Consider the following 56321-nt stretch of genomic DNA (forward strand, 5'->3'; position numbering starts at 1 on the left):
CCCACCTGAACGTCACGGTGTCCTGGAACGAGCTGGTCGCCCAGGTCACGAAGACCCGTGACGGGCTGTGCCTGTCGTGCGGACAGGCCACACCCACCCGCGGCAACCGGCCGGGCGCTGGTGCGAAGGTCCCCGGCACCGGCACCGGCACCGGTGCAGGTGCGGGCGCAGGCATCGGCACCAGCCCTGGCGCTGGTGCTGGCACCAGCTCGGCTGCGGATGCCGATGCAGGCGCGCTGGACACACGCCCTGCGGCCGGTAGCCCGACCGGCAGCCCGACCGGCAGTTCGACCGGTAGTTCGACCGGTAGTTCGACCGGTAGTCCGAGTCCGGGTGGAGGTCCGGGTGGAGGTCCGGGTCGCTGGAATACAACTGATCCGACACTATCCACGCTGTTGTCGCCTGGTGGTCCGGTGTTCACCGAGACCGGCGGCCGCGCCCCACGCACCCTGGTGCGCCGGTTGGCGTGTCACAGTGCGATCACCCGGATCGTGTTCGGACCCGACGGAGCAGTCCTCGACGTCGGACGCGCCCAACGCACGGTGTCGGGGCAGATGCGCCGCGCCGTCATCGCCCGAGACCAGCACTGCGTCTACCCCGGATGTGATCAACCGCCGTCACGGTGCGAGGTCCACCACGCCATCACCCACTGGGCCCACGGCGGGGACACCTCAGTGACCAACAGTGCGTTGCTGTGCTGGTACCACCACCAGCTCGTCGACACCAAAGGCATCACCATGCACTGGACCGGCAAGGCCACCACCGACACCACGGCTGACACCCTGCTGGAGACCGGGTGGGCCTTCACCGACGCCTACGGGCACCGCATCCAACTACCCGAACCCATCAATGCCCAACCACCAGCCGGAGCGGCCTGACCCGGCCGACCGGACCCTGCACTACATCGGCAACCCGCCCGATCCGGCTGCGGGGCCCGCCGAAGCCGCCTGACCGGTCAGGCCCATGTGGCCAGCAGGTCTGGCGCCCCCGGTAAGTCCACCAAGAGCCCTTCCCTGAGAGGAGACATCCGCTCAGCGGACCAGGACCTGCCGCGGTCTGCGCCCGCTGAGGCGGCCCGGCGCGGGATCGCTCAGACCGCCTCGCTCCGCTCATTGCCTGACGAGCCGTGTCCGCCCCGCCAGGAGCACGGTCATCATCGCCAGCAAGCCCGTGAGTCCGAGCACCGCCGCGTAGGCGGGCAGCCCCACGATGTCGTGCAGGGCCCACAGGAGCGCCCCGGTCGCGGTGGACGCGACGGCGGCAGCGACGGCGTCGGCCACCTGGAGCGCCGACGAGGCAGAGCCTTGCTCGTGCGGCGCAGCCAGCTCGAGCGTCAGGACCGACAGCGTGGGGTAGACCAGGCCCATCCCGCTGCCGGACAGCACCCAGAACGCCATCCCGACCCCGGCCGGCACGGCGGGGAGCACGAGGACCGCCGCGCCGATCATCCCGAGAGCGAGCAGGCCTCCGCCCAGCCGCACGTAGCCGGCGTGGCTGAGATGCAGCAGGTTGCGGCCGCGCACCCAGGATGCCCCGGACCACCCGAGCGCTCCCACCGTCAGGATGAGGCCGGCGCCGCCAGGGCTCAGGTGCCGCTCGTGCACGAGGAGCAGGGGCAGCAGCACCTCCGCGCCCACGAACGCCGCCGACACCAGAGCCCGCACCGACACGACGGCCGGCAACCCGCGCCCGGCCCGCAGCACGGCCAGGATGAGGCGCAGCGCGTGCAGCGGGGGAGCGCCCGATGGACCGGCGGCGGCCGCATCGCGCCGATCGCCGTTCGTGCTCGTCTCCTCCCGGGTCGTGCCGACCGAAGCCGAATCCTCCGAGGCTGCGCCGTCCGAGACCCCGCCATCCGTGGGATCCGGCAGGTCGCCGCGGGCGGCCGTGAGGCCGGGTCGCATCAGGATCGCCGCCGGCACCGTGAGCGCGGCGGCGCCCAGGAACACCCAGCGCCAGCCCACATGATCCACGAGGAGCCCGGCGAGTCCCGGCCCGACGATCGCGGGCACGACCCATGCCGCGGCGAACGCCGAGAACACGGCGGGGTGCCGTTCTGCGGCGAACACGCGAGCGACCAGGACGTACAGCGCGACGCCGAACAACCCGTTGCCTACGCCCTGCACCGCGCGCCCCGCGACGAGGGCGCCGATGTCGGTCGCCGTCCCCGCGATGACGAGTCCGACCACGAAGAGCGCCACACCGGTCCACATCGCGGGCGACGGGCCGCTGCGGTCGCACCAGCGCCCGGCCGCGAGCATCCCGACCACGCTGGTCGCGAAGGTCACCGCGAACGCGAGCGTGTAGTACCGCAGCCCGTCCAGCTCGACGGCGACCGTCGGCATCGCCGTGGACACGGCGAGGGCCTCGAACGCCCCGAGCGAGCAGAGCGCGACCATCCCCGCGAGGACGAGCCGCTGGGCCGCCCGGCTCAGCGCGCCCGATGGTGCAGGTGGTGCCGGATTCGGCCTGCCTGACGGCGTGGCTGAGGGAGCGCCCGGCGGAGGCGCCGAGGAAGAGCCCGACGGCGACGGAGGAACGGTCGCGGTCACACGAGCACCACCTTGCCGGTGGTGCGACGCTCTTCGAGCTCGCGGTGGGCCCGCGCGGCCTCGGCGAACGGCACGCGGTGCGTCGCGATCCGCCACTGCCCGGACGCCGCCCGGGCCAGCGCGCGCTCCTGGTAAGGACGCTGGTCGGGCATCGGGGGAGCGTCGGGCCCGACGGCGTAGCGCACCTCGATCTGGGAGTCGATCTGGTCGGCCTCCGCCCAGGACGTGTACCGGTTGGGTTCGCCGGACGCCCAGCCGTAGGCCACGAGCCGCGCTGGAGCGGAGGCGGTGGCCACTGTGCCGTCCTCGAGCAGTGCCGTGGCGGCGGTGCCGAGGTCGCCGCCGACGCCGTCGAGCACGAGCGTCGCGGGGGAGCCGCCGAGGGCGGCCCGTGCGGCGTCCGTCCAGCCCGGGACGGAGTAGTCGACGAGGGTGAGCCGGGAACCGAAGTCAGCTCCCGCCAGCAGGTCTTCCAGGACCTTCAGCCGGGGCCCGCTGCTCGCCAGGGCGACGACGCGGGCCCCGGCACCGAGCGCCTCCTGCACGAATAGTGTGCCAAGCCCGCCTGCGGCACCGGTGACGACAACGACGTCGGCTGCGGTCACAGCAGCGATGTCGAGGGTGTAGACGGCCATCCGGCCCGTGCCGATCATGGCTATCGCGTCGGCGGGGTCCAGGGGAGTGCCGTCCGGACCGTCGGGGATCACGTGCAGCTTGTCGGTTCCGACGACGACGCGCCGGGCGTACCCGCCGCCGTCGGGCACACGGCCGAGGTGTGCCGCGACGCGCCGCCCGGTCCACGAGGGGTCGACCCCCGGGCCGACGCCGGAGACGGTGCCCGCGATCTCCCGGCCAGGGACCGTCGGGAGGCTCGGCAGGGGGAGCGGAGGGCCCTCCTCGCCGCGGCGGATGCTCGCGTCGACGAGGTGTACCCCGTGCGCTACCGCGTCGACGAGCACCTCGCCAGGGCCGGGTACGGGGTCGGGGATCTGCTCGAGCGTGAGGACCTCGGGCGGCCCGAAGGAGTGGTGTCTGATGGCGTCCATGCGGTCATCCTCTAACCTGAACCAAAGTTGAGGTCAAACATCGGCGGTGCGAGCGGCCCTGCGGCGTCTGCCGTCCTCGCCGGAGTCTTGGAAGCCTGAGGAGGCCATCTGTGGAAGCGCCCAATCCCGCCGTCCCGTGGGACCGTGACGAGCTCACGGTCGGTGATCTCGCCGCACGGAGCGGTGTGTCGGTGTCAGCATTGCACTTCTATGAGCGTAAAGGGCTGATCGCGAGCCGGCGCACGTCCGGAAACCAGCGCCGATACCGCCGCGAGACGCTGCGGCGCGTGGCGTTCATCAGGGTGTCGCAGCGCGTGGGGATACCGCTTGCGGACATCGGCGCCGCGCTCGGCACGCTCCCCGGCGACCGCACGCCGACCGCGAAGGACTGGCGGCGCATCTCGCAGGCCTGGCACGACGATCTCGACGCGCGGATCGAGCAGCTCTCCCGGCTCCGCGACCATCTCACGGACTGCATAGGCTGCGGTTGCCTCTCGCTGCGTCGCTGCGCGCTGACCAACCCGCACGACGAGCTCGCCGAGGCCGGCCCGGGGCCACGGACGCTCCTGGTGGAAGGGCTGGAGCCGGATGGGGCGTGACGGCGGGGTTGGAGCGCGACTTTGCGGGCGGTCCCGGCGGCGGCTCTGGTAGAAAGCGGCACCGATGCCGTGCCGACCGAGGGGGAGTCGTGGGTACGTATTACGAGTGGGTCGCCGACCTGGACGTGACCGAGCAGGATGCGCCCGAGGTCGGCCGGCGGGTGGTGGAGGCGCTGGTCGCACGCGGGGTGATCCTTCCGGAGCTGTCCCCGGACGCGGCGCTCGGGGGCGACGGCCATCCGGCAGGGCCCGCATGGGCCGACACCGTGGAGGCGTCGGCGTCGGGTGAGTCGCCGTGGGGTGTCCAGGTCCGGGTCGGCCGTGAGGTGCAGGACGGCGGGCAGTTCGACGTCGGCTCGGTCACGTGCCCGCGCTGCTCGGCCACGAGAGAGTTCTTCGGGCCGCCGGAGGAGTTCGGTCCGACCTGCTCGGACGAGGAGGGCCTGAGGCGGTTCTACGATGCGGCTGCGGCCTGGAGCGAGGGGGACGCAGGGAGCGAGGCGGACCTGGAGTGCCGGGCGTGCGGCGTCGCTACGCCGGTCGTCGAGTGGCGGGCCGGTGGCGCGGCGCTCACGTGCCTGGCCTTCATCTTCTGGGGCTGGGACGAGCTTCGTCCCGAGGCGCTGCGCTGGGTCGCCGAGGCGACGGGCGGGCACCGGATCGCGAGCGGGAGCGGCAAGATCTGACGACGCTGTGCCGCTGCGCCCGTTAGGCTCGCGGCCATGGCTTCTGCACTGCCCCGTGTCCTGGTGCTCAACGGTCCCAACCTCGGCCGGCTCGGCGTCCGCGAGCCCGAGATCTACGGGCATGCCTCCATGGCAGACCTCGAGATCGCCGCCGCGAAGTGGGGCGAGGAGCTGGGGTTGGAGGTCGAGGTGCGGCAGACCGACGGCGAGTCGGAGATCGTCGGCTGGCTCCACGAGGCGGTCGACGCCGGCGCCCACGTGGTGCTCAACCCCGCTGCGTTCACGCACTACTCGTACGCGCTGCGCGACGCCGCTGCCCAGGTCACCACCGCGAACCTGCTGCTCGTCGAGGTGCACCTCTCCAACCCGGCGACGCGGGAGTCGTTCCGGCACTACTCGGTGGTGGCCGGGATCGCGACGGGCACCGTCGCGGGGTTCGGTTTCGACTCCTACCGGCTGGCGCTGTCGGCTATCGCGGGGCGGTTGGCGAAGTCAAGTCTCAAAGGTTGAGGGACTCTCCTTAAGTCTCTATCCTTGATGGCTGCTCTGGAAGGGTCTAGGCTTGAGCCGTGATAGTCCTCACCGTCGACCAACGAGGCTCGACCTTCGCCGATGACCGGGTTCCTGAGGTGCTCGCGGAACTCGAGGAACTGACGCGCGGCCGCGACGGGCTCGTGGTCCCGTTCGAGCGCACGGTGGGCGATGAGGTTCAGGGCGTCCTGGCTGTCGGGCGCGCTGGGGCCCAGCTCGCGATCGACCTCGCCCTGCACCTGTTGCGCGACCAGGGGTGGAGCATCGGCATCGGCGTCGGCTCGGTCGAGGGTCCGTTGCCCACGGTCTCCCGTGAGGCGCGCGGCTTCGCGTTCTACCGCGCCCGCGCCGCCGTCGAACGAGCCAAGACCCGGGGCAGGGGCACCTCGATCGCTGTCGAAGGGCCGACGCCCCCCGCGAACGAGCCGGACCTGGCCGCCGAGGTCGAGGCACTGCTCCGGCTTCTTGCCGCGATTCGGGCGCGGAGGACTCCCCAAGGGTGGGAGGTCGCCGATACGCTCACCACGCTCGACGACAAACCGGGGCGGCAGCGGATAGTCGCTCAGTCCTTGCAGGTCAGCGAGCAGGCGGTGAGCCAGCGCGTCCGTGCGGCGCTCTGGCAGGAAGAAGAGGCGGTGCGTCCGGTAGCGGTGCGGCTGCTCGCCGAGCTGAGCAGCTCGGCAAGCGACGCGCCCGACGCCGCAGGCAGACCTGTCAGGACCGATCGTGTGAAGGCCGAGCACGTGAGACCGAGCGAACGAAGAGCTGAGGGGGACGTGGCGCCGTGACCTGGGACATGCTGGAGGCCATCGACGGATGGCAGTGGTTGACGGCAGTGGCGATCTGGGTCGTCACGCTGTTGCTGAGCGTCGTGGTCGGTTCGTGGGTGGTGCCCTGGGTGCTGCGTAAGGCCAGCGGGGGAGACCTGCCCTGGGCGCGCTACGAACCCTATGAGCCGCCCGCCCGGCCGCGTTCCCTCGAGCCGGGTGAGGATGAGTCGCGCGGCACCCTGAAGACGCCGATGGGCGAGCCGGCCGGTGGAGGTGGCGATCCTGGCGACCCGCCGACCGGCACGATGAACCCTGAGGCCGTGGACATCCTGCGCGGCGGAGCGTGGCTCGGCGTGTTGGAGCGCCTCGCGATCACGGGCGCGCTCCTGGCCGGCTACCCCTATGGCATCGCGATAGTGGTCGCGATCAAGGGGCTCGGCCGTTACGCGGAGCTTCGGGACCAGCCGATCGCGTCGGAGCGGTTCGTCGTGGGTACGCTCGCCTCGCTGATCTGGTCGGTGGCGACGGGTCTCCTGGGGCTCGCCGCGATGAGCACGTTCGTGCTCTGAAGACATGCTCCTGTCTCGCTCCTGACGTGCTCCGCCGACTCAAGACTGGCGACTGATGGCTCGTGAGATCTGACGGTCCGTTAGACTTGATCGCTGCTGCTTGACACCTGCTTGATCACCCAGCTCGATCACCCCAGCCGCCGGCCTCCTGTCGGCGCGCCCTGGGTGCAAACCTTCACCGACACAGGAAGACGAACGTGGCTACCTCCAACGACATCAAGAACGGCACCGTGCTCCGGATCGACGGCAACCTCTGGACGGTCATCGAGTTCCAGCATGTCAAGCCGGGCAAGGGTGGAGCGTTCGTCCGAACGAAGATGAAGAACGTGCTGTCCGGCAAGGTCGTCGACAAGACGTTCAACGCGGGCATCAAGGTCGAGACGGCCAACGTCGACCGTCGCGACTTCCAGTACCTGTACATGGACGGCGACGACTTCGTCTTCATGGACAACGACACGTACGACCAGGTGAACGTGCCCGCGGCGACGGTCGGCGACGCCAAGGACTACATGCTCGAGGGCATGAGCGTCATGCTCGCCTCGAACGACGGCACGCCGCTGTACATCGAGCTGCCGACGTCGGTGGTCCTCGAGATCACCTACACCGAGCCGGGCCTGCAGGGCGACCGGTCCACCGGTGGCACCAAGCCGGCGACGCTCGAGACGGGCGCCGAGATCCAGGTCCCGCTGTTCCTCGAGCAGGGCGTCAAGGTGAAGGTCGACACGCGCACCGGTGACTACCTCGGTCGCGTCACGGAGTGACGTGCGGCTGACGGGCAACCGGCGCACGGCAGCCCACCAGCAGGTTTCGTAGCAGAGCTCCAGTAGCGAACTTCAGTAGCAGAAAGAGACCATGGGCGCACGCACCAAGGCGCGCAAGCGCGCCGCCGACATCCTCTTCGAGGCGGAGCAGCGGGGCATCGACCCGCTGAAGCTCCTCGCCGACCGCGTGGCGGTGCCGCACACCGAGGCGGCCGTGCCGCAGTACACGGTCGACATCGTCGAGGGTGTGGTCGCGCACCGCGACCGCATCGACGAGGTGCTCGAGACGTACTCGCAGGGCTGGACGCTCCAGCGCATGCCGGCAGTCGACCGCGCACTGCTGCGGATCGGCTCCTGGGAGGTCCTGTTCAACGACGAGGTGCCCGACGCCGTAGCGGTCGACGAGGCGGTCGACCTCGCCGGCGACCTGTCGACGGACGACTCGCCCGCCTTCGTCAACGGCCTCCTCGGCCGGGTCAAGGACCTGAAGCCGACTCTGCTGGCGTGAGAGCCCGCGCGAGCCGGCAGCACGCGTGAGCACCGGTCCCGGCGCTGAACGGTTCGACGAGCGACGTCTGCTCGTCGCCCTGTTCGGCGCCGGGACCGCTGCGTTCGCGCAGCTCTACGCGCCGCAGTCCGTCCTGCCCGACGCCGCCCGCGAGCTCGCGACGTCGGCCTCCGCGACCGCGCTGCTCGTCTCCGCCGCCACGCTCGGCCTGGCCGTCGGCGTGCTGCCCTGGGCCTGGGTGGCCGACCGTGTCGGCCGGGTGCGGGCGATGACCTTCGCGATGCTCGGCGCGACGGCGGTCGGGCTCGCGATCCCGTTCGCGCCGACGTTCGGCCTGATGGTCGCCGGGCGGGCGGCGGAAGGGCTGCTCGTCGCCGGGGTGCCCGCCGTCGCGATGGCGTATCTGACCGAGACGCTCATCGACGCGGGGGCGGCGTCCGCGGTGCCACGCGCCGCGGGGACCTACGTGGCAGGCACCTCGATGGGCGGTCTCCTGGGGCGGCTCGTGGCGGGCGGCGTCGCCGAGCTCTTCGGCTGGCGCGCGGGCGTGGGTGCCGTTGCGGTCGCCTGCCTGGTCGCGACGCTCGTGTTCATCTGGCTGGCGCCGCGGGACCGGACGCCATCAAAGGACCGGACGCCATCAAAGGACCGGACGCCATCCGAGGACGAGGTGCCGGACGGCGGCCGGGCGGGCCGCCTCAAGGTCCTGCTCAGCCCGCGCCTGCTCGCGCTCGACGCACAGGGTCTGCTGCTCATGGGCGGGTTCGTGGCCGTCTACAACTACCTCGGCTTCCGGCTCGCCGACGAGCCGTTCGGACTGTCGTCCGGCGTGGTGAGCCTCGTGTTCCTCGCGTATCTGGCCGGCACGTGGTCGTCGGCGCGGACCGGCCGGCTGGTGGTGCGGCACGGGCGGCGCCGGGTGCTGATCGTCTCGACGGGGGTGATGGCGGGCGGCGTGGCGGCCACGCTGTCGGCGTGGCTGCCGCTCGTCCTGGTGGGCCTGGTCGTGCTGACCGCCGGGTTCTTCGGGGCGCATGCGGTGGCCAGCGGGTGGACCCCGGTCGCCGCGCCGGGGGCCAGGACCCAGGCGGCAGCGGTCTACAACCTGGCGTACTACGCCGGGTCCAGCGTGTTCGGGTGGCTCGGCGGGGTCGGGTTCGCACTGGCGGGTTGGCCCGGGACCGTCGGGATGGTGCTCGCGCTGGTGGCGGTCGCGATGAGGCTTGCGACGGCGGTGCTCCGGGACTGACGGCGCGGACTGAGGACCGGGCCCAGCGGCCTGCCGACCTCAGCGCTGCAGGTGATCGCCTGCCGCCCGCCACGCCCTCCGGATGTGAGCAACGCCGCTCCGGCGGGCGGCGACCCCGGCTCTCGCCGCATGGGCGGCGGGTTAGGGTGGTGGCTGTCAGACTCCCTTTAATCCCGTCCCGTGAGGCGGAGAAGGAGGTCGCCAGATGAATCCTGGCAGCCGCATGCCCGAATCCAGCGCCGCCCCCGGCAGCACCCAGAACAGCACCCGGAGCACGGACCCCGGCACCGCCGCACGGACGGTGCTCGGCGAGGCCGACATCGCTCGGGCCCTGACTCGCATCGCCCACGAGATCGTGGAGCGGAACAAGGGCGCCGCCGATCTCCTCCTGCTCGGCATCCCGACCCGCGGCGTGCAGCTCGCGCACCGGCTGGCCGAGCGCCTGACGCAGATCGAGCCCTCGTTCAGCGGCGAGTACGGCACCCTCGACGTGACCATGTACCGCGACGACCTGCGCCGTCAGCCCACGCGCGCCGTCGGGCAGACGGTCCTGCCGGGCAGCCTGGACGGCACCATCGACGACAAGGTGGTCGTCCTGGTCGACGACGTCCTCTTCTCCGGCCGCACCATCCGCGCCGCCCTCGACGCCCTGAACGACCTGGGCCGGCCCCGCGTGGTGCAGCTCGCCGCCCTGGTCGACCGCGGCCACCGCGAGCTCCCGATCCGCGCCGACTACGTGGGCAAGAACCTGCCCACGTCGCGCAGCGAGCGGGTGCGGGTGCGCCTGTCCGACGTCGACGGGGGAGCCGACTCCGTCGTGATCAGCGGGGTGACGCCGTGAAGCACCTCCTGACCACCCAGGGCATGTCCAAGGACGACGCGATCCTGCTGCTGGACACCTCGGCGCAGATGGCGGCCACGCAGTCCCGCGAGAACAAGAAGCTGCCGACGCTGCGCGGGCGCACCGTCGTGAACCTGTTCTACGAGGACTCCACGCGCACCCGGATCTCGTTCGAGACGGCGGCCAAGCGCCTGTCCGCCGACGTCATCAACTTCTCGGCCAAGGGTTCCAGCGTGTCCAAGGGCGAGTCCCTGAAGGACACCGCCCTGACCCTGCACGCCATGGGCGCCGACGCCGTGGTGGTGCGCCACTCGGCCTCGGGCGCCGCGCACCAGCTGGCCCATGCGGGCTGGCTCGACGCCGGTGTGCTCAACGCGGGCGACGGCATGCACCAGCACCCGACGCAGGCGCTGCTGGACGCGTTCACGATCCGGCGGCACCTGGTGGGCAACGTCGGCGAGGACGGTCGCGGCGCCGACACCTCGGTCGGCGCCGACCTGGCCGGCCTGCGCATCGCGATAGTCGGCGACGTGCTGCACTCCCGCGTGGCCCGCTCGAACGTGTACCTCCTGCACACCCTCGGCGCCGAGGTGACGCTGGTCGCGCCGCCCACGCTCGTCCCGGTGGGCGTGGAGACGTGGCCCTGCCGCGTCTCGTACCACCTGGACGAGACGCTCGAGCAGTGGCAGCCCGATGCGGTCATGATGCTGCGGGTGCAGCGCGAGCGGATGTCGGGCGGCTCGGGTTCGTTCTTCCCGAGCCCCATGGAGTACAGCCGCAAGTTCGGGTTCGACGCCCGCCGCCTCGCGGTGCTGCCCGACCATTCGATAGTGATGCACCCCGGTCCGATGAACCGCGGCCTGGAGATCTCCGCGGCCGCCGCCGACCACCCCCGCTCCGTGATCGTGGAGCAGGTGGCCAACGGTGTCGCCGTCCGGATGGCTGCCCTGTACCTGCTGCTGTCCGGCGACACCAGCACCGACGAGAGGAACACTCTGTGAGCGCCCCTTCAACCACGACCTACGTGCTGCGTGGAGTGCTTCCCTACGGCACGGACGCGGTCGACGTCGTCCTGGCGGACGGAGTGATCGCCGCGATCGGGGCTCCCGGCACGGTCGAGGTACCCGAGGGTGCCCGTGAGGTCCGTGCGGAGGGGCACGTGCTCCTGCCCGGGCTCGTCGATCTGCACACCCACCTGCGCGAGCCGGGCCGGGAGGACGCCGAGACGGTGTTCTCCGGTACCCGGGCCGCCGCCGCCGGCGGCTTCACCGCGGTGCACGCCATGGCGAACACGACGCCGACGCAGGACACCGCGGGCGTCGTCGAGCAGGTGTACCGGCTGGGGCAGGAGGCCGGCTGGGTCGACGTGCACCCCGTCGGCGCGGTGACCGTAGGCCTGAGTGGCGAGAAGCTCGCCGAGCTGGGCGCCATGGCCGACTCCGCCGCCCGCGTCCGCGTCTTCTCGGACGACGGCAAGTGCGTGCACGACCCGGTCCTGATGCGCCGCGCGCTGGAGTACGTCAAGGCGTTCGACGGAGTCGTGGCCCAGCACGCGCAGGAGCCGCGCCTCACCGAGGGCGCGCAGATGAACGAGGGCATCGTGTCCGCGCAGATCGGCCTGACGGGCTGGCCCGCCGTCGCCGAGGAGTCGATCATCGCGCGCGACGTGCTGCTCGCCGAGCACGTCGGCTCGCGGCTGCACGTGTGCCACCTGTCGACGGCCGGGTCGGTGGAGATCATCCGCTGGGCCAAGGGGCGCGGCATCAACGTCACCGCCGAGGTGACGCCGCACCACCTCGTGCTGACCGACGAGCTCGCCCGCGACTACGACCCGGTGTTCAAGGTCAACCCGCCGCTGCGTACCGCCAAGGACGTCGAGGCCGTCCGCGAGGGCCTGGCCGACGGCACCATCGACATCGTCGCCACCGACCACGCCCCGCACCCGGTCGAGGACAAGGACTGCGAGTGGGCGTCGGCCGCGTTCGGCATGACGGGCCTGGAGACGGCGCTGTCCGTCGTGCAGCAGACCATGGTCGATACCGGCCGCATGACCTGGGCCGACGTCGCCCGCGTGCTCTCGGAGAACCCCGCCCGGATCGGCCGGATCGACGGTGAGCACGGACGGGGCCAGGGCCGCCCGGTCGCGGTCGGCGAGCCCGCCAACCTGACCCTCGTCGATCCGTCCGCGACCCGGACGATCGACGGCCGCACCCAGGTCACCGCCAGCGACAACACGCCGTTCACGGGCATGGAGCTGCCGGGCCGCGTCGTCGCGACGTTCCTGCGTGGCCGCGCGACGGTGCTCGACGGCGCGGTCGTCGAGAGCAAGCCCTTCGAAGGAGCCGTCCGATGAAGATCCTGGCCATCACCCTGCTGGTCCTCCTGGCGGTCTTCCTGGTGCTGTACGTGACGCTCATCGGCCGACGCCGGCTCGCGCAGCGCACCACCACGCTCGTGCCCCGGCCGCCCGCGGTCCCGGGCGTGGACCAGACCGGCGCGGACCAGACGGGCCCCGTACGGTTCGGCCCGCTGGAGGCGGTCTACGTCTCCACGACGCTGCACGGCGACTGGCTCGCCCGCGTCGGCGCGCACGGGCTCGGCGACCGGTCCAACGCGCTCGTGTCCGTGCACGACGGCGGTGTCCTGGTCGAGCGCGAGGGCGCCGACGACCTCTGGGTGCCCGTGCACACCATCCGCAGCACGAGCCTCGCCCCTGGCATGGCCGGCAAGTACGTCGGCGCCGACGGGCTCGTCGTCCTGACCTGGGCGGTCCCGGAGGCCGACGACGTCGCCGCCGCCCTCGTCGACACGGGTCTGCGCACCCGGCGCGCCGAGGACCGCGGTGCGCTCGTCGACGCCGTCCGGCACCTGCTGGCCGCCCGGCAGCACACCCAGCAAGACGTTCAGCAGTACCCGTACCAGCAAGACCCGTACCAGCAAGACCCGTACCAGCAAGACCCGCACCAGCAGGAGGCCCGGTGACCATCCCGATGACACCCGCAGCACAGACCGCCGCGGAGTCCGCAGCGCTCGTCCTCGAGGACGGCACGACCTACCGCGGCCGCGCGTACGGCGCCACCGGCACCACGTTCGGCGAGATCGTCTTCTCCACCGGCATGACCGGCTACCAGGAGACGCTGACGGACCCGTCCTACCACCGACAGATCGTCGTCATGACCGCGCCGCACATCGGCAACACCGGCGTGAACGACGAGGACCCCGAGTCCGGCCAGATCTGGGTCTCCGGCTACGTGGTCCGCGACCCCGCGCGGCGTGTGTCGAGCTGGCGCGCGCAGCACTCGCTCGGCGAGGAGCTCGCCGAGCAGGGCATCGTCGGCATCTCCGACGTCGACACCCGCGCGCTGACCCGCCGGCTGCGCGAGCAGGGCGTGATGCGCGCAGGCATCTTCTCGGGCGAGGACCTGGTCCGCGACGGGTACCCGCGCTCCGTCGAGGAGCTCGTGGCCCAGGTGCAGGCCTCCCCGCAGATGGCGGGCGCCGACCTGGCCCGCGAGGTCTCCACCAAGGAGTCCTACACCGTGGAGCCGCAGGGCGAGTGGCTGGAGAACAACCCGGGCAAGGCCCCCGTCGCGACGGTGGTCGCCGTCGACCTCGGCATCAAGACCATGACGCCGGTCCGCCTCGCCGAGCGCGGCGTCCGCGTCGTCGTCGTGCCGCAGGCCTCCACCGTCGCCGACATCGAGGGCGTGTTCGCCGCGCTGCCCGACGACGCCCCGCGCGGCGTCTTCTTCTCGAACGGCCCCGGGGACCCGGGCGCTGCCGGCCACGAGGTCGAGCTGCTGCGCGAGGTCCTTGACCGCAGGATCCCGTTCTTCGGCATCTGCTTCGGCAACCAGCTCCTGGGCCGTGCGCTCGGGTACGGCACCTACAAGCTGGACTACGGGCACCGCGGCATCAACCAGCCGGTGCTCGACCGCACGACCGCCAAGGTGGAGGTCACCGCGCACAACCACGGCTTCGCGGTCGACGCCCCGCTGGACGAGCAGGGCTCGACGGCGCCGCACGACGGCGGCCGCTACGGCCGCGTCGTCGTCTCCCACGTGGGGCTCAACGACCAGGTGGTCGAAGGGCTGACCTGCCTCGACCTGCCCGCCTTCTCCGTGCAGTACCACCCGGAGGCGGCCGCGGGCCCGCACGACGCCGCCTACCTGTTCGACCGGTTCGTCGGCCTGCTGACGAACCCGGCGGCCTGGCCGCCCGCACTCAAGTCCCCGCAGTCAGCAGCCCAGATCAACACCGCATCTCAGATCAACACCGAGGAGAACCACTGATGCCTCGCCGTTCCGACATCTCCTCGGTCCTCGTCATCGGGTCCGGCCCGATCGTCATCGGCCAGGCCTGCGAGTTCGACTACTCCGGCACCCAGGCGTGCCGCGTGCTGCGCGAGGAGGGCCTGCGGGTCATCCTCGTGAACTCGAACCCGGCCACGATCATGACCGACCCCGAGTTCGCGGACGCCACCTACGTGGAGCCCATCACGACCGAGGTCCTCACCACGATCATCGCCAAGGAGCGCCCCGACGCGCTGCTGCCCACCCTGGGTGGCCAGACGGCGCTCAACGCCGCCATCGCGCTGGATGAGGCAGGGGTGCTCGAGAAGTACGGCGTCGAGCTCATCGGCGCCAACATCCCCGCCATCCAGAAGGGCGAGGACCGCCAGCAGTTCAAGGACGTCGTCGCCAAGTGCGGCGGCGAGTCCGCGCGCTCCGAGATCGTGCACTCCATCGACGAGGCCCTCAAGGCCGCCGAGATCCTCGGCTACCCGATGGTCGTGCGCCCCTCGTTCACCATGGGCGGCCTGGGTTCCGGCCTGGCCTACGACGAGGCGGACCTGCACCGCATCGTCGGGCAGGGCCTGCACTACTCGCCCACCACGGAGGTGCTCCTGGAGGAGTCCATCCTGGGGTGGAAGGAGTACGAGCTGGAGCTCATGCGCGACCGCAACGACAACGTGGTGGTCGTCTGCTCCATCGAGAACGTCGACCCGGTGGGCGTGCACACCGGCGACTCCGTCACCGTGGCCCCCGCGATGACGCTGACGGACCGCGAGTACCAGAAGCTGCGCGACATCGGCATCGCCGTGATCCGCGAGGTCGGCGTCGACACCGGCGGCTGCAACATCCAGTTCGCGATCGACCCGGAGGACGGGCGGATCATCGTCATCGAGATGAACCCGCGCGTCTCCCGCTCCTCCGCGCTGGCCTCCAAGGCGACCGGCTTCCCCATCGCGAAGATCGCGGCCAAGCTCGCCGTCGGCTACACGCTGGACGAGATCCCGAACGACATCACCAAGGTGACCCCCGCGAGCTTCGAGCCCACGCTCGACTACGTCGTGGTCAAGGTGCCGCGGTTCGCGTTCGAGAAGTTCCCCGCGGCCGACGACACGCTGACCACCACCATGAAGTCGGTGGGCGAGGCCATGGCGCTCGGCCGGAACTTCACCGAGGCGCTCGGCAAGGCCCTGCGGTCCATCGACAAGGGCGGCGTCCAGTTCCACTGGGACGGCGACGCCCCGTCGGGCGAGGAGCTGGCCACGCTGCTCAAGGAGATCGAGCGGCCCACCGAGGGTCGCATGGTCGCCGTCCAGCAGGCGCTGCGGGCGGTCGCCACCGGCGGGACGACGCTCGAGCAGGTGTTCGACGCCACCAAGATCGACCCCTGGTTCCTCGACCAGATCCAGCTCGTCAACGAGGTGGCCGCCGAGGTCGCTGCGTCGCCCACCGTCACGGAGGACGTGCTGCGGCACGCCAAGCGGCACGGGCTGTCCGACGCCCAGATCGCGCGGCTGCGCGGCATGGGCTCATCGGGCGAGGTGACGGTCCGCGAGATCCGGCACGCGCTCGGCGTCCGCCCGGTCTACAAGACCGTGGACACCTGCGCCGCCGAGTTCGCGGCGAAGACCCCGTACCACTACTCGAGCTACGACTCCGAGACCGAGGTGGCGCCGCGTGAGCGCGAGGCGGTGATCATCCTCGGTTCCGGGCCCAACCGCATCGGGCAGGGCATCGAGTTCGACTACTCGTGCGTGCACGCCACCCTGGCGCTGAAGGACAAGTACGAGACCGTCATGGTCAACTGCAACCCCGAGACCGTCTCGACGGACTACGACACGGCGGACCGCCTGTACTTCGAGCCGCTGACCTTCGAGGACGTCCTCGAGGTCTACCAGGCCGAGCTCGCCGCCGGGCCGGTCAAGGGCATCATCGTGCAGCTCGGCGGGCAGACGCCGCTGAGCCTCGCGCGGCGCCTGGCCGAGGCCGGCCTGCCGATCCTCGGCACCAGCCCCGAGGCGATCGACGCCGCGGAGGACCGCGGCCTCTTCGGGCAGGTCCTGCTCGACGCCGGTCTGCCCGCCCCGGCCTTCGGCACCGCGCGGTCGCTCCCGCAGGCCCGCGAGATCGCCGACCGCATCGGCTACCCCGTGCTCGTGCGCCCGTCGTACGTGCTCGGCGGCCGCGGCATGGAGATCGTCTACAGCGAGGACCAGCTCACCGGGTACGTGGAGCGTGCGCTGGAGGCGGCCGCCGTCTCCCACGCCGACTCCGGCGCGCACGGCACGCTCGCCGCGCCGCTGCTGATCGACCGGTTCCTCGACGACGCGATGGAGATCGACGTCGACGCGCTGTTCGACGGCGAGGAGATGTTCCTCGGCGGCGTCATGGAGCACATCGAGGAGGCGGGCATCCACTCGGGTGACTCGGCCTGCGTGCTCCCTCCGGTGTCGCTGAGCGAGACCGAGATCGCGCGCATCCGCCGCTCCACCGAGGCCATCGCCCGGGGTGTCGGGGTGCGGGGCCTGCTCAACGTCCAGTACGCGCTCGTGAGCGACGTCCTGTACGTCCTGGAGGCCAACCCGCGTGCGTCGCGCACCGTGCCGTTCGTCTCCAAGGCGACGGGCACGCCGCTGGCCAAGGCGGCCGCGCGGGTCATGGTCGGGGACTCGATCGCCGACCTGCGGGCCGAGGGCCTGCTCCCGGAGCACGACGGCGCCACGCTCGACCTGGGCGCCCCGCTCGCGGTCAAGGAGGCGGTGCTGCCGTTCAAGCGGTTCCGTACCCGCGAGGGCCTGGTCGTCGACTCGGTGCTCGGCCCGGAGATGCGCTCCACGGGCGAGGTCATGGGCTTCGACAAGGACTTCCCGCACGCGTTCGCGAAGTCGCAGGCCGCGGCGTTCGGCGGGCTGCCGACGTCGGGCACGGTGTTCGTCTCCGTGGCCGACAGCGACAAGCGGCACGTGGTCTTCCCCGTGAAGCGCCTCGTGGAGCTCGGCTTCAAGGTCCTGGCGACCGAGGGCACCGCCACGGTGCTGCGCCGCAACGGCATCGAGGCGACGGTGGTGCGCAAGCACACCGAGGGCCGCGGGCCGGACGGCGAGCTCACGGTCGTGGGGCTCATCACCGAGGGGCAGATCGACCTCGTGGTGAACTCGCCGTCGGGCCAGGGCGCCCGCGCGGACGGCTACGAGATCCGCGCTGCCACGACGGCTGCCGACAAGCCGATCGCGACGACCGTGGACCAGCTCGCGGCGGCGGTGCAGGGCATCGAGGCGGTGCTCGCGGGTCCGTTCGAGGTGGCAAGCCTCCAGGAGCACCAGGCCGCCACCGTGGCCCGCCTGGCGGCGGCCAAGCTGGCGGTCACAGCTCCGGCGGGAGTGAGCGCGTGAGCGACGTCGTGCCCTTCGGCGCCCGGCTCGCCGCGGCGATGGACGAGCACGGTCCGCTGTGTGTCGGCATCGACCCGCACGCGTCGCTCCTCCAGGCCTGGGGCCTGCGGGACGACGTCGACGGGCTGCGCGAGTTCTCGCTGCGGGTGGTGGACGCGCTCGGGGGCAGGGTCGCGGCGTTCAAGCCGCAGGCGGCCTTCTTCGAGCGGCACGGCTCGCGGGGCCTGGCGGTGCTGGAGGAGGTCATCGCGGCGGCTCGCACCGCGGGCTCCGGGGGTTCCGGCAGCGCCGGGACGCTGACGATCGTGGATGCCAAGCGCGGCGACATCGGCTCGACGATGGGCGCCTACGCGGACGCGTTCCTCGCGGACGGTTCGCCCCTGGCGGGGGACGCCCTCACGGTGTCGCCGTACCTCGGGTTCGGCTCGCTCGCGCCGGCCGTCGAGCTGGCCGCGGCCACCGGTCGCGGGCTGTTCGTGCTGTGCCTCACCTCCAACAAGGAGGGCTTCGAGGTGCAGCACGCCCGCACCGAGATCTCAGCGCAGGCGGGTCCGGACGGCGTCCTGGACGGCGTCCCGGGCGGCACGGTCGCGGCCCTCATGGCCGCACGCGCCGCGGTGCTCAACGCGGGTGCGGAGCCCATGGGTTCCGTCGGCCTCGTGGTGGGCGCGACGATCGGTGACGCCGTCGCCGCTACGGGCACCGACCTCGTCGCCGTCAACGGACCCCTCCTGGCGCCCGGCGTGGGTGCGCAGGGGGCGGGGGAGCGCGAGCTCGCCACGACGTTCGGTGACGCCCGGCGGAACGTGCTGGCGTCGTCGTCCAGGGGGGTGCTCGCCGCAGGACCGGACCCGGACGCACTGGTGAGAGCGGCACGAACGGCCGCGCAGGAGGCGAAGACAGCACTGCGGAGCTGAAACTCGTCCGCAGGACAAAGCGCCCTCGATCGCTATGGAACGAGGGCGCTTTGTCATGGAATGCACCAAATGCGTAAAAGCTCAAGTGCATGAGTTTTCACGAAGTGGCGTTCTGCGATTGCCGACCGGTGGGGCGGTGGCTACTTTCGATGCAGCAGTTCACACCAGACCGGTCGCGGACCAGGTCACGGACTTGGGCATCCGGCCCGAGCGAGGACCGGACGTCCTAGCCCAGGAGGCCGGTCGAGACACGAGTAGGTGACTTGCGTGGCACTACCTCCCCTCACCCCCGAGCAGCGTGCGGCAGCACTCGAGAAGGCCGCCGAGGCGCGTCGCGCTCGGGCAGTGATCAAGAACAAGCTCAAGTACTCGCAGGGCTCCCTCAAGGAGGTCATCGAGCAGGGCCAGAAGGACGACGTCGTCGGCAAGCTCAAGGTCGTCTCGTTGCTCGAGTCACTGCCCGGGGTCGGTAAGGTTAAGGCCAGGGCGATCATGGAAGAGATCGGGATCGCCGAGACCCGCCGCGTCCGAGGCCTCGGACCGCACCAGTCGGCGGCGCTCATCGAGAGGTTTGGCTGAGATCAGTACGACACAACCCGCACGGCTGACCGTGCTCGCAGGACCCACCGCGGTGGGTAAGGGCACGGTCTCCGCCGATGTGCGGGACCGCTATCCCCAGGTCTGGCTCTCCGTGTCGGCGACCACCAGGTCGCCGCGCCCGGGCGAGGTGGACGGAGTGCACTACCTGTTCGTGTCACCGGAGGAGTTCGACCGTATGGTCGCCGCCGGTGAGATGCTCGAGTGGGCAGTGGTGCACGGTCACAACCGTTACGGGACGCCACGGCGGCCGGTGGAGCAGAAGCTCGCCGCCGGGGTGCCCGTCCTCCTGGAGATCGACCTCCAGGGTGCACGCCAGGTGCGTGAAGCGGTGACGGCCTCGGGTCTTGAAGCCCGATTCGTCTTCCTCGCCCCGCCGAGCTTCGACGAGCTGGTCCGCCGGCTCGTCGGACGCGGTACCGAGGACTCCGAGGAGCGCGAGCGCCGGCTCGCCACCGCGCGGGTCGAGCTCGCCGCGGAGGAGGAGTTCGACGTCACGATCGTGAACGACGACGTCCACCGCGCCACGGACGCGCTCGTCTCCGTGATGGGTGTGGGTTCCACCACACCTGTCGCGGGCTAGCAGGCTCGCGCAGGCAAGAGCGGGCCGGACCACGTCCGGCCTGCCGCGTCCGAGTGATCGAGCAGGTAGACTCGTGCCTCGGACTTTCCCCCGTACCTCAGACTTCTGGAGCTTCACCATGGCCGGAACCGTCGCCGCCCCCGAGGGCATCACCGACCCGCCGATCGACGAGCTGCTCGAGCGTATCGACTCGAAGTACGGCCTCGTGCTGTACGCCTCCATGCGCGCGCGTCAGATCAACGCTTACTACTCGCAGCTCAACGAGGGCCTCCTGGAGAACGTGGGCCCGCTCGTCGAGACCCGCAACCAGGAGAAGCCGCTCTCCATCGCGATGCGCGAGATCACCCAGGGCCTCCTCACGATCGAAGAGGTCGACCCGGCGGAGGTTCAGGCGCAGGCCGACGCCGCCGCGGCAGCCAAGGCCGAGCAGCCGCTGCCCGACTTCCCGGCCTGACCGGACTCGTTGTCATGAGGATCCTCCTCGGCGTGACCGGGGGGATCGCCGCGTACAAGGCGGTCCTCCTGCTGCGCTTGCTGCGCGAGCAGGGGCACGCCGTGCGGGTGATCCCCACCCACGCCGCGCTCGAGTTCGTGGGCGCGCCGACCTTCGAGGCGCTGTCGGGCGAGCCCGTCAGCACCGAGGTGTTCGACGACGTGCCCGGCGTGCAGCACGTGGCGCTGGGCAAGGGCGCCGATCTCGTGATCGTCGCCCCGGCGACCGCCGACTTCATGGCGCGCGCGGTCGCCGGCCTCGCCGACGACCTGCTGACCACCACGCTGCTGGCGGCCCGCTGCCCGGTGGTGTTCGCACCGGCGATGCACACCGAGATGTGGGACCACCCCGCGACGCGGTCGAACGTGGCGACGCTGCGTGAGCGCGGCGTGCACGTGATCGAGCCGGCGTCGGGCCGGCTGACCGGCACCGACACGGGTCCCGGCCGCCTGCCGGAGCCGGAGGACATCGCACGCGAGGCCCTGGCGCTGCTCAAGACCCCGCAATCGCTGGTCGAGCCTGTCGAGACCCAGGACCTCACGGGCCGCCGCGTGGTCGTCTCCGCCGGCGGCACACGCGAGCCGATCGACCCCGTCCGGTTCATCGGCAACCGGTCCAGCGGTCGGCAGGGCGTCGCGCTGGCGCAGGCGGCCGCCGCGCGCGGCGCGGACGTGACGCTGGTCGCGGCGAACCTCGCCCAGGACGTGACCGACCAGGTCGAGTCCGTGCGCGGTGCGGCGGGCGGGCTCGCCTGCTCCGTCGTGCGGGTCGAGTCGACCGCCGAGCTGCGCTCCGCTGTGCGGGCCGCCGGCGCGACCGCCGATGTCGTGGTGATGGCAGCGGCCGTGGCCGACTTCCGGCCCGCCGTCACGCCGGACGCCAAGATCAAGAAGGTGCCGGGCCAGGGGCCCGCACCGATCGAGCTCCTCGAGAACCCGGACATCCTGGCCGAGCTGGCGCACGAGCGCCTGCGCCCCGGCCAGGTGGTGGTGGGCTTCGCCGCCGAGACCGGCGACGCGTCCGGCAGCGTGCTGGACCACGGCCGCACCAAGGCGCGGCGCAAGGGCGCCGATCTGATAGCGGTCAACGCCGTCGGCTCCGGGCGGGGGTTCGGCACCGAGAGCAACGAGGTCACGCTGCTCGACGGCACCGGAGAGGTGGTCGGTGCGACGTCGGGGACGAAGCGTGAGGTGGCCGACGCCGTCTGGGACGCCGTCGTCAAGCTGCTGCCCTGACCTGCTGCCGTGCTGATCGAGCCTCGGTCGTGATCCCCGTCTCACCTTTCAGGATCGACTGTTCGCTGTGCGAGACAGTAGGCTGGGACTCATGAGCGAGCTGCGTCTGTTCACGTCCGAGTCCGTGACCGAGGGTCATCCGGACAAGGTGTGCGATCAGATCAGTGATGCGATCCTCGACGCGCTCCTGGAGCAGGACCCGACGTCGCGCGTCGCGGTGGAGACCATGGTCACCACCGGCCTGGTGCACGTCGCCGGCGAGGTGACCACCGAGGCCTACGTCGAGATCCCGCAGATCGTGCGGGACGTCGTGCGCGGGATCGGCTACACATCCTCCACCATCGGCTTCGATGCCGACTCGTGCGGTGTCTCGGTGTCGATCGGCCAGCAGTCGCCGGACATCGCGCAGGGCGTCGACAAGGCGCTGGAGATGCGGGACGACACGAGCGACCTCGACCCCCTGGACGCCCAGGGCGCCGGGGACCAGGGGCTCATGTTCGGCTACGCGTCCGACGAGACACCGTCCCTGATGCCCGTGGCCGGCTGGCTGGCCCACCGGCTCTCGGAGCGGCTGGCCGCGGTCCGCAAGTCCGGCGAGGTGCTGGGCCTGCGCCCGGACGGCAAGACGCAGGTCACCGTCGGGTACGACGGCGACAGCCCCGTCGCCGTCGACACGGTCGTGCTCTCCACGCAGCACGACGCCGACGTCCTGCAGGAGAAGCTGCACGCCGAGGTCGCCGAGCACGTGATAGCTCCCGTGCTGGAGTCCGCCGGGCTCGAGTGGTCGGGCGCCAAGAAGTTCGTGAACCCGACCGGCAAGTTCGTCATCGGCGGTCCGCAGGGCGACGCCGGGCTGACGGGCCGCAAGATCATCGTCGACACCTACGGCGGCATGGCGCGGCACGGCGGCGGCGCGTTCTCGGGCAAGGACCCCTCCAAGGTGGACCGGTCCGCCGCGTACGCCATGCGCTGGGTCGCCAAGAACGTGGTCGCTGCCGGGCTCGCGCGGCGCTGTGAGGCGCAGGTCGCCTACGCGATCGGCAAGGCGCACCCCGTCGGCCTCTACGTCGAGACGTTCGGCACGGAGACGGTGCCCGTCGAGCGCATCACCGCCGCCATCCGCGAGGTGTTCGACCTGCGCCCTGCCGCCATCGTGCGCGACCTCGACCTGCTGCGGCCCATCTACCGCGCGACGTCGACGTACGGGCACTTCGGGCGCGACCTGCCCGACTTCACGTGGGAGCGCACGAACCGCGTCGAGGACCTCCTGAGCCTGTTCTGAGCCCGTTCTGACGGCGGTCCGCTCCGGCGGCGGCGAACCACGAGCAGGTCCGAAGCCGGATGTCGGTGGCGCGTGGTGGGATAGGCACGTGAACGGGGACACGGAGCAGGACACGCTGCCGGACGGAGCGCTGCTCGGGCTGGACGAGGTGGGCGCTGTGCCCGCGGGTGGCCGTGGGCGTGGTGGGTCCCGCAACCCGCTCGACAACGCCGAGACCAACGGCGTCCCGATCACCCAGACGCTCCCCGTGGCGCACGTCGTGCTCGACCTGCAGCCCGCGCACCTCGACCAGGCGTACGACTACCTCGTCCCGGTCACCATGGCCGAGGACGCCCAGCCCGGCGTCCGCGTCAAGGCCCGCTTCGGGCGGCAGGACGTCGCGGGGTACGTGGTTGCCCGCCAGGAGACCTCCGACCACGACGGCCGCCTCGTGCCGCTGCGCAAGGTGGTGTCGGGCGAGCAGGTGCTGACGCCGCAGGTGCTGGACCTGTGCCGCGCCGTCGCGAACCGTTACGCGGGCACCCTGGCCGACGTGCTGCGCCTCGCCCTGCCGCCACGGCACGCACGCGTCGAGAAGGAACCGGTGCCTCCCGCTCCCGCGGTGGTCGAGCCTGCCGAGACCCCGGAACCCGCGGAGACCCCGCCGTCCGCCGCCTGGGCCCCGTACCGCGGGGGAGAGGCGTACCTGCGCCGGATCATGGCGGGCGAGGCACCGCGTGCGGTGTGGTCGGCGCTGCCGGGCGTCGGCATCGATACGGACGCGCGGACCGGAAGCACCAGCGCGAGCACGCCGCACTGGGCGGCCGCCGTCGCGCAGGCCGTCCTGGCGTGCGTCGCGGGCGGGCGCGGGGCGCTGGTGGTCGTACCCGACGCCCGGGACGCGGCGCGCGTGACCGCGGCGCTGGAGCTCGCCGGCCTCGGGGCGGACGCCGTCGTGCGGCTCCTCGCGGACGACGGTCCGGCCCCTCGCTACCGGGCGTTCCTGCGCGCCCTGCGGGGCGCCGCGCGTGTGGTGGTCGGTACCCGGGCCGCGATGTTCGCGCCGGTCACGGACCTCGGGCTGGTCGTCCTGTGGGGCGACGGCGAGGAGACCCTCGCCGAGCCCCACTCCCCGTACCCCCACGCCCGTGACGTGCTGGCGCTGCGCGCGGAGCGGGAGAACACGGCGTTCCTGCTGGGCTCGCCGGGGCGCACGGTGCAGGCGCAGGCACTGCTGGCGTCCGGCTGGGCTCGTGAGCTCGCGGCACCCAGGGACGTCGTCCGGTTCCGTGCGCCGCGTGTCCGGGCCCTGACCTCGGTAGAGCTGGCGCGGGACGGCGCCGCCGCAGCGGCCAGGCTGCCGTCCGTGGCCTGGAAGGCGGCTCGCGATGCCCTGGAGCGCGGTCCCGTGCTGGTACAGGTGCCACGGTCGGGCTATCTGCCGGTCGTGGCGTGCTCGCGCTGCCGGGTCGCCGCCCGGTGCGGCCACTGTCACGGCCCGCTGGGTCTCCCGCACGCCGACGGTGCGCCGCAGTGCTCGTGGTGCGGCCGGCTGGCGGGCGGGTGGCACTGCGAGGAGTGCGGCTGGACCGGTCTGCGGTCGGTGCGTGTCGGTTCCGCCCGCACGGCAGAGGAGCTGGGGCGCGCGTTCGCCGGCGTGCCGGTGCGGCTGTCCTCCGCGACGGCACCGGGCGGTGTCCTCGACGCCGTCCCCGGCACGCCCGCGCTCGTCGTCGCGACACCCGGCGCGGAGCCGGTCGCCGAGTCCGGGTACGCGACGGCCCTCCTCCTCGACGCGGCAGTGATGACGGGCGGTACCGGCCTCGCCTCGGGCACGGAGGCCCTGCACCGGTGGCTGGCCGCCGCGTCCCTGGTCCGGCCCGGGCCGGAGGGACAGGTGCTGCTCGTCGGCGACGGCGCCCCCGGGCCGACGCAGGGCCTGGTGCGCTGGGACCCTGCAGGCTTCGCCGAGCGCGAGCTCGACGAGCGGGCCGAGCTGCACCTCCCGCCGGCCGTGCGCGTCGCTGCGGTGACCGGAGACCGAACGGCTGTCGAGGCCGTCGTCGCCCGGGTCGGGCTGCGCGAGGATCCAGGGGCGGGCTCGGGGGTGCTCGGGCCGGTCGAGCTCGACCCGGACGCCGTCGGGCGCGGGCCGGGAGGCCGGGGCACGGGGGCGCCGTCGTCCGGCCGGGGCGGCACGGCCGGTGTGCAGGCGCTGGACCTGCCCGTGCGGACCGTGCTGCGCGTACCGCTCGCCCAGGGCGACGAGCTCGCCCGTAGGCTCAAGGCGAGCCTTGCCGTCCGCTCCGCACGCCGTGAGGGCGGGACGGTCCGTGTCCAGCTCGACCCGAAGGAGATGCTGTGAGCTCTGCCGACCCCGCGACCGCCCCCACGACCCGACCGGAGGCCGACACGGCAGCCGACACTGCGACGGACCGGGTGACCGGCATCGACACGGTGGTCTACGACTTCGGGAACGTCCTGGTCGGCTGGGACCCCTTCGGCCCGTACGCGGGGCGGCCCCGGGCCGAGATCGAGGCCTTCTTCGAGGCGGTCGACTTCAACACGATCAACCACGCGGCCGACGCCGGTACGCCGTTCTCGGTGCTGCTCGAACGCCTGGAGCGCACCCGTCCGGACCTCGTCGAAGACCTGCGCCGGTACGTGGAGCACTACGAGCTGTCGCTCACGGGACCGATAGAGGGTTCGGCGGAGCTGGTGGCCGAGCTGAAGGGCCTGGGGCTGCGGCTGTACGGGCTCACCAACTGGCAGGCCGAGACGTTCCACAGCGCCGAGCCCGCCGCGCCGGCGATCGGCCTCATGGAGGACGTCATAGTGTCCGGCCGTGAGGGCATGGCCAAGCCCGACCGGCGCATCTTCGAGCTGGTCGTGGAGCGGTTCGGCGTGGATCCGTCGCGCGCCGTGTTCATCGACGACAAGGACGTGAACGTGGACGCAGCGCGCGGCGTCGGGTTCCACGGTGTCGTGTTCACGACGACGGCGGCCCTGCGCAAGGACCTGCGCGCGCTGGGGCTCCCGGTCGCCGAGTAGCGGGCCCGGTCGGCGTCGCCCGCGCGGGAGCAGGGTGCGGGCCGCCGAACCTACACTGACCCGGTGCGTCTTCTCTTCGCAGGAACCCCCGAACCCGCCGTCGCCTCGCTGGAGGCTCTGCTCGCCTCGCGCCACGAGGTGGTCGCCGTCCTGACCCGCGCAGACGCGCCCTCGGGCCGCGGCCGCAAGCTCACGCCGAGCCCCGTGCGGGCCCGCGCCGAGGAGGCCGGGATCCCCGTCATCACGGACGTCCCGCGCGGTGACGAGTTCATCGAGCGGCTGCGGGCCCTCGAGATCGACGCCGCCCCGGTCGTCGCGTACGGCCACATCCTGCGCCCGGCGGTCCTGGCGGTGCCCCGCCTCGGCTGGATCAACCTGCACTTCTCGGTGCTGCCCGCCTGGCGCGGCGCCGCTCCGGTCCAGCGTGCGGTGATCGCGGGCGACGAGGTGACGGGCGCGACGACGTTCCTGCTCGACGAGGGCATGGACACCGGCCCCGTCCTCGGCACGGCCACCGAGACCATCCGGCCCACCGACACGTCGGGCGACCTGCTCGGCCGCCTCGCGGTCTCCGGCGCCGAGCTGCTCGTCGCCACCCTCGACGCGCTCGAGGACGGCGCCCTCCAGCCCCAGCCGCAGCCCGCCGACGGCGTGTCCGTGGCGCCCAAGCTCACCACCGACGACGCCCGCGTCTCCTGGACCGACCCGGCGCTAGCGATTGACCGCCTGGTGCGGGGCTGCACGCCCGCGCCCGGCGCGTGGAGCGTGCTGCCGGACGGCACCCGCCTGGGCCTCGGGCCGGTCGCTCCCCGCCCGGAGGTCACCGACCTGCGGGCGGGCGAGGTGCGCGCGCTGAAGCACGAGGTGCTGGTCGGCACGGCCACGCACGCCGTCGCGCTCGGCGAGGTGCGGCCCGTCGGGAAGAAGGCGATGCCCGCGCCCGACTGGGCGCGGGGTGGCGGACGCCCGCTCGTGGAGGCCGGCCTCGTGCTGGGCGGCGTGGCCGGCTGAGCCGCCGAGACGGCTGAGCCGACGTGGTTCGCACCGGTGCGGACCACGTCGGCTCAGCTCACGTTCAGATCAAGCCTGTGCTCAGTTGTAGAACTCCTTGACGGCGGTGCAGCGCGTCGCCGTCGAACCGTTCATCTCGCAGAGCCGCCCGGCGAGGCGGGTGTCCTCCACCCAGATCATGGCCTTGTCACACTTGACGCCGTCCGAGGCGACGTTGTCCCGGCAGTACACGTGCGTGCCGCCCTCGTTCCCGACGCGCCAGACGTCGAGCCGCACGTTGCGGTCGTTGCCGTAGGTGTCCCAGGCCTGGACCCGGTTGGCGGAGTCGTCCGCGAACGCCTTCGCGACCACGGTGCCCGAGGCGTTCGTCAGGGTCCAGGACATGTCGTTGGCGGACGCGCTGGGCATCGCCCCCAGTACGAGACCGATCGACGCGGCAGCAACCAGGGCGCCGTGGGCCAGCTTCTTCCCGAACATGTTTCCTCCAGTGTGGCTCTCGTGCGGATGGTGCGCTTCTGTCACCGCGCGGACGCAAGGCTAGGAGCCTGGGGGGTGACCAGCTCAGCGAGGTGATGGGCAGATCTCCCCATGGTGCTTCGGCCTGATCCGTGCAGAGACGGCTGACCAGGCGCGTCAACGTAGGATCGGGGAGTGCCGAACACCTCTTCTCACCCGCCCCAGGACGACCCGCGCCGCGACGACCCGCGCCGGAACTCTCGAGGCAGGGAACGCAGCGCGGCGCGGTTCCGGGCCGGCGACCGCCCCCGCACGTCGCAGGCGCCGTCGGAGCGTCGCAAGCGCACCGACCCGGCCCGGATGGCCGCGTTCGACGTGCTGCGCGAGGTGGACGAGTCCGACGCGTACGCGAACCTGGTGCTGCCCCCGCTGCTGCGCGAGCGACAGATCCGCGGGCGGGACGCGGGCTTCGCGACCGAGCTCACCTACGGCACGCTGCGCCTGCGCGGCCGGTACGACGCGATCCTGGCGACCTTGGTGGACCGCCCGCTGCCCGGGCTGGACCCGGCGCTGCTCGACGTCCTGCGGCTCGGTGCCCACCAGGTCCTCGGCATGCGGGTGCCCGTGCACGCCGCCGTCTCCGAGACGGTGGGGCTCGCGCGCAACCGCGTGGGCGCAGGGCCCGCGCAGATGGTGAACGCGGTGCTGCGCCGGGTGTCGGAGCGTTCGCTCGACGAGTGGCTCTCGGTGCTCACGAAGGAGGCGCCGGACGCCCTGGCCGGTCTCGCGGCGACCGAGTCCCACCCGATGTGGATCGCCCGGGCGATGCGCGAGGCGCTGGCGGGCAACGGCCGCGACGTGGACGAGATCGGGGCCCTGCTGGCCGCCGACAACGTGTCGCCGCGCGTCACGCTCGTGGCGCGGCCTGGCCTGGTCGACGCCTCGGACGACGCCGCGTGGGGCGACGCCGACCTGGTGGGCGGGCGCTGGGCAGCGACCGCGCTGCGCCTGGAGGGCTCGGACCCCGCGGGGATCCCCGCGATCCGGGAGGGCCTCGCCGGCGTACAGGACGAGGGTTCGCAGCTCGTGACCCTCGCCCTCGCGGACGCGCCCCTGGAGGGCCGTGACGAGCGCTGGCTCGACCTGTGCGCCGGCCCGGGCGGCAAGGCGGCCCTGCTGGCGGCGCTGGCCGCCCAGCGCGGCGCGACGCTGGTCGCCAACGAGGTGGCGCCGCACCGTGCCCGCCTCGTCGCGAACGCGCTCGCGGCCATGCCCGAGGGCGCGGTCGAGGAGGTGCGCACCGGTGACGGGCGTGAGGTGGGTGCCGACGAGCCCGGCGCCTACGACCGCGTGCTCGTCGACGCTCCCTGCACCGGGCTGGGCGCGCTGCGCCGTCGGCCCGAGAGCCGGTGGCGGCGGACGCCGGCGGACCTCGCCGCGCTGACCGGGCTGCAGCGCGAGCTGCTCGCCTCGGCGCTGGACGCCGTCCGGCCCGGGGGAGTGGTGGCGTACGTGACGTGCTCCCCGCACCTCGCCGAGACGCAGCTCGTGGTCTCCGACGTGCTGAAGAAGCGCGACGACGTCGAGCGGCTCGACACGGCCGCCGCCGTGCGGTCCGTGGTCAGCGCCGGTGGCGCAGGCGAGGAGATTCCCCTGTCGGACCGCGACGACGTCCAGCTGTGGCCGCACGTGCACGGCACGGACGCGATGCACCTGACGCTGCTGCGCCGGACGGCGTGAGCCGGACTCGTCGGTCAGTGAACCTCCGGTTCAGGTCCCCCCGCCGCTCCTGCGGTTGACGCGACTGACGAGCGTGCCGACCGCCGTCGGGACCGACACGGCTGCTGCCGCTCCGAAGGCGATGAAGACCGCGAGGTAGATCAAGGACGCGTCCGGCCTGCTCCCGGGCAGGGCCAACCGAGCGTTGGTCGGTCGTGCCGGCTCGTAGACGATGTCCACGGAGTCGCCTTCGTAGAACACACCGCCCTGCACCGGGACGTGCGCGCTGTGCTTGATGCCGTCCTGGACGGGGAACCGGACGTCGAGCTCACCGGCACCTTCCCAGGTGCTTTTCACGACGACGCCTCGCGTGGTCACGCCGGTCGTCCGGAGTGCTGTCGCGTCGTTGATGGAGCTCGCTGCGAGCAGACCGAAGACCGCGGTGCTGAGAACGGGCATGACGACCAGCAGGAGAACGACCTGGGACGTCTCCAAGGTGGCCAGGAAAGGGGTCCTCGGACTTGCGGGTGGTTCGTCACGGGGGAGCGCAGTCTCCTCCTTCCTCCGCGCCACGGCACGCCGCAGGAGCTCGCCGACCGCAACGACCCCAGCGAGCAGGCACACGATCGCGAACAGATCGAGACCGGCAAAGAGAAGGACCTGCCCGTCGATCAGCGGCTCGTCGACGGCGACGATCCGCCCAGGGTCGCGGGGGTCGTACAGGACGTCGAGCCGATCGTTGAACGCGAGGTCACTCGAGCCACGAGAGAGAGTCGCCTCGAAGTACGGCGGATCATCCGGCCGGACGACCACCGTGTCCGGTCCTTTGCGCACCCAGTTGTAGTCGACCACCCAGGCGTCGACCTGGACTCCGCGGTCCTCGAGGATCACCCGGTCGCGGATGTAGTCGAACGTGGCGAAGGCGGGATACGTAGAGACGATGACGGCCATGCAGGCGATGAACGTGAGGTTGCTGGTACTGGATCTCCGGATACGTCGCTTCCGGTCCGCCGACGTGGTGGTCCCTGGAGCAGTCACGCTGGGAGGTTATCCGTGCTCACCGGTGCAGAGTCACACGCATCGGGGCACGCGGCGGGTGAACCTTGTCGACGCGCTCGTCGGCTCCGTCAGACCCCCGCCGGCGGCCACACCCCGATGATCACGGCCATGACCAGGATCGTCACGAGCTCGTGGGCCAGGTTCAGGGAGGTGAGCGCCGGGGGACGGCCCTCGAAGGCGTCGTGCGTGATCATGCGCGCGGCGGTGAACCCGATCCAGAGCAGGACCGCGGTCACGACGGACGCCGTGAGGAACGCGCCCTGGTAGAACTCCCACGAGATGTAGACGGCGCCGGCCAGCACCCACGCCGTCAGGAAGCTGACGATGACGGTGACGACGATGGGCCAGATGCCTGCCGCCTCTGCCGCCTTGGGGTCCACCTTCGCCAGCCGCATCCAGCGGGTGCCGAACACCTTCGGCGTGTACCAGAGCGAGCCCACGACAAGCGTGGACAGCGTGGCCACTATCACTGCCCAGTAGTTCACTTCAGGGATCATCGTTGCTCCCGGACTGTGGGGACTGCGCGGTTGGGTATGCGGTTCGGTGGTGCAGAGAATCGCGCTCTACGCTGGCATCATGGCAGCCCTCATCGCCCCGAGCATCCTGTCCGCCGACTTCGCGAACCTGGAGCGCGACCTCGGCCGGATCGCCGACGCCGACTACGCGCACGTCGACGTCATGGACAACCACTTCGTGCCGAACCTGACGCTGGGGCTGCCGATCTTCGAGCGGCTCGCGAAGGTGTCGCCCATACCGCTCGACGCGCACCTCATGATCGAGAACCCCGACCGGTGGGCGCCCGCGTTCGCGGAGGCGGGGGCGACGTCGGTCACCTTCCACGCGGAGGCGGCGCAGGCGCCGGTGCGCCTGGCGCGGGAGCTGCGGAAGCTCGGGTCGCGGGCGGGCGTCGCGCTGCGCCCCGCGACGCCGGTGGAGCCCTACCTCGACCTGCTCGCCGAGATCGACATGATCCTCGTGATGACCGTCGAGCCAGGGTTTGGCGGGCAGTCCTTCATCGAGGGCACCCTGCCGAAGATCCGCCGCGCACGGGAGGCCGTGAGCGAGTCCGGCCTCGACGTGTGGATCCAGGTCGACGGGGGAGTGTCGCGAGAGACGATCGAGCGCGCGGCCGAGGCCGGGGCGAACGTCTTCGTGGCGGGTTCGGCGGTGTACGGGGCCGAGGACATCCCGACCGAGATCGCGACGCTGCGCGAGCTGGCGAGCAGGCACACGCACTGAGCTGAGCCGCCGGCGCGGACGCGGAGCTCGCCGGTCGTTCGTGTTGGTTCTCTTCGACACGCGCATAAAAAAGTGTGCCAAGCGCATGCTGCGCAACGCCCTCCCCAGGAGCCACGTCACCGAGAGCCCCGACCGGGGGAGCCCGGCTCGTACTTTTGCCTGATCCGGCGACGCCCCCGGCCCTCGTAGCATGGGCGCGTGTCCGCCATCCGCTCGGTCTGGGACGAACCGCGGCCCGCCGATCCGCCCGTGCGCGTGTGGCGGGACTGGGTGCTCGTCGCCCTTGTCGTGGCCGGGGCAATGATCGAGGCGGTCACGCGGACGGACGTCCAGGGACGGTGGTTGGAGCTCGCCACCGTCGTCGTGCTCGCGCCGACGCTGCTGTGGCGCCGGACGCACCCGCTGACGACGGTCGTCGTCGCGTTCGTCGTCTCGACGGCGCCGGCGCTCGTACTCGGTCGCGACCTGGACCTCGCCTCGAACGTCTTCGTGCTGGTCCTGGCGTACGCGCTGTTCCGGTGGGGGAGCGGGCGGGCGATGGTGCTCGGCGCAGCGGTGGTCCTGGCGAAGATGGGGCTGAACGCGGCGCTCGGCTTCCTCACGCTCGCTGACGTGGGCATCGGCTGTCTGATCCTCGGCTCGACGTTCGCGCTGGGCCTGGCGCTCCGGTACCGGTCCGGCGCGCGCCGGCGCGAACGCGAGCAGGTGGTGCTGCTCGAACGGGAGCGACTGGCCCGGGACCTTCACGACGTCGTCGGGCACCACATCTCGGCGGTCGCGGTGCGGGCACAGGCCGGGCTCGCCGTGTCGCGGACCGATCCCGGAGCGGCTGCCGATGCCTTGCGGGTGATCGAGGAGCAGGCCTCCCGTGCGCTCGCCGAGATGCGCACGCTGGTCCGCGTCCTGCGCTCGGACGAGCTCCGTCCCGGCGAGGGCGGCGGCGACCGTGCCGACGAGGCGGAAGAGCTCGCTCCCGGGCCCACGCTGGCCGACGTCGAACGCCTCGCCGATCCCACCGTGCCGCGCGTCGAGGTCGACCTGGAGGGCGACCCCGCCCGGGTCTCGGCGGCCGTGGGCGGCGCGGTGCAGCGCATCGCGCAGGAGTCGGTCACGAACGCGCGCCGTCACGCCCGGGGTGCCACCCGGATCGCGGTCCGCGTCGCCGTCGGCGAGACGTCCGTCCGGCTCCGGGTGTCCGACGACGGCGCTGCGCCGGCCACTCCGGGCCACGGCGGGTACGGCCACGACGGGTACGGGCTGGCCGGGATGCGTGAGCGTGCGGCACTGCTGGGCGGCACGCTCGACGCCGGGCCGGACCTGGCCGGCTGGACCGTCGAGGCGGTCCTCCCGCTCTCGGGCGCCGCATGACCGCCGGGCGCGTGACTACCGGGAACATCCGGGTCCTCGTGGCCGACGACCAGGAGATCGTCCGTACGGGCCTCACCATGATCCTGAACGCCCAGGAGGGCATCGAGGTCGTCGGGCAGGCCGCCGACGGCCGGGCCGCCGTCGAGCTGGCACAGCGCCTGCGCCCCGACGTGACCCTGCTCGACATCCGGATGCCGGACGTCGACGGCATCGAGGCGACCAGGCTGCTCGCGGGCCCCGGCGTCGCTGACCCGCTCGCCGTCGTCGTGATCACCACGTTCGACCTGGACGAGTACGTGTACGCGGCCCTGCGCGCCGGGGCTCGCGGTTTCCTGCTCAAGGACGCCGGACCGGCGCTCCTGGCCCAGGCGGTCGAGGCCGCCGCGTCCGGTGACGCCCTGATCGCCCCGAGCGTCACCACGCGCCTCCTGCGCGCCTTCGCCGACACCGGTCCGCGCGACCTGCCCGCCCAGCCGCTGGACCCCCTCACCGCACGCGAGGAGGAGGTTCTGCTGGCGGTGGCCGTCGGCCGGACGAACACCGAGATAGCGCGCGAGCTGTTCGTCACGCTGAGCACCGTGAAGTCCCACGTCGCGAACATGATGACCAAGCTGAGGGCACGCAACCGCGTGGAGGTGGCGCTCTGGGCGTACGACACGGGGCGGCTCCGCCCCGTGCGCCCCACGCGCGAGCCCTGACGCGGCCCGCACTCGTACTTTCGGCCAGGCCGAGACTGGTCCGCAGGCCCATGACCCACGGGGGTCCTGCGGAGCAGGCTCGCACCATGACCACATCCCAGGTGACGACCAAGCTCACCAGCCGCCGCCAATGGCTCGTTCCCGCGGGCCTTCTCCTGCTCGCGCTCGTCCCCGCGCTGGGCGGCGCCGCGCGCGTCTCCGAGCTGGCCGCCGACCCCGTGCTCACCGCCGACAACGCGCGGTTCGTGACCCAGCCGGTCCCGGTGCTGGTGCACATCGTCTGCGTGACCGTCTACAGCATGCTGGGCGCGTTCCAGTTCGTCCCGAGCCTGCGGCGGCGCAGCTGGCACCGGCTGGCGGGCCGCGTCCTGTTCCCTGCCGGGCTCGGTGTCGCGCTGACGGGGCTCTGGATGACTGCGTTCTACGACCTGCCCGCCAAGGACACCGTGGTCGTCAACGGGGTGCGCTACGTGGTCGGTGTCGTGATGGTGATGTCACTGGTTCTGGGGGTGCGCGCGGCGCTGCGCCGCGACTTCGTGACGCACCGGGCATGGATGGTGCGGGCGTACGCGCTGGCCATGGGCGCGGGTACGCAGGCGCTGCTGCTCGGCCCGTACATCGTGGTCGCGGGCGTACCGGGTCCGGCAACCAACACGGCGCTCATGACCGCAGCCTGGGTCATCAACGCGGCGGTGGCCGAGTGGGTGATCCGTCGGCGGCGGACAGCGGGCAGGGTGTGACGCAAGCCATGCCGACGGCCGCGAGGTTTGTGGCATGCTGGCACGCAGCAGTACGCACACACGTGCTCCGGGGTCGGTGTAATTCCGAGCCGGCGGTTATAGTCCGCGACCCGCGTCCTCCGCGAGGAGGACCGGTTGATCTGGTGAAACTCCAGGACCGACGGTGAAAGTCCGGATGGGAGGAAGCACGTGCGGCGTCGCCGTCCCCTGGGACGCGCGTCGTCGTGACGTCGTGCGCGCGGGCAGGGCCGGCCGGCCTCGTCCGCGCACCCGTCGTCCACCCCGGAGCACCGAAGCTCGGGGAGGACAGCATGACCCAGCCACCGCAGGGCCACGCCGCGGCGTACGCGGCCACGACGTTCGGGACGACGACGCTCCGGACCGCCATGCGCCGCGCTCTCGCGCTGGCCGCGCAGGGCCCGGCCTACGGCCCGAACCCGCGGGTCGGCTGCGTGCTCCTCGACCCGGGCGGTCATCCGGTCGCCGAGGGCTTCCACCGTGGCGCAGGGACACCGCACGCGGAGGCAGCGGCGCTGGCCGCCGCCCGTTCGCGTGGCGTCGACCCACGGGGGACGACAGCGGTCGTCACGCTCGAGCCCTGCGCCCACCACGGCCGTACCGGACCCTGCGCCGACGCCCTGATCGACGCGGGTGTCGCCGCGGTGCACGTCGCGGTCGCGGACCCGAACCCGGTGGCGACGGGCGGCGCGGCCAGGCTGCGCGCCGCAGGGATCGAGGTGACGACCGGCATCCTCGCCGACGAGGGCGAGGAGCTGCTGCGCCAGTGGCTGCACGCTGTCCGGACCGGACGCCCCTACGTGACCCTCAAGCTGGCGACCAGCCTCGACGGGCGGGTCGCCGCCGCGGACGGTACGAGCCGCTGGATCACCGGCCCGCAGGCACGGGCCCACGCCCACACGATCCGCGCGCAGGTCGATGCGATCGCCGTCGGCACAGGGACTGCCCTGACCGACGACCCGTCGCTCACCGCACGGACGATCGACGGCGGCCTCTTCGAGCACCAGCCGCTCCGGGTGGTCGTCGGGCGCCGCGAGGTGCCTGACGGCGCCCGACTGCGCGGTCCGGGCGGCGCCCTGCTGCACCTGCCCGAGCACGACCTCGATGCCGTCCTGCGCGAGCTCGCCGAGCGCGAGGTGCGCCACCTGCTCGTGGAGGGCGGCCCCACCCTGGCCACCGCGCTGCTCGCCGCCGACGCGGTGGACGAGCTCCACGCGTACGTGGCACCCGTGCTGCTCGGCGCGGGCGCGACCGCCGTCGGCGACCTGGGCGTCACCACGATCGGCGACGCCGCACGCTTCACCACCCACGACGTGACCCGGCTCGGCGACGACGTGCTCCTGGTAGCGCGCCGCGCCCAGCCGGCCCAGCCCGGCGAGGCCGGCGCGGCCACCGATTCAGTCCAGTCAGCCCAGCCCGGTCGGCTCAGCCGGCACACCAAGGAGGAGATCTGATGTTCACCGGAATCATCGAGGAGCTCGGCTCCGTCGTCGCGCTCGTCCGGCCTGACGGCGACGACGGTGCGGACGCCGTCGTCACCGTCGCGGGCCCGCTCGCCGCGTCCGACGCCCGGCCCGGTGACTCGATCGCCGTCGACGGGGTGTGCCTCACCGTCGTCTCCGTGGCGGACGGCTCGTTCGTCGCGGAGGTCATGCCCGAGTCGCTGCGCCGCAGCTCGCTCGGGGGCCTCGTCCCGGGTTCCGTGGTGAACCTGGAGCGCGCGCTGCCCGCGAACGGGAGGCTGGGCGGGCACGTCGTCCAGGGACACGTCGACGGCAGCGCGACGCTGGTGCGCCGCACGCCCGGCCCGCGCTGGGACGACCTGGAGTTCTCCGCTCCCGCGGCCCTGACCCGGTACGTCGCGGAGAAGGGTTCCATCGCGCTGGCGGGAGTCTCGCTGACCGTCACGTGGGTGTCCGACGGTGGCTTCGGGGTGTCGCTCATCCCGACCACGCTCGCCGCGACGACGCTCGGCCGGCTGGTCCCGGGCGACGTCGTGAACGTCGAGGTGGACGTGCTCGCGAAGTACGTCGAGCGGCTCCTCGCGGCGGGGATGTCGGTGCCGGGCGGGACGACCGCAGCGGATACGGCGGCCGGCGTCGGCGACCTGACCGGGGCCGCACGATGAGCGCGGGCGGGACGGTGCACGTCATGCACCAGGGCGCCGTGGACACGGGCCTCGTGGAGCGGGCCCTCGCCGAGCTCGCCGCCGGTCGGCCCGTCCTCGTGGCGGACGACGCGGGCCGCGAGAACGAGGTCGACGTGGTGTTCGCGGCGAGCGTCGCGACCGCCGAGTGGGTGGGCTGGACCGTGCGGCACTCGTCCGGCTACCTGTGCGCGCCGATGCCCGCGCACCGCGCGGACGCGCTGGAGCTCCCGCTGATGGTGGAGCGGAGCGAGGACCCCCGACGGACCGCCTACACGGTGTCCGTCGACGCCGCGGTGGGTGTCACCACTGGTATCTCGGGTGCGGACCGTGCGCGGACGCTGCGCGTGCTGGGCGACCCGGCTGCGGGCCCGCGGGACCTGATCCGGCCGGGGCACGTGCTGCCCCTGCGGGCGCGGGCCGGCGGCGTGCTGGAGCGTGCGGGGCACACCGAGGCAGCAGTGGACCTCGTGCGGCTGGCGGGCGGTGCGGGACGGGACCTGGGCGAGGTGGGCGCCATCGCAGAGCTCGTCCGGGACGACGGCGCCGTGATGCGCCTGGCCGAGGCGCAGGCCCTGGCCGACGAGACGGGGCTCGTGGTGCTGACCGTCGCGGACCTGGTGGCGTGGCGCCGGGTGCACGACCCTGCCCCGCAGGTCGACGTCGTGGACGCGACGGCCGCCGATGGGGCCGGCACCCCGGCCCTCCGCGTGCTCAGGGTGGCGGAGGCGTCGCTGCCGACACGGCACGGGGACTTCAAGGTGGTGGCGTACCGGGACCTGCGTTCGGGCGCGGAGCACCTGGCGCTGACGCCCGTCGCGCTGTCCGGTCCGCGTCGTGCGGGCTCCGTGCAGGAGGAGGCGACGCGTGCGGGGGCGCTGGTGCGGGTGCACTCCGAGTGCCTGACGGGCGACGCCCTGGGCTCCCTGCGGTGCGACTGCGGTCCGCAGCTGGAGGCCTCGCTGGCGGCGGTCGCCGACGAGGGCGGCGCCGTCGTGTACCTGCGGGGCCACGAGGGCCGGGGCATCGGCCTGGCGGCGAAGATCCAGGCGTACACGCTGCAGGACGGCGGGCGGGACACCGTGGAGGCGAACGTCGACCTCGGGCTGCCGGTGGACGCGCGGGAGTACGGCGCGGCGTCGGCCATCCTGGCGGATCTCGGGCTCGACGGGGTGACGCTGCTGACGAACAACCCGGAGAAGGTCGCGGGCCTGCGGGCGGCGGGCACCGACGTCGTCGGGCGCCGTGGCCTCGTGGTGGGACGCGGCGTGCACAACCACCGGTACCTGGAGACGAAGCGCGTGGTCATGGGCCACCGCATCGAAGAGCTGGACCTCGAGCTCGCGCTCGAGCCGAGCCTTGAACCGAACCTTGAACGAAGCATGGCCGAGGACGAAGGAGCATGCGCATGAGCGGCGCTGGAGCACCGAAGGTGACTGTGGACGGTAGCGGCCTGCGGGTCGTCGTGATCGCGGCGAGCTGGCACGAGCAGGTGATGGACGGGCTGCTGGCGGGTGCCAGGAGGGCGCTGCGGGAGTCGGGCGCCGACTGGACGGAGGTCCGCGTGCCGGGCTCGTTCGAGCTGCCGGTCGCGGCGGCACGAGCGGCAGCCGGGGGAGCGGACGCCGTCGTGGCGCTCGGGGTCGTGATCCGGGGCGGCACACCGCACTTCGAGTACGTGTGCTCCGCGGCGACGACCGGCCTGACGGACGTGAGCGTGCGCACCGGCGTCCCCGTCGGGTTCGGAGTGCTGACGTGCGACGACGAGAAGCAGGCGCTGGACCGTGCGGGTCTGGAGGGCTCGAAGGAGGACAAGGGGGCCGAGGCGGTGGAGGCAGCGATCGCGACGGCGGCCACGCTGCGCGATCTGGCTCTCGCTCCCGTCCTGCATTAATAGTGTGCCAAGCGTCCAAGACATCACCCAGACTCGGGAGAAAAACCGACCAAAGCCTGAAAGAACGGGGTCCTCGGCACATGTACCGGGTATGAGAACCACACATGCTCGGCGGTCGACATCTCGTCTGATCTCACGATCGGCGCTGACGACGGCGCTCGTCAGCGCCGCCGTCGCGGCGGTCACGGCAGGCGGGCTCGCCGGCTGCGCTGCGGCGCAGCCGGCCGGGGGAGCGCAGCCCTCGGGCACGGGGGAGACCGTGGACTCGGCGCTGGACCCGTCGCAGGACCCCGCGTCCGATCCGACGGGCGGGTCCGCCGCCGCCTGCGTCGACTGGGTCTCCTTCGAGACCCCGGCGGAGGCGGCCGCTGACGCGGGCGCCGTGCTCCGGGGGACCGTGGTGGAGCAGGACGGCACGGCGCAGATGTACGGCGTCGAGTCCAACCGCTGGCTGGTCAGCGTCGAGGAGGTGCTCGAGCGGCCGGATCCGCCGTCGGGCCGCCCGCAGACGCAGCCCGAGCTCGAGGTCTCGCCCGGGGAACAGATCACCGTCGTCTCGACGCCGCAGACGTGCAGCGGGGAGGCATACCTCGAGGGTGACCCGCTCGACCCGGCGAGCGGTCTCGGCGGCGCGGACGGCTCCGTGATCATCCTCCTGTCCGCAGCCTTGGGTGACGGCTTCGGCGACGGCTCAGCGGAGCAGGACGACGTCGACGACTTCCATCTGATCACGCCGTACCAGGGCGTCCTGACCCCGGCGAAGGACGGCGCGCTGCCGTCGAAGTGGCCCGCGTCATAGCGGCGAGTGGCCACCACGTGGGACAGGGACGGCCGGCGCCCCCGTCGCCCGACTAGGCTGAGCCCGTGAAGACCTTCGAGACCCTGTTCGCCGAGCTGACCGAGAAGGCCGAGACCCGTCCAGCGGGTTCCGGCACCGTGGCCCAGCTGGACGCCGGCGTCCATGCGATAGGCAAGAAGGTCGTGGAGGAGGCCGCCGAGGTGTGGATGGCGGCCGAGTACCAGTCGGACAGCGAGACCGCTGAGGAGATCTCCCAGCTCCTGTACCACCTGCAGGTCCTGATGGTCGCCAAGGGACTGACCCTCGAGGACGTGTACACGCATCTGTAGCGGGACCTCGTGTCTCGCGCCCAGATCCGTCGTACACCCAGAGAGGAACAACCACATGCTGCGCATAGCCGTCCCCAACAAGGGTGCCCTGTCCGGCCCCGCCTCCGAGATGCTGCGCGAGGCGGGCTACCGCCAGCGCCGCGACACCCGTGAGCTCGTGCTCGCCGACCCCGAGAACGACGTCGAGTTCTTCTTCCTGCGCCCGCGCGACGTCGCGGTCTACGTGGGCACCGGAACGGTCGACGTCGGGATCACCGGCCGTGACCTCATGCTCGACTCGGGCGCCGACGCCGTCGAGCACCTCGGCCTCGGGTTCGCCCGGTCCACGTTCCGGTACGCGGCGCCCGCCGGCCCGGGCGAGACCGACCCCGTGACCGAGGTGAGCCAGATCGCCGGGCGGCGCGTGGCGTCGTCGTACACCACGCTCGTGGCCCAGCACCTGGCGAAGCAGGGCGTCGAGCCCGCCGCGATCGTGCACCTGGACGGCGCCGTGGAGTCGAGCGTGCGGCTCGGCGTCGCGGACGTCATCGCCGACGTCGTGGAGACCGGCACCACCCTGCGGGCCGCGGGCCTCGAGGTGTTCGGCGAGCCGATCCTGCGCTCCGAGGCAGTGCTCATCCGGCAGTCGGACGCCGAGCCGCCCGCCGGCCTCGACATCCTGACCCGCCGCCTGGAGGGCGTGATCACCGCTCGTGAGTACGTGCTCATGGACTACGTGGTCCCCGCGTCGCGGCTCGAGGAGGCGGTGGCGATCACGCCGGGCAAGGAGTCCCCGACCGTCTCGGCGCAGCACCACAGCGACGCCTGCGCCGTGCGCGTCATGGTCCCGCGCCGGGAGACCAACCGGATCATGGACGCCCTGTACGACGTCGGCGCGCGAGCGATCATCGTGACGTCGATCCACGCCTCGCGGTTGTAGGCCTCATGGGTGCGGGGGCGGGCACGGGTCGGGGGACAGCAGGCAGCGCCCCTCGCCGTGACCGTGACCGCTTCCGCACCTTCCGGGGTCGCTTCGGCACCCCGACGGCGTACGCCCTGGCGATCCTGGCCGGTGGCGGCTGCACGTTCGTCGCGCTGGCGTCGAGCACCGCCGACACCGCCAACCGCGTGGCGATGATCGTCTTCGGGCTGGTGGGCGCCGTGATCGCGTGGCGCTTCGGCGCCGTGCGCGCCGTCCCGGACCCGGGCGGCCTCACCGTGGTCAACTACGCCACGAGCCGCCGGCTCGTCTGGGCCGAGATCGTGACCGTGCGGTTCGGGCCCAACGACCCCTGGGTGCACCTCGACCTGGCGGACGGCGACGTGCTCGCAGTGATGGGCATCCAGCGAGCCGACGGCGAGCACGGCATGGCCGAGGCGCGCCGCCTGGTGGCGCTCATCGCCGAGCTGGGCGAGGCCGAGGAGCCTGGCCGGGGCACGCCCGACCGGAAGTAGGCTCGACCAGAAGCAGCGGGACAGCAGAACGGCGGTCGAGCCCCCCGAGATCAGGTCTCGGGGAGCTCGACCGCCGTCGTCATGCGACTGCTGGTCGAGCGTCAGCCGGGATCAGCGGCTGGTGCGCGCGTCCCAGTGCGGGGTGGTGCGGGCACGGGGGCCACGCTCGCCGTCGGGACGGCGGTGGTCGCCACCGCTCCGGGGGGCACGGTCACGGTCGCCGCCGGTACGCGCGGGGCCGCGGTCGAGCGTGATGCGGAGCGGCTTGCCGGCCACGCGGGCGCGGCCCAGCCGGTCCAGCGCCTCGGTGTCCAGCGGCGCGATGATGTCCACCAGCGAGAAGCTGCCGAAGATGTCGATCTTGCCGACGTCGGCGCCGGTGATGCCGCCCTCGCCGGTCAGCGCGCCGACGATCCCGCCAGGCTGCACGCCGTGCGTGTGCCCGACGGCGATGCGGTAGCGCGTGCCACGGGCCGGACGGCGGATGCCGCGGTCGCCCTCGGACCGGCCGCGCGGAGCACCACGGTCGCCGGACCGGTCGTGCCGGTCACCGTCGCGCGTGGTGCGCCTGGCGGCCGCCGACTTGGCCTCGGCCTGCTCGCGCTCGTACTCCTCCTGCTCGGCACGGGCGCGGGGGCCGTCGTCGCCGACCGCGAGCGCCGCCATGGCGGCTGCGATCTCGATGGGGTCGGTGCCGGTCTCGTCCGCGTAGGCGCGGATGAGGTCGGTGTACATCTCGAGGCGGCCTGCTTCGCGGCGGGCCGCGACCTTGCCGAGGGCGCGCTTGACCTGGTGGGCCGAGACGTCGCGGGGGGAGGGGATGGCGACCTCTTCGAGCGAGGCGCGGATGGTGCGCTCGATGCTGCGGAGCTTGCCGCGCTCGTGGGGGGTGACGAAGGTGAGTGCTTCGCCGGTGCGTCCGGCGCGGCCGGTGCGGCCGATGCGGTGGACGTAGGCCTCGGGCTCGCCGGGGACGTCGAAGTTGACGACGAGGCCGATGCGGTCGACGTCGAGGCCGCGGGCTGCGACGTCGGTGGCCACGAGGACGTCGAGGGCGCCGGAGCGGAGTCGCTCGACGATCTTCTCGCGTTCCTTCTGGGCGACGTCACCGGAGATGGTGGCGGCGGAGATGCCCTTTTCGATGAGGGCGGAGCCGACGTCCTCTGCTGCGCCGCGGGTGCGGGTGAAGACGATGGCGGCGTCGGCGTCGGAGGTGGCGAGGACGCGGGCGAGGGAGCCGACCTTGTGGCGGAAGGGTACGACGGCGTAGGTCTGGCGCACCGCGGTGACGGTGGAGGCCTGCCGGGTGACGGCGATCTGCACGGGGTCGGTCATGTGGTGGTCGGCGACCTTGCGGATGGCCGGCGGCATGGTGGCGGAGAAGAGGGCGACCTGGCGCTTGGTGGGTGCCTGGCCGAAGATCTCCTCGACGTCCTCGGCGAAGCCCATGCGGAGCATCTCGTCTGCTTCGTCGAGGACGAGGAAGCGGATGTCGTCGAGCTTGAGGGCGCCGCGGTCGAGGTGGTCCTTGATGCGGCCGGGGGTGCCGACGACGACGTGGACGCCGTCGCGCAGGGCGCGCTGCTGGGGGATGTAGGGGGCGCCGCCATAGACGGGCAGGACGCGGACGTCGTCGAGCTCGGTCGCGAAGGACTCGATGGCGTCGGCGACCTGCATGGCGAGCTCGCGGGTGGGGGCCAGGACGAGGGCCTGGACCTTGCGGAGCTTGGGGTCGATGGCGGCGAGCAGCGGGAGGCCGAACGCGGCGGTCTTGCCGGTGCCGGTCTGGGCGACGCCGGTGATGTCGCGGCCGGCGAGCAGCTCGGGGATGGCGCGTGCCTGGATGGCGGAGGGTGTGACGAAGCCGAGCTTGTCGACGGCTGCCATGAGCTGCGCGGGGAGGCCGAGGCTCGCGAAGGTCGGGCCGGTGGGCTCGGGCTCCGGGGCGGGTGCTGCGGGCTCGGCGGTGGCCGGCGCGGCGGCCTGCTCCGGGGCGGATGCCTCGGGGGCCGCGGTCTCCGGGGTGGTGTCCTCGGAGGTGGTGTTCTCAGTGGTGACGGCCTCGGGGGTCGTCTGGTCGCCGGTGTCGGCGATGGCCTGCTCGGTGTCCTGCTCAGCAGGCGCGATCAGGTCATGGGTGTCGATAGACATGCAGTGATGCACCGTTCGTCGTCGCGGGCGGAGTCAGGGCCGAGGTGAGGGCCCTCGCGTCGCTCGCTCCCGAAACACCTTCCCCGCAGCCGAGGCTGCGGGCCTGTCTCGCACGTTTTGTGCACACACGGGAAGACGACGAACTCCTGGGGATGTGGCACCACCCTATCCGCTGCTGGGGCCTTCGGCACAGAGTGAGGGAGCGTGACGTGCAGCACGCGGGTGATGTTGTGCGTGGTGAGGGGCGTTGTCGGGCCCTCGGACGGCGCGCCAGTGCGGATACGCAACGCTCTCCCCGTAGTATTGCGGCCGAGACGAGACCGGCGTGAGCAAGGGCGGTGAGCGTGTCCACTGGGGCGGAGATGAGCTCCCGGGTCCTGACCGTGCCCAACATGATCAGCCTGGTGCGGCTGGCGCTCGTGCCGGTCTTTGCCGTGCTGATCGTCGTGGGCGAGGACGGCTGGGCGCTGTTGGTGCTCGCTGTCTCGGGCGCCTCGGACTGGCTCGACGGTGTCCTCGCCCGTCGCCTGAACCAGGTCACCCGGCTCGGCCAGATCCTTGACCCGTTCGCCGACCGGCTCTTCATCTTCGTGACGCTGATCGGTCTGGCGTGGCGCGAGGTGGTTCCCCTGTGGCTCGTGCTGGCGATCGTGGCGCGGGACGTGCTGCTCGTGCTGACGGTGCCGGTCCTGGCCCGCCTGGGCTACGGGACGCTGGAGGTGACGCTGGTCGGCAAGGTCGCGACGTTCGCCCTGCTCTACGCGTTCCCGCTGCTGCTCCTCGCGGCGGTACCCGGCTGGCTGGGCGCTGCGGCGCACGTGGTGGGCTGGGCGTTCACCTGGTGGGGCGTCGGCCTGTACTGGCTGGCGGGGCTGCAGTACGTGGCCCAGGTGCGGCGCCTGGCGGCCGCTGCATGATCGCTCCGCACGCCCCCGCGCCGCACAGCACCACCGCACGCCCCGCAGGGCGGCGTCCCGACGAGTCGATGACGCTGCTGCGCGAGGTCACGGACCGCCCTCTGGACCCGGGCTACGCGCTGATGGCACGGCGACGCGCCGAGGCGGGGGAGACGGCGCCGCGTCGTGGGACGGCGAGCACGCTGGGTCTGCTCCTGGTCGCCGTGCTGCTCGGTGCCGCTACCACCGTCGCCGTCCTCGACCTGCGAGCGCCGCAGCCGTTGGTGACGAAGGGCCGTACGGTGCTCATCGAGCAGATCCAGGAGCGCAGTGCCGAGGTGGAGTCGCTGTCGCGGCGTTCAGCGGAGCTCAGCGCGGAGGTGGACGGGCTGCAGGGTGCCTCGTTGCTGCCGTCGGCGTTGGTGGAGATCAACGAGCTGGACCGGTGGGTGAACGGTGCGGTGCCGGTACGGGGTCCTGGGATGGTGGTGAGGCTGACCGACGGCGCGGGTGGTGGGCTGGTGGAGCCGGGTGACGCGCCCGCGGAGTCGCGGGTGCGGGACGCGGACGTGCAGTTCGTCGTCAACGAGCTGTGGGCGGCGGGGGCGGAGGCGGTCGCGGTGAACGATCAGCGGCTGACGTCGTTGTCGGCGATCCGGAACGCGGGTGACGCGATCCTGGTGGACCTGCAGCCGTTGAACGGCCCTGTGTACACGGTCGAGGCGGTGGGTGACCCGGAGGACATGCAGGTCGAGTTCGCGCGTTCGGCGGGCCTGGGGTTCCTGCAGCTGCTGAGCGCGGAGTACGGCATCGAGCACGAGGTGACCGCGAGCGAGGGGATGTACCTGCCGGGTGCGGGTTCCCCGACGCTGCGGTACGCGCAGACAGCGCAGTCAACGCAGGACCGATCCGAGGAGGACAACGGATGATCGCGATCGTCGGGCTCGTGATCGGGGTGGTCGCCGGTCTCGTGCTGCAGCCGACCGTCCCGCTGATACTGCAGCCGTACCTGCCGATCGCGGTGGTCGCGGCCCTGGACGCCCTGTTCGGAGGTCTGCGTGCGATGCTCGACGGGCTGTTCGACGACAAGGTCTTCCTGGTCTCGTTCCTGTCGAACGTGGTGGTGGCGGCGTTCATCGTGTTCCTGGGCGACCAGCTCGGTGTGGGCGGGCAGCTGTCGACGGCGGTGGTGGTGGTGCTGGGTATCCGGATCTTCTCGAACGCCGCCTCGATCCGCCGGCACATCTTCAAGGCGTGAGGGTCGCCGAAGGATTCCGGAAGTCTGTCGCAGGCACCCGGATGCGGTCACCGCACGTGGTGCGGTGAGGTGGCGACGTGCGCATCGATTCGCAACGCAAGGTCCGCGCGGGGCTGCCGCCGATGGGATGGAACAGCTGGGACTGCTTCGGCAGCTCGGTGACCGAGGCCGAGGTCATGGCCAACGCCCAGTTCATGGCTCAGCACCTGTTGCCGTACGGCTGGGACACCGTGGTGGTCGACATCCAGTGGTACGAGCCCGAGGCGGGCGTCCACGCCTACCAGCCGGTATCCGATCCGGTGCTGGACGAGTGGGGCAGGCAGCTCCCGGCTCCCGGGCGTTTTCCGTCGGCCGCCGACGGCTCGTTCCGGGAGCTCGCGGACCGCATCCACGACCTGGGACTGCGCTTCGGCCTGCACATGATGCGGGGGATCCCTCGCAGAGCGGTGGACCTGGACCTACCGGTACTCGGCGGTAACACCACGGCGGCCAGGATCGCCGACCGGGGGAACGTGTGTCCCTGGAACCCTGACAACTACGGCATCGACCACTCGGCTCCCGGAGCGCAGGCGTTCTACGACTCCCAGCTCGCGCTGTTCGCCGAGTGGGGAGTGGACTTCGTCAAGCTCGACGACGTGCTCTACCCGCCGACCCAGGGTGTCGAGATCGCCGCCTACTCGCGAGCGATCGAGCGGTGCGGACGACCGATCGTCCTGAGTCTCTCGCCGGGCAGGGCGCTGTCCCTGGCCCACCGGGAGGAGCTGGCCCTGCACTCGGAGATGTGGCGGATCTCCGACGACCTGTGGGACGCATGGCCGCAGCTGGAGGAGATGTTCCAGCGCGCTGCCCGCTGGGCGCCGCACCAGCGCCCGGGCGCCTGGGCCGATGCGGACATGCTGCCCCTGGGACGCCTTGGTGTTCGAGCGCACGTCGGCCAGGAGCGGGACTCGCGGCTCACGCTGGAGGAGCAGCGCACGATGATCACGCTCTGGGTCATGATGCGTTCGCCGCTGATGTTCGGCGGGCACCTGCCCGCCACGCCGCCCGAGACCTTGGGGCTGCTGCAGAACGCGGACGTGCTGAGGCTCCTTTCGAGCACGGGTAGCCGGGAGATCGTGCGGGACGGATCACTGGTGATCTGGCGCGCCGACTTCCCGGACCACGAGGTGTGCGCCGTCTTCTGGCTCGGCGACGAGTCGCAGGAGGTGACCGTCCATCTCTCCGACGTCGGCAGCGAGCGCCGCGGGCAGGTCCACGACCTCTGGGCCGGGGACGGCGTGCCGCTGCGCGACGGCAGCGTGCGCGTGACCGTGCCCGCCCACGGCACGCGCCTGCTGCGGCTGAGCTGACCCTCGAGCCGACGGCCCGGGCCCGGCACCAGCGCGTGGGCGATCTGCTCCCGAGTAGAGTGTTGGCGATGTACGGAGACACCAGCACCCACGGGCATGGCTTCAGGGCGTGAGCATGGGCAACGGCAAGGACCGCGCCGAGGACCGCGCCGAGGACCGCGCTGAGGACGGGGCCGAGAAGACGGCCGCCGACGTCCACGACGACGCGGAGCCGACGCCGCCTGTGCCGGGGCAGGCCGCGGCGGCGTCGGGCTGGAAGCGTGTGGCGCAGCTGCTGCGGCCCCGCGGCACACGCTCCGAGCTGCTCACCGGCCTGCTGTGCCTGGCGCTCGGGTTCGCGCTGGCCGTCCAGGTGGGGCAGTCGACGGGGGACCAGCTCAGCAGCCTGCGCCAGGACGAGCTCGTGCGGCTCCTCGACGAGGTGACGCAGCGCGCCGACCAGCTCGACGCGCAGGTCAGCGACCTGGAGGAGATCCGGGACGACCTGCGGTCGGAGGACGGGCGCGACCAGGCCGCGCGTGACCTCGCGCGGCAGCGCGCAGAGCAGGAGGGGATCCTCTCGGGCCGGCTCCCCGCCCACGGCCCTGGCGTGCAGGTCCACGTGGCCGACGGCGACCGGCCGCTGGAGGCACAGGTCCTGTTCAACCTCCTGGAGGAGCTGCGCAACGCCGGGGCCGAGGCGATCGAGGTCAACGGGGTACGGCTCGTCACCACCAGCTACTTCGTCGACTCCGGCGGCGGCGTCGTGCTCGACGGCGCCGCCATCGCCTCCCCGTACGAGTGGACCGCCATCGGCAACCCCGAGACGATCGACCGCGCCCTCGAGATCCCCGGCGGCGCCCTGCCCCGGATCCGGGAGGAGGGTGGCGAAGCGACCACCACCGTCTCGGACCAGGTCAGCGTCGATGCCGTGCGGATCCCCGGCGAGCCGGAGCACGCCGAACCGACCCAGGAGAAGTGACTGGAGGAGTGACTCGCGCCACGTTTGCGCCGGTTCCTGGCGAAGATCACCGCCACATCGGGCCGAGCTGTGAAATCTGGCATGCGGAACGGCCGTGACCTGGGTAGTTTTATCCGGGTTGGTTCCCTTCTTTGGTTCCCGCCTCGAACCTGATCGAGGTAGGTTGAGTGGAACCCGGACGCGGTCCCGACCGTTGTCCGAACGTAGCGACCCACCTCACCACCGCCGCAGTATCACCACCGCACCCGAGGAGACCTGATGACGGACCCCAGCGCCCATCCGGTCGGGCCCGATACCACGGCCAACCTGGGTCGGATCGCGTTCCCGACCTCAGACGAGCAGGCGCCCCGCACGGCGCTCAGCCCCGAGGAAGCCGCCGCCGTCGCCGCCCTGCCGCGGCACTCCGCGCTGCTCATCGTGCAGCGCGGCCCGGGATTCGGCGCCCGCTTCCTCCTGGACACCGGCCGCAGCGTCGCCGGCCGCAGCGAGCAGGCCGACATCTTCCTCGACGACGTCACGGTCTCCCGCAAGCACGCCGAGTTCGTCCGCGAGGGCGACTCGTTCGTCGTCCGCGACATCGGCTCCCTGAACGGCACCTACGTCAACCGCGGTCGCATCGACGCCGCCACGCTGGTCACCGGCGACGAGGTGCAGATCGGCAAGTTCCGCCTCACCTTCCACGCCAGCCCGCAGTCGCCGGCGCAGTGGGGCGCGGGGACGCCCGCCCCGTGACGGCCGGAGCCGCACGCGACCATCGTGGGGTCCACGGCGGCACCGAACCGCGTCATGACCGCGCCCACGAGCGCACCCATGACGACGAGGGCCCGCAGCATGACCAGCTGCGCGGTCAGGAGCACGGTGCCGCACAGGACGACCTCGACGCGCCCTGGCCCCGCGGGATCTCCCGCCAGGCCACCATGCGCATCAGCGACGTCCTGCGCGCCCTCGGCCAGGAGTTCCCGTCCGTATCGCACTCCAAGCTCCGCTTCCTCGAGGAGCAGGGCCTGATCGAGCCGGTGCGCACGCCGTCGGGCTACCGCCAGTACAGCCAGGCCGACGTCGAGCGCCTGCGATTCGTCCTCACCGAGCAGCGCGACAGCTACATGCCGCTGAAGGTGATCAAGGAACGCCTCGCCGCGATGGACGCAGACCCCGACTCGGCCGAGCACCCCGCACCACGCCTGGCCGGCACGGGCGCGCCCGCCCGACGCCGCTGGACCGCGCAGGCCGTGGCCGAGGCCGCCGGCGTCACCGAGGAGTTCGTGCAGGACCTCGCCCAGGCAGGGCTCCTGCCCGCGTCGGGCGGCACGTTCGGCTCTGGCGCCGTCGAGGTGGCCCGCATCGCGGGCGCGCTGGCCGAGTTCGGCATCGAACCGCGCCACCTGCGTTCCTTCCGCACTGCCGCCGACCGGCAGGTAGCGCTCGTGGACCAGGTCGTCGCACCCCTGCGCAGCCAGCACGCCAGCGCGGCCCGCGGCCGCGCCGCGAGCATGGCCAGCGACATGGGCGAGCTGTTCACCCGCTTGCACGCCGCATGGGTCCGGCAGGGCATCGACGACCTCGGCTGAGCCGTCACCGCCACAAAGAATCACCCGCCATTGCCACCGGGCGACCGGCCCGTGACCAGAAATTTGTCCCGAGCGCGCGACGAGCGACCGTCAATGGCCGTACGGTGAAAGCGTGAGGCCTGACGACGTGCCGATGGTTCCCGTGGAGATCCTCGGCGTTCGACAGCAGCAGCGCGATCAGGAGATCGTCGTGCTGCTGCTCGACAGTGCCGCAGACCTGGCCATCCCCATCGTCATCGGAGCGCGCGAGGCCAGCGCCATCGCCATGGCACAGGCCGGGCTGGCCACCCCGCGCCCCATGACCCACGACCTCCTGCGCGACGTCCTCGGCGCGGTGGGCGTCGCGCTCGAACGAGTGGACATCGTCGCCCTGGAAGGCGGGATCTATTTCGCCGAGCTCGTCCTGAGCAACGGCGTCCACCTCGACTCCCGCGCCTCCGACGCGATAGCGCTTGCCGTGCGCACCGGCAGCCCCGTCCTGTGCTCCGCCGAGATCGTCGCGCTGGCCGGCGTGGAGATCGTCGACGTCGACCAGCAGGCAGAGGTCGAGCGGTTCCGCGACTTCCTGGACCACGTCACGCCCGAAGACTTCCTGGGACCGCCAGGAGGTGGGGCCCAGGGCGGCGGCGGTCGAACCGGGTGAAAAGGGATCAATCTGGTGGGTGAAAACCCACCAACTCGCGACACGCCGAACCTTTCACGGCGCGCATCTTTGAAATCACCTTCGACGCGCCTTAGCGTGGCCACGACACCCCAGGAGGCACAGTGAACACCAGCGGTGAGAGAGCCACACGCGCTACGGTCCCGCACGGCGCGCAGGGTCTCCTCTTCGGTGAGGACCTGACGGAGCAGGACGCCACGACGGGCTACCGCGGAAACACGGCATGCCACATCGCCGGCATCACGTACCGTCAGCTCGACTACTGGGCCCGTACCGGCCTCGTCGAGCCGAGCATCAAACCGGCCACCGGCTCCGGCACGCACCGGCTGTACAGCTTCCGCGACATCCTCGTGCTCAAGGTCGTCAAGCGACTCCTCGACACGGGCGTCTCCCTGCAGCAGATCCGCACCGCCGTCACCGCACTGCGCGAGCGCGGCGTGGACGACCTGGCGCAGATCACGCTGATGTCCGACGGCGCGAGCGTGTACGAGTGCACCTCGCCCGACGAGGTGGTCGACCTCGTCGCCGGCGGCCAGGGCGTGTTCGGCATCGCGGTCGGACGGGTGTGGCGCGAGATCGAGGGCACCCTGGCCCAGATGCCGACCGAGACCCTCGACCAGGGTGAGACAGGTGAGGTCCCCACGGTCGAGGGCGACGAGCTCGCGCAACGCCGGGCGGCCAGGTCCGCCGTCTGACAACCACGACCACGCCGGCCGCCATACCGAACCGCTTACCGAACTGCATACCGAACGACTCAGCCGTCTGGGACGGGGCGCCACGCACCCCGACCAGGCGGTCTGCCATATCCAGGGGTCGGGCGTAACCTGCGAGCATGCAGCTCACCTTCCACGGCCACGCGTGCGTCTCCCTCAGCCTGCCCGACGGCGGCACCCTCGTGATCGACCCCGGCACCTTCAGCGATACCGCCGCCGCGCTCACGGGCGCAGCGGCCGTGCTCGTCACCCACGACCACTTCGACCACGTGGACGTACCCGCGGTCGCCGAGCTCCTCACGGCCACCCCGGGCGTCGAGGTGTGGGCCAGCGGCCCCGGCGCGGCCGCCCTGCGTGACGGTGGCGCCCCGGCGAACCAGGTCCACGAGGTGACGGCCGGTCAGGTGCTGGACATCGCCGGAGCGCGCGTCACCGTCGGCGGCGGAGACCACGCGGTCATCCACCCCGAGGTCCCGCGCGCCGTGAACGTGACCTATCTGATCGAGCTCGGCGGCCGGAGCCTGTACCACCCGGGGGACTCCTACGACGCGCCGGCAGGGCTGCCCGACGACGGTCTTGACGTGCTGCTGGTCCCGGTGTCGGGGCCCTGGACGAGGCTGGCCGAGGCCATGGACTTCGCGCGTTCCGTCCCCGCCGGCGCCGTGGTGCCGATCCACGACGCGCCGCTGTCCGAGATCGGGCATACGCTGACCGGCCGGTGGCTGGACACCGCGCGGCTGGGCGGGAAGTACACCTACTCGCGGCTCACCGCAGGAGAGGTACTGGCCGTCTGAACCGGCCGGAGCCGGATCTACGTGGGTTGCCGAAGGATGTCGATGTCCGCGGAACGCAGGACGGCTTCGACGAGCGCCATCAACCGACCCAGCGCGGGTGCGATCTGAGCCTGGTAGTCACTGATCAGTCCATACCGGGCCAGCGCGTCGGTCTCGCTCCGGAGACTGGTGGCTATCGCCAGGATCTCGGGGTTGGCGAGGAGGTGGTCGGCGATCTCCGTGGCAAGCGCATCGACCCGAGGATCGTCCGGGTCCCACATGCGCGCTTCCCAGTTGCGTTTGAGCAGGGCGACGTACTGGGCGTCGTCGAGGGCGCGCTCGCTCTGGGCGATGAAGCTGTCGAAGTCCCACGGGACCAGCGCCTTCGCCAGAACGAGATGCTCCAAGGACTGCGCCAGGTAGTCCTGGGGAAAGCCCAGGGCTGCGGCGCGCTCCAGCAGCGCGCAGGCGCGGTCGGGCAGCAGGAGCCGGTTTCCGGCCGCGAGCCGGTCCAGCGTGTCGCGGCGCACTACCAGCTCCTGGATCCGATCGGTGAGTCGTTGCTTGACGTCGGCCAGGTCACCGGCGAACTGCTGCGGATCGGCATCGAGCATGGTGCCGATCCTGGACAGCGGCACACCGGCGTCGGCCAAGGTCCGGACCTGCACGAGCCGCAGCAGCCCGGCCGAGCCGTAGCGCCGATAGCCGAGGCTGTCGCGCCGGGGCTCCTCGACCAGACCGAGGCGGTGGTAGTGCCGCACGGTCTTCACGGTGACGCCGGCGAACGCCGCCGCCTGACCGATCGTCAGGTCACCCGTCACGCCTTCAACGCCTCTCGCTGCTCAGGGCAACGACCTCGCGGACGGCGTCGGCGATGGAACGGGAGTCCTTGCTCAGCACCTTCGAGTGGTTGCTGGCGACGGTCGCATGCACCTCGATGTGGGGGTTGCGTGCGAGCACGGGGCCGAGGTTGGCCCGCTGTTCTGCCATCTCGTCGGCCTCACCGCCCAGGTTCCCGCCCGAGGCGACCACCCAGCGCGCCGGGACGGTCAGGCTGTCCAGCACGGGCTCGATCCCCGCGACGATCTCGTTGAGCTCGATATTGACCTCGGCGTGCTGGCCGGCGGACATTCGTGCCGCCAGACCCAGCGGGCGAGCAACGGGAAACGCCCAGCCCATCCGGCGGAACAGGCGGCGGACGTCGTCGCGTGTCATGCGGCCGCTGCCGAACAGGTCGTACGGGTACGCGCCGTCGACGGGGACCACACCCAGCGCGCGGTCCGGGTTGCGGCCGGTCCAGTGCACGCCCACCACCGCACCGTAGGACCACCCCACGAGGATCGGCCGATCGACGCGCCGGGCCGCGAGCACGGCATCGACGTCGCGGACGCACGCCTCGAAGGAGTAGTCCGCCGAACGCAGCGATCGCCCACGGGCGCGTTCGTCATAGGTGATGTGCCGCCAGCCCGGGCCCAGATCCGCGATGACGCGCCGCCAATGCTTCTGACTGGCATATGCGCCGTTGAGGTAGATCACCGGAGTGCCGCTGCCGCCGGTGTCGGTCACTGCCAGCGCTGTGTCGTCGACCGGCACCATCCCGGTCCAGGGCGATTCGCTCTCGTGCACGTGGTTCGTCGTGGTCATGACCTCAGAGTGCGCGCCTGACCCAAGGTCAATGCAAGTCCTGACGTCGACGCCTGCCGGGCGGCTCGCTACAGCAGGGGGCGCAGCGGGATCAGGAGGTATTCGCCGATCTTGGCGAGGGCGCCGCGTTCTTCCCACTGGGCGAGGGTCAGCTCCTGCGCGTTGGACAGGTCCATCGCGAAGATGTCCTCCATGCGGCCGGCGAGGCCCGGGTCGACGACCTCGAGGTTGATCTCGTAGTTGCCGGTGAGGCTGAGCCGGTCGATGTTGGCGGTGCCGATGGTCGTCCAGCGGCGGTCGATGGTGGCGGTCTTGGCGTGCACCATGGCGCCCTGGTACAGGAAGATCCGCACCCCGCCGCGCAGCAGGGAGGCGTACTGGCCGCGGGCGAGCCAGTCGGCCACGACGTGGTTGGAGCGGTGCGGCACGAGGACGCGGACGTCGACGCCGCGTGCGGCGGCGGCCAGCAGCCCGGCGTGGATGTCGTGGTCCGGGATGAAGTACGCCTGGGTGATGTAGACGTGGCTGATGGCCCGGTCGATGGCGTCGAGGTAGATCCCGCGGATGGGGAACACGAGCTCGGACGGCGCGTTGCGTGCGGCCTTGAGGTGGGGCAGCCAGGTCCCGGATCCGGCGTCGGCCAGGATGGGGTGGCGTGGCTTGCGGTGCCGGTTCCAGAAGTCGACGAACGCGTTGCGCAGCTCCCACGCGGAAGGCCCCTGGAGGCGGACGTGGGTGTCTCGCCAGTGCGTGGCGTACAGGGAGCCGATGTTGTAGCCGCCGACGAACCCGGTCTCGTCGTCGACCACGAGGATCTTGCGGTGGTCACGGCCGGAGGTGCGGATGTTGAGGTAGGCCATCCCTGGGCGCAGCACGGGGAAGCGCAGCACGTGCACGGCGGGCGGGAAGCGGAAGAACGAGTAGGGGACGACGAGGTTGGCGAAGCCGTCGACGATGACGTACACCTCGACGCCGCGTGCGGACGCGTCGATCAGAGCCTGCTTGAACCGCTGGCCCATGTCGTCGTTCTTCCAGATGTACGACTCGAGCATCACGGTCTTGCGTGCGCCGGCGATGGCCTCGAGCATCGCCTCGAACAGGTCGGCGCCGTAGGTGTAGACCGTGGTGGCGGTCTGGTCGATGTGCTCGGTGAGCGGCTTCTCCGTGGGGAACTTCGACGTGAGCGGGTGCAGACGCTGCCGGATCTTGTCCGTGACGGTGAGCGCTACCGCTGCCCCTACCGGTACCGCCGCCGCGATGATCGCGGCCCGGGTCGCCAGCGTGCGGGCACGCTGCACGAAGCCGGACGGTACGTCGAGCGTGAGCTTGGGCAGATTGCGGGGGAGGTTGCCTGGGACCTTGCGAGACGCCACGCGCTCACGGTACCCGGTCTCAGATCCAGGATCGTGGAATTACGGACGCCCGGGCGTCGTGGCGCCTGCCGGTGAGACGGCGCCGCGGGCTGACGTCGTTAATTCGAGCGAATTTCGCCCCGCGTGTCCCTATGCTCACACCGACGACACCGGTGCCCTCCGTGGTGCCGGCGGTACGGCTCCCTGGTCACGAGGCCTCCGACCGGACCATCTGTCGTGAACGGTGGCCCGACGGAGGGACTTTCCCATGACAGGACCGGGCCCCGCGCGGCGGGTACGGCGGCGGATACAGAGCGTGCGGCGCTGGGCTCTGGGCACCGTCCTCGTCGCGGTCCTCGTCGTCGGCATCCTCGCGGGCGACCGGTACTCCTCGGCGCCGGAGGGACCCCGTACGTGTACCGCCGAGGTGCGGCCCGTCAGCTTCGGGGCCACGGGCGCCGTCCCGACCGTCCCGGCGCCACCGGACACGATTCCGGGCCTGAGAGGCCTGAAACAGGTCGGCGGTGTCGTGAACGACGCCAGCTGTCTGAACGAGGTCCCCGTGCACGGTGTCGTGCGCCCCGGTAGCGAGGACGACGTGGTCCAGGCGGTCGCGTACGCGCGCGAGAACGACCTGGCGGTATCCGTGTCGGGGACGCGGCACGCGATGGGCGGGCAGGCGTCCTACCCGGGTGGTCTCGTGCTGGACATGCGAGGGCTCGACGCCGTGACCGTGGACGCCGAAGCTGGCACGGTGCGGGTAGGAGCCGGTGCCACGTGGCGGAGCGTCCTCGAGACCGTGCACGCCGAGGGCCGGGCCGTTGCCGCGATGCCGAGCATCGACATCCTCAGCGTGGGCGGGACGGTCTCGGTGAACGCGCACGGGGTCGACTTCCGGCAGGGATCGATCGCCGGGACGATACGGTCCCTGCGGCTCGTGTCCGCGGACGGCACGGTGCGCGACGTCGACCGGGCGAGCGACCCGGCTCTGTTCAGTGCGGTGATCGGTGGTTACGGGCTGTTCGGAGTGATCACCGAGGTCGAGCTGAAGACCGTTCCGGACACCGTGTACCGGCTGGAGCAGCGCGTCGTCCCGAGCGGAGACCTCGCGCGCATCTACCGCGAGGACGTCGTGCCCGACGAGGACGCGCGCCTGATGTACGCCCACCTGTCCACGGCGCCGTCGTCCTTCCTCTCCGAGGCCATCCTCTATACGTACAGCGACGCCAGCGCCCCCGGGAGCGTCGCCGAGCCGATCCCGCTGCTGAAGGACACCCAGAACTCCCGCGTGGGACGGTTCGCGCTGAACCTCGCCAGACACGGTGGCTTCTTCCAGGAGGCACGCTGGGTCGCGCAGAAGCACGTGCTGCCGAACTTCCAGCCCTGCGCCACCTCGCGCAACGCGGCGCTGCGCGACGCCGAGGCCTGCATGGTCGCCCGGACCCAGGCCACGTACAACGGGCTCGGGCTGCTCAACCACAAGCTCCCGGACCGTACCGATGTCCTGCACGAGTACTTCGTCGCGCCGGACCGGCTCGGCGAGTTCCTCGAAGCCGCGGCGCCCGTGCTGCGTGACCACGACGCCGAGCTGCTCAGCGCGTCCGTCCGGGTGGTGCACCGTGACGAGGTGCTCCTGTCCTACGCGCAGGACACCCGGCTGTCCGTGGTCCTGTATCTCAGTCAGGACCTGTCCGACGCCGGGAACGCCGACATGGCGGGGCTGACCCGGCGGCTGGTGCGCCTCGCCCTGGAGCACGACGCCACGTTCTACCTGCCGTACCAGCCGCACTACACGCGCGAGCAGGTGGCACAGGCATACCCGAACCTCGACGAGTTCTTCGCGCTGAAACGGCAGCACGACCCCGAGGAGCGGTTCCGCAACGCGTTCTACACGCGGTTCTCGTGAGCAGCCGGACGATCAGTCGAAGGCGCCCGCCAGGGGATGGGACCGGATCGCGGCGGCGAGCTCGCCCTCAATGCGGTCGAGATAGACGCCCGTGGTGGCGATCGAGGCGTGCCCGAGCAGCTCCGCGACGACCTTGACGTCCCAGCCGTCGGCCACCAGCAGGGTCGCCGTGGTGTGCCGCAGGGCGTGCGGGGTGGCCTCACGCTGATAGGGCGCGGGCATGCGGCGCACAGCACGGGAGAGCAA

General features: G+C 71.9%; 58 protein-coding genes and 1 riboswitch (1 of these 59 running past the window's edge). Of the genes, 48 read left to right on the forward strand and 10 right to left on the reverse strand.

Annotated features, from left to right (window positions below; translation table 11 throughout):
• A partial coding sequence (locus AB0I32_RS18465; protein WP_357508580.1) for a DUF222 domain-containing protein occupies positions 1-878 on the forward strand: 878 nt, incomplete at its 5' end.
• A gap of 231 nt (positions 879-1109) precedes the next feature.
• On the opposite strand, the gene AB0I32_RS18470 is transcribed toward AB0I32_RS18465, so the two are convergent.
• Positions 1110-2552 carry an MFS transporter gene (locus AB0I32_RS18470; protein WP_357508581.1) on the reverse strand — a complete coding sequence of 481 codons (1443 nt, stop codon included), beginning with the start codon at positions 2550-2552 and terminating at the stop codon, positions 1110-1112.
• Positions 2549-3598: a zinc-binding dehydrogenase gene (locus tag AB0I32_RS18475; RefSeq protein WP_357508583.1), complete on the reverse strand. Its 1050-nt coding sequence runs from the start codon at positions 3596-3598 to the stop codon at positions 2549-2551. Before AB0I32_RS18475 ends, AB0I32_RS18470 begins: the two co-directional genes overlap by 4 nt.
• Before the next feature lie 110 nt (positions 3599-3708).
• Between AB0I32_RS18475 and soxR the strand changes: the two genes are divergently transcribed.
• The 23 genes from soxR to fmt all read left to right on the forward strand — a co-directional run bounded on the left by soxR (position 3709) and on the right by fmt (position 26944).
• Positions 3709-4197 (forward strand): redox-sensitive transcriptional activator SoxR, encoded by a 489-nt coding sequence (gene soxR / locus AB0I32_RS18480; RefSeq protein ID WP_116675109.1) that lies wholly within the window; start codon positions 3709-3711, stop codon positions 4195-4197.
• 89 nt (positions 4198-4286) lie between these two features.
• The gene (locus AB0I32_RS18485) at positions 4287-4883 is read left to right on the forward strand and encodes a hypothetical protein (RefSeq protein WP_357508586.1); all 597 of its coding nucleotides are present in this window, start codon (positions 4287-4289) and stop codon (positions 4881-4883) included.
• Between the two features lie 36 nt (positions 4884-4919).
• On the forward strand, positions 4920-5393 hold the full coding sequence (locus AB0I32_RS18490) for a type II 3-dehydroquinate dehydratase (RefSeq protein ID WP_357508588.1): 474 nt from the start codon (positions 4920-4922) through the stop codon (positions 5391-5393).
• Positions 5394-5452: 59 nt separating this feature from the next.
• Complete coding sequence (locus tag AB0I32_RS18495) at positions 5453-6202, forward strand: SatD family protein (RefSeq protein ID WP_357508590.1); 750 nt, start codon at positions 5453-5455, stop codon at positions 6200-6202.
• Positions 6199-6753: a hypothetical protein gene (locus AB0I32_RS18500; protein WP_357508592.1), complete on the forward strand. Its 555-nt coding sequence runs from the start codon at positions 6199-6201 to the stop codon at positions 6751-6753. The genes AB0I32_RS18495 and AB0I32_RS18500 overlap by 4 nt, the downstream gene beginning before the upstream one ends.
• A gap of 197 nt (positions 6754-6950) precedes the next feature.
• The gene (efp, locus tag AB0I32_RS18505) at positions 6951-7514 is read left to right on the forward strand and encodes an elongation factor P (RefSeq protein ID WP_116675118.1); all 564 of its coding nucleotides are present in this window, start codon (positions 6951-6953) and stop codon (positions 7512-7514) included.
• Between the two features lie 91 nt (positions 7515-7605).
• On the forward strand, positions 7606-8022 hold the full coding sequence (gene nusB, locus AB0I32_RS18510; RefSeq protein WP_357508595.1) for a transcription antitermination factor NusB: 417 nt from the start codon (positions 7606-7608) through the stop codon (positions 8020-8022).
• A gap of 25 nt (positions 8023-8047) precedes the next feature.
• On the forward strand, positions 8048-9271 hold the full coding sequence (locus AB0I32_RS18515) for an MFS transporter (protein WP_357508597.1): 1224 nt from the start codon (positions 8048-8050) through the stop codon (positions 9269-9271).
• 223 nt (positions 9272-9494) lie between these two features.
• Entirely contained in the window at positions 9495-10112 is a 618-nt protein-coding gene (pyrR, locus tag AB0I32_RS18520) for a bifunctional pyr operon transcriptional regulator/uracil phosphoribosyltransferase PyrR (protein WP_357508764.1), read from the forward strand.
• Entirely contained in the window at positions 10109-11113 is a 1005-nt protein-coding gene (locus AB0I32_RS18525; RefSeq protein ID WP_357508599.1) for an aspartate carbamoyltransferase catalytic subunit, read from the forward strand. The genes pyrR and AB0I32_RS18525 overlap by 4 nt, the downstream gene beginning before the upstream one ends.
• Positions 11110-12465 carry a dihydroorotase gene (locus AB0I32_RS18530; RefSeq protein WP_357508601.1) on the forward strand — a complete coding sequence of 452 codons (1356 nt, stop codon included), beginning with the start codon at positions 11110-11112 and terminating at the stop codon, positions 12463-12465. Before AB0I32_RS18525 ends, AB0I32_RS18530 begins: the two co-directional genes overlap by 4 nt.
• Entirely contained in the window at positions 12462-13094 is a 633-nt protein-coding gene (locus tag AB0I32_RS18535) for a hypothetical protein (protein WP_357508603.1), read from the forward strand. Before AB0I32_RS18530 ends, AB0I32_RS18535 begins: the two co-directional genes overlap by 4 nt.
• Before the next feature lie 8 nt (positions 13095-13102).
• Positions 13103-14404: a glutamine-hydrolyzing carbamoyl-phosphate synthase small subunit gene (gene carA, locus AB0I32_RS18540; protein ID WP_357508766.1), complete on the forward strand. Its 1302-nt coding sequence runs from the start codon at positions 13103-13105 to the stop codon at positions 14402-14404.
• Positions 14404-17796, forward strand: a complete 3393-nt coding sequence (gene carB / locus AB0I32_RS18545) for a carbamoyl-phosphate synthase large subunit (RefSeq protein WP_357508605.1) — start codon at positions 14404-14406, stop codon at positions 17794-17796. Before carA ends, carB begins: the two co-directional genes overlap by 1 nt.
• Positions 17793-18713, forward strand: coding sequence for an orotidine-5'-phosphate decarboxylase (gene pyrF / locus AB0I32_RS18550; RefSeq protein ID WP_357508607.1), 921 nt, complete (start codon positions 17793-17795; stop codon positions 18711-18713). The genes carB and pyrF overlap by 4 nt, the downstream gene beginning before the upstream one ends.
• Before the next feature lie 267 nt (positions 18714-18980).
• Complete coding sequence (mihF, locus tag AB0I32_RS18555) at positions 18981-19292, forward strand: integration host factor, actinobacterial type (RefSeq protein WP_116675126.1); 312 nt, start codon at positions 18981-18983, stop codon at positions 19290-19292.
• A gap of 31 nt (positions 19293-19323) precedes the next feature.
• The gene (gmk, locus tag AB0I32_RS18560) at positions 19324-19893 is read left to right on the forward strand and encodes a guanylate kinase (protein ID WP_357508609.1); all 570 of its coding nucleotides are present in this window, start codon (positions 19324-19326) and stop codon (positions 19891-19893) included.
• Positions 19894-20011: 118 nt separating this feature from the next.
• Positions 20012-20347 (forward strand): DNA-directed RNA polymerase subunit omega, encoded by a 336-nt coding sequence (rpoZ, locus tag AB0I32_RS18565; RefSeq protein WP_357508611.1) that lies wholly within the window; start codon positions 20012-20014, stop codon positions 20345-20347.
• Positions 20348-20361: 14 nt separating this feature from the next.
• A complete protein-coding gene (gene coaBC / locus AB0I32_RS18570) occupies positions 20362-21621 on the forward strand; it encodes a bifunctional phosphopantothenoylcysteine decarboxylase/phosphopantothenate--cysteine ligase CoaBC (protein WP_357508613.1) in 1260 nt (419 codons plus the stop codon).
• A 91-nt stretch (positions 21622-21712) separates the two neighbouring features.
• The gene (metK, locus tag AB0I32_RS18575) at positions 21713-22903 is read left to right on the forward strand and encodes a methionine adenosyltransferase (protein WP_357508615.1); all 1191 of its coding nucleotides are present in this window, start codon (positions 21713-21715) and stop codon (positions 22901-22903) included.
• A gap of 88 nt (positions 22904-22991) precedes the next feature.
• Positions 22992-25247: a primosomal protein N' gene (locus AB0I32_RS18580; RefSeq protein WP_357508617.1), complete on the forward strand. Its 2256-nt coding sequence runs from the start codon at positions 22992-22994 to the stop codon at positions 25245-25247.
• A complete protein-coding gene (locus AB0I32_RS18585; RefSeq protein ID WP_357508619.1) occupies positions 25244-25933 on the forward strand; it encodes an HAD family phosphatase in 690 nt (229 codons plus the stop codon). Before AB0I32_RS18580 ends, AB0I32_RS18585 begins: the two co-directional genes overlap by 4 nt.
• A gap of 63 nt (positions 25934-25996) precedes the next feature.
• Positions 25997-26944, forward strand: a complete 948-nt coding sequence (gene fmt / locus AB0I32_RS18590; protein WP_357508621.1) for a methionyl-tRNA formyltransferase — start codon at positions 25997-25999, stop codon at positions 26942-26944.
• An 81-nt stretch (positions 26945-27025) separates the two neighbouring features.
• Here fmt and AB0I32_RS18595 read toward each other — a convergent pair whose 3' ends face one another.
• Entirely contained in the window at positions 27026-27421 is a 396-nt protein-coding gene (locus AB0I32_RS18595; RefSeq protein WP_357508623.1) for a hypothetical protein, read from the reverse strand.
• 174 nt (positions 27422-27595) lie between these two features.
• On the opposite strand from AB0I32_RS18595, the gene AB0I32_RS18600 reads away from it, so the two are divergent.
• Positions 27596-29140 (forward strand): transcription antitermination factor NusB, encoded by a 1545-nt coding sequence (locus AB0I32_RS18600; RefSeq protein WP_357508625.1) that lies wholly within the window; start codon positions 27596-27598, stop codon positions 29138-29140.
• Positions 29141-29170: 30 nt separating this feature from the next.
• On the opposite strand, the gene AB0I32_RS18605 is transcribed toward AB0I32_RS18600, so the two are convergent.
• Both AB0I32_RS18605 and AB0I32_RS18610 read right to left on the reverse strand, forming a co-directional pair.
• Entirely contained in the window at positions 29171-30157 is a 987-nt protein-coding gene (locus tag AB0I32_RS18605; RefSeq protein ID WP_357508627.1) for a DUF3592 domain-containing protein, read from the reverse strand.
• A gap of 89 nt (positions 30158-30246) precedes the next feature.
• Positions 30247-30675: a DUF1761 domain-containing protein gene (locus AB0I32_RS18610; RefSeq protein ID WP_357508629.1), complete on the reverse strand. Its 429-nt coding sequence runs from the start codon at positions 30673-30675 to the stop codon at positions 30247-30249.
• 79 nt (positions 30676-30754) lie between these two features.
• On the opposite strand from AB0I32_RS18610, the gene rpe reads away from it, so the two are divergent.
• From rpe to AB0I32_RS18670, 12 genes are all read left to right on the forward strand, one after another.
• Complete coding sequence (rpe, locus tag AB0I32_RS18615) at positions 30755-31417, forward strand: ribulose-phosphate 3-epimerase (protein WP_357508631.1); 663 nt, start codon at positions 30755-30757, stop codon at positions 31415-31417.
• A gap of 198 nt (positions 31418-31615) precedes the next feature.
• Complete coding sequence (locus AB0I32_RS18620; protein ID WP_357508633.1) at positions 31616-32785, forward strand: histidine kinase; 1170 nt, start codon at positions 31616-31618, stop codon at positions 32783-32785.
• Positions 32782-33483 carry a response regulator transcription factor gene (locus AB0I32_RS18625; protein ID WP_357508635.1) on the forward strand — a complete coding sequence of 234 codons (702 nt, stop codon included), beginning with the start codon at positions 32782-32784 and terminating at the stop codon, positions 33481-33483. Before AB0I32_RS18620 ends, AB0I32_RS18625 begins: the two co-directional genes overlap by 4 nt.
• 86 nt (positions 33484-33569) lie before the next feature.
• Positions 33570-34223, forward strand: coding sequence for a DUF2306 domain-containing protein (locus tag AB0I32_RS18630; protein ID WP_357508637.1), 654 nt, complete (start codon positions 33570-33572; stop codon positions 34221-34223).
• Between the two features lie 58 nt (positions 34224-34281).
• Positions 34282-34416, forward strand: a riboswitch (FMN riboswitch).
• A 193-nt stretch (positions 34417-34609) separates the two neighbouring features.
• Entirely contained in the window at positions 34610-35695 is a 1086-nt protein-coding gene (ribD, locus tag AB0I32_RS18635) for a bifunctional diaminohydroxyphosphoribosylaminopyrimidine deaminase/5-amino-6-(5-phosphoribosylamino)uracil reductase RibD (RefSeq protein WP_357508768.1), read from the forward strand.
• The gene (locus tag AB0I32_RS18640) at positions 35695-36369 is read left to right on the forward strand and encodes a riboflavin synthase (RefSeq protein ID WP_357508639.1); all 675 of its coding nucleotides are present in this window, start codon (positions 35695-35697) and stop codon (positions 36367-36369) included. Before ribD ends, AB0I32_RS18640 begins: the two co-directional genes overlap by 1 nt.
• Positions 36366-37799: a 3,4-dihydroxy-2-butanone-4-phosphate synthase gene (gene ribB, locus AB0I32_RS18645; RefSeq protein WP_357508641.1), complete on the forward strand. Its 1434-nt coding sequence runs from the start codon at positions 36366-36368 to the stop codon at positions 37797-37799. The genes AB0I32_RS18640 and ribB overlap by 4 nt, the downstream gene beginning before the upstream one ends.
• On the forward strand, positions 37796-38281 hold the full coding sequence (gene ribH, locus AB0I32_RS18650) for a 6,7-dimethyl-8-ribityllumazine synthase (protein WP_357508643.1): 486 nt from the start codon (positions 37796-37798) through the stop codon (positions 38279-38281). The genes ribB and ribH overlap by 4 nt, the downstream gene beginning before the upstream one ends.
• Positions 38282-38372: 91 nt before the next feature.
• The gene (locus tag AB0I32_RS18655; protein ID WP_357508645.1) at positions 38373-39080 is read left to right on the forward strand and encodes a hypothetical protein; all 708 of its coding nucleotides are present in this window, start codon (positions 38373-38375) and stop codon (positions 39078-39080) included.
• 65 nt (positions 39081-39145) lie between these two features.
• Positions 39146-39409, forward strand: a complete 264-nt coding sequence (locus AB0I32_RS18660; RefSeq protein WP_108494143.1) for a phosphoribosyl-ATP diphosphatase — start codon at positions 39146-39148, stop codon at positions 39407-39409.
• A 55-nt stretch (positions 39410-39464) separates the two neighbouring features.
• Entirely contained in the window at positions 39465-40328 is an 864-nt protein-coding gene (gene hisG, locus AB0I32_RS18665) for an ATP phosphoribosyltransferase (RefSeq protein ID WP_357508647.1), read from the forward strand.
• Positions 40329-40333: 5 nt separating this feature from the next.
• Positions 40334-40843, forward strand: coding sequence for a PH domain-containing protein (locus AB0I32_RS18670; protein ID WP_357508649.1), 510 nt, complete (start codon positions 40334-40336; stop codon positions 40841-40843).
• A 111-nt stretch (positions 40844-40954) separates the two neighbouring features.
• Here AB0I32_RS18670 and AB0I32_RS18675 read toward each other — a convergent pair whose 3' ends face one another.
• Positions 40955-42994, reverse strand: a complete 2040-nt coding sequence (locus tag AB0I32_RS18675; protein ID WP_357508651.1) for a DEAD/DEAH box helicase — start codon at positions 42992-42994, stop codon at positions 40955-40957.
• Between the two features lie 344 nt (positions 42995-43338).
• Between AB0I32_RS18675 and AB0I32_RS18680 the strand changes: the two genes are divergently transcribed.
• The 10 genes from AB0I32_RS18680 (at position 43339) to AB0I32_RS18725 (ending at position 51194) form a co-directional block, all read left to right on the forward strand.
• Positions 43339-43911, forward strand: coding sequence for a CDP-alcohol phosphatidyltransferase family protein (locus AB0I32_RS18680; protein WP_357508770.1), 573 nt, complete (start codon positions 43339-43341; stop codon positions 43909-43911).
• The gene (locus AB0I32_RS18685) at positions 43908-44819 is read left to right on the forward strand and encodes a DUF881 domain-containing protein (protein ID WP_357508653.1); all 912 of its coding nucleotides are present in this window, start codon (positions 43908-43910) and stop codon (positions 44817-44819) included. Before AB0I32_RS18680 ends, AB0I32_RS18685 begins: the two co-directional genes overlap by 4 nt.
• Complete coding sequence (locus AB0I32_RS18690) at positions 44816-45148, forward strand: small basic family protein (RefSeq protein ID WP_108494149.1); 333 nt, start codon at positions 44816-44818, stop codon at positions 45146-45148. Before AB0I32_RS18685 ends, AB0I32_RS18690 begins: the two co-directional genes overlap by 4 nt.
• A 77-nt stretch (positions 45149-45225) precedes the next feature.
• Entirely contained in the window at positions 45226-46497 is a 1272-nt protein-coding gene (locus tag AB0I32_RS18695) for a glycoside hydrolase family 27 protein (protein WP_357508655.1), read from the forward strand.
• Positions 46498-46612: 115 nt separating this feature from the next.
• The gene (locus AB0I32_RS18700; protein ID WP_357508772.1) at positions 46613-47458 is read left to right on the forward strand and encodes a DUF881 domain-containing protein; all 846 of its coding nucleotides are present in this window, start codon (positions 46613-46615) and stop codon (positions 47456-47458) included.
• Between the two features lie 258 nt (positions 47459-47716).
• Positions 47717-48190, forward strand: coding sequence for an FHA domain-containing protein (locus tag AB0I32_RS18705; RefSeq protein WP_116675148.1), 474 nt, complete (start codon positions 47717-47719; stop codon positions 48188-48190).
• Positions 48187-49026 carry a MerR family transcriptional regulator gene (locus tag AB0I32_RS18710; RefSeq protein ID WP_357508657.1) on the forward strand — a complete coding sequence of 280 codons (840 nt, stop codon included), beginning with the start codon at positions 48187-48189 and terminating at the stop codon, positions 49024-49026. Before AB0I32_RS18705 ends, AB0I32_RS18710 begins: the two co-directional genes overlap by 4 nt.
• 133 nt (positions 49027-49159) lie before the next feature.
• Positions 49160-49669: a bifunctional nuclease family protein gene (locus AB0I32_RS18715; RefSeq protein WP_357508774.1), complete on the forward strand. Its 510-nt coding sequence runs from the start codon at positions 49160-49162 to the stop codon at positions 49667-49669.
• Positions 49670-49791: 122 nt separating this feature from the next.
• Positions 49792-50382, forward strand: coding sequence for a MerR family transcriptional regulator (locus AB0I32_RS18720; protein ID WP_357508659.1), 591 nt, complete (start codon positions 49792-49794; stop codon positions 50380-50382).
• 137 nt (positions 50383-50519) lie between these two features.
• Complete coding sequence (locus AB0I32_RS18725; RefSeq protein ID WP_357508661.1) at positions 50520-51194, forward strand: MBL fold metallo-hydrolase; 675 nt, start codon at positions 50520-50522, stop codon at positions 51192-51194.
• A gap of 17 nt (positions 51195-51211) precedes the next feature.
• Here the strand turns inward: AB0I32_RS18725 and AB0I32_RS18730 are convergent, their stop codons facing one another.
• The 3 genes from AB0I32_RS18730 to AB0I32_RS18740 all read right to left on the reverse strand — a co-directional run bounded on the left by AB0I32_RS18730 (position 51212) and on the right by AB0I32_RS18740 (position 54190).
• Positions 51212-51994: a MerR family transcriptional regulator gene (locus AB0I32_RS18730; RefSeq protein WP_357508663.1), complete on the reverse strand. Its 783-nt coding sequence runs from the start codon at positions 51992-51994 to the stop codon at positions 51212-51214.
• A 4-nt stretch (positions 51995-51998) separates the two neighbouring features.
• Positions 51999-52817, reverse strand: coding sequence for an alpha/beta hydrolase (locus tag AB0I32_RS18735; RefSeq protein ID WP_357508665.1), 819 nt, complete (start codon positions 52815-52817; stop codon positions 51999-52001).
• Between the two features lie 68 nt (positions 52818-52885).
• Positions 52886-54190 (reverse strand): phosphatidylserine/phosphatidylglycerophosphate/cardiolipin synthase family protein, encoded by a 1305-nt coding sequence (locus tag AB0I32_RS18740; RefSeq protein WP_357508667.1) that lies wholly within the window; start codon positions 54188-54190, stop codon positions 52886-52888.
• Between the two features lie 295 nt (positions 54191-54485).
• On the opposite strand from AB0I32_RS18740, the gene AB0I32_RS18745 reads away from it, so the two are divergent.
• A complete protein-coding gene (locus tag AB0I32_RS18745; RefSeq protein WP_357508669.1) occupies positions 54486-56075 on the forward strand; it encodes an FAD-binding oxidoreductase in 1590 nt (529 codons plus the stop codon).
• 12 nt (positions 56076-56087) lie between these two features.
• Here the strand turns inward: AB0I32_RS18745 and AB0I32_RS18750 are convergent, their stop codons facing one another.
• Positions 56088-56321 carry the 3' end of a tyrosine-type recombinase/integrase gene (locus tag AB0I32_RS18750; protein ID WP_357452829.1) on the reverse strand. Its footprint extends 798 nt past the window's final position, so only the last 234 of its 1032 coding nucleotides appear in the window; its start codon lies off the right edge, out of view; the stop codon is at positions 56088-56090.

The sequence above is a fragment of the Promicromonospora sp. NPDC050249 genome, from assembly GCF_040656015.1.
In the GTDB taxonomy this organism is placed as follows: Bacteria; Actinomycetota; Actinomycetes; order Actinomycetales; family Cellulomonadaceae; genus Promicromonospora.

What these genes read in the sequence shown, in the direction of transcription:
- AB0I32_RS18625 (WP_357508635.1), top strand. Translation starts at nt 32,782, where the DNA reads ATGACCGCCGGGCGCGTGACTACCGGGAACATCCGGGTCCTCGTGGCC.
- coaBC (WP_357508613.1), top strand. Translation starts at nt 20,362, where the DNA reads ATGAGGATCCTCCTCGGCGTGACCGGGGGGATCGCCGCGTACAAGGCG.
- AB0I32_RS18595 (WP_357508623.1), bottom strand. Translation starts at nt 27,421, where the DNA reads ATGTTCGGGAAGAAGCTGGCCCACGGCGCCCTGGTTGCTGCCGCGTCG.
- pyrR (WP_357508764.1), top strand. Translation starts at nt 9,495, where the DNA reads ATGCCCGAATCCAGCGCCGCCCCCGGCAGCACCCAGAACAGCACCCGG.
- rpe (WP_357508631.1), top strand. Translation starts at nt 30,755, where the DNA reads ATGGCAGCCCTCATCGCCCCGAGCATCCTGTCCGCCGACTTCGCGAAC.
- AB0I32_RS18735 (WP_357508665.1), bottom strand. Translation starts at nt 52,817, where the DNA reads ATGACCACGACGAACCACGTGCACGAGAGCGAATCGCCCTGGACCGGG.
- AB0I32_RS18630 (WP_357508637.1), top strand. Translation starts at nt 33,570, where the DNA reads ATGACCACATCCCAGGTGACGACCAAGCTCACCAGCCGCCGCCAATGG.
- carA (WP_357508766.1), top strand. Translation starts at nt 13,103, where the DNA reads ATGACACCCGCAGCACAGACCGCCGCGGAGTCCGCAGCGCTCGTCCTC.
- carB (WP_357508605.1), top strand. Translation starts at nt 14,404, where the DNA reads ATGCCTCGCCGTTCCGACATCTCCTCGGTCCTCGTCATCGGGTCCGGC.
- ribB (WP_357508641.1), top strand. Translation starts at nt 36,366, where the DNA reads ATGAGCGCGGGCGGGACGGTGCACGTCATGCACCAGGGCGCCGTGGAC.
- metK (WP_357508615.1), top strand. Translation starts at nt 21,713, where the DNA reads ATGAGCGAGCTGCGTCTGTTCACGTCCGAGTCCGTGACCGAGGGTCAT.
- hisG (WP_357508647.1), top strand. Translation starts at nt 39,465, where the DNA reads ATGCTGCGCATAGCCGTCCCCAACAAGGGTGCCCTGTCCGGCCCCGCC.
- nusB (WP_357508595.1), top strand. Translation starts at nt 7,606, where the DNA reads ATGGGCGCACGCACCAAGGCGCGCAAGCGCGCCGCCGACATCCTCTTC.
- AB0I32_RS18715 (WP_357508774.1), top strand. Translation starts at nt 49,160, where the DNA reads ATGGTTCCCGTGGAGATCCTCGGCGTTCGACAGCAGCAGCGCGATCAG.
- AB0I32_RS18490 (WP_357508588.1), top strand. Translation starts at nt 4,920, where the DNA reads ATGGCTTCTGCACTGCCCCGTGTCCTGGTGCTCAACGGTCCCAACCTC.
- AB0I32_RS18655 (WP_357508645.1), top strand. Translation starts at nt 38,373, where the DNA reads ATGAGAACCACACATGCTCGGCGGTCGACATCTCGTCTGATCTCACGA.
- AB0I32_RS18690 (WP_108494149.1), top strand. Translation starts at nt 44,816, where the DNA reads ATGATCGCGATCGTCGGGCTCGTGATCGGGGTGGTCGCCGGTCTCGTG.
- AB0I32_RS18675 (WP_357508651.1), bottom strand. Translation starts at nt 42,994, where the DNA reads ATGTCTATCGACACCCATGACCTGATCGCGCCTGCTGAGCAGGACACC.
- ribH (WP_357508643.1), top strand. Translation starts at nt 37,796, where the DNA reads ATGAGCGGCGCTGGAGCACCGAAGGTGACTGTGGACGGTAGCGGCCTG.
- AB0I32_RS18475 (WP_357508583.1), bottom strand. Translation starts at nt 3,598, where the DNA reads ATGGACGCCATCAGACACCACTCCTTCGGGCCGCCCGAGGTCCTCACG.
- AB0I32_RS18610 (WP_357508629.1), bottom strand. Translation starts at nt 30,675, where the DNA reads ATGATCCCTGAAGTGAACTACTGGGCAGTGATAGTGGCCACGCTGTCC.
- AB0I32_RS18535 (WP_357508603.1), top strand. Translation starts at nt 12,462, where the DNA reads ATGAAGATCCTGGCCATCACCCTGCTGGTCCTCCTGGCGGTCTTCCTG.
- rpoZ (WP_357508611.1), top strand. Translation starts at nt 20,012, where the DNA reads ATGGCCGGAACCGTCGCCGCCCCCGAGGGCATCACCGACCCGCCGATC.
- AB0I32_RS18725 (WP_357508661.1), top strand. Translation starts at nt 50,520, where the DNA reads ATGCAGCTCACCTTCCACGGCCACGCGTGCGTCTCCCTCAGCCTGCCC.
- AB0I32_RS18670 (WP_357508649.1), top strand. Translation starts at nt 40,334, where the DNA reads ATGGGTGCGGGGGCGGGCACGGGTCGGGGGACAGCAGGCAGCGCCCCT.
- AB0I32_RS18685 (WP_357508653.1), top strand. Translation starts at nt 43,908, where the DNA reads ATGATCGCTCCGCACGCCCCCGCGCCGCACAGCACCACCGCACGCCCC.
- AB0I32_RS18700 (WP_357508772.1), top strand. Translation starts at nt 46,613, where the DNA reads ATGGGCAACGGCAAGGACCGCGCCGAGGACCGCGCCGAGGACCGCGCT.
- AB0I32_RS18640 (WP_357508639.1), top strand. Translation starts at nt 35,695, where the DNA reads ATGTTCACCGGAATCATCGAGGAGCTCGGCTCCGTCGTCGCGCTCGTC.
- AB0I32_RS18705 (WP_116675148.1), top strand. Translation starts at nt 47,717, where the DNA reads ATGACGGACCCCAGCGCCCATCCGGTCGGGCCCGATACCACGGCCAAC.
- ribD (WP_357508768.1), top strand. Translation starts at nt 34,610, where the DNA reads ATGCGCCGCGCTCTCGCGCTGGCCGCGCAGGGCCCGGCCTACGGCCCG.